This window comes from Streptomyces sp. NPDC004539 (assembly GCF_040610055.1).
GTDB lineage: Bacteria > Actinomycetota > Actinomycetes > Streptomycetales > Streptomycetaceae > Streptomyces.
Window position 1 is genome coordinate 343,421 of the sequence record NZ_JBEXLS010000001.1, and the last position, 56,325, is coordinate 399,745.

The following is a 56,325-nucleotide window of genomic DNA, read 5'->3' on the forward strand; positions in this document are numbered from 1 at the left end:
GCCCCGACGAGCGCGGACGTGGACGTCGACTTGCCGACCCCCGGGGAGCCGGTGAGGCCGACGACGTACGCGCCGCCGGTCAGCGGGGCCAGTTCCGCCATCACCTCTCTGAGCTGCGGGGACGCCCCCTCGACCAGGGAGATGAGGCGGGCCACGGCACGCGGCCTGCCCTCTCTGGCCTGGGCGATCAGGGAGGGGACGTCCTGCATCACGACTCCGATCAACCGGTCCGGTGAGCTGATGATCCGACGGTCAGATCATCGCCGTAAAACACGCACTCATGCCTTCGGCACCCGCACGATCAGCGCGTCGCCCTGACCGCCGCCCCCGCAGAGCGCGGCGGCGCCCACCCCGCCGCCCCGGCGCTTCAGCTCCAGCGCGAGGTGCAGGACGAGCCGCGCCCCGGACATCCCGATCGGGTGCCCGAGCGCGATGGCGCCGCCGTTGACGTTCACCTTTTCCGGCGACACTCCCAGATCCTTCATGGACTGCACGGCGACGGCGGCGAACGCCTCGTTGATCTCGATCAGGTCGAGGTCGGCGACGCCCAGCCCCTCCTTGCCCAGCGCGTGCTGGATCGCGTTGGACGGCTGGGACTGGAGCGAGTTGTCGGGTCCGGCGACGTTCCCGTGGGCCCCGATCTCGGCGATCCAGTCCAGCCCGAGCGCCTCGGCCTTCGCCTTGCTCATGACGACGACGGCGGCGGCCCCGTCGGAGATCTGCGAGGCCGATCCGGCGGTGATGGTGCCGTCCTTGGTGAACGCGGGCCGCAGCTTGCCGAGGGACTCGGCGGTCGTCTCGGCGCGGATGCCCTCGTCCTGGCTGAACAGGATCGGGTCGCCCTTGCGCTGCGGGATCTCGACCGGCGTGATCTCGGCCTCGAACAGCCCGTTCTTCTGCGCGGCGGCGGCCCGCTGGTGGGAGAGCGCGGCGATCTCGTCCTGCTCCTCGCGCTTCAGGCCGAGCCGGGTGTTGTGCTTCTCCGTCGACTCGCCCATCGCGATGCCCTCGAAGGCGTCGGTGAGGCCGTCGTACGCCATCGCGTCGAGCATCTGGATCGCGCCGTACTTGTAGCCCTCGCGGGACTTGGGCAGCAGGTGGGGGGCGTTGGTCATGGACTCCTGGCCGCCGGCGACGACGACGTCGAACTCGCCGGCGCGGATCAGCTGGTCGGCGAGCGCGATCGCGTCGAGGCCGGATAGGCAGACCTTGTTGATCGTGAGGGCCGGGACGTTCATCGGGATGCCGGCCTTGACGGCGGCCTGGCGGGCCGGGATCTGGCCGGCGCCGGCCTGGAGGACCTGGCCCATGATCACGTACTGGACCTGGTCGCCGGAGATCCCGGCGCGGTCGAGGGCCGCCTTGATCGCGAAGCCGCCGAGGTCGGCCCCGGAGAAGGACTTGAGGGAGCCGAGGAGGCGCCCCATGGGAGTACGCGCGCCTGCGACGATCACCGATGTGGTCATGAGCTGCGATCCCCTTACCGGCCCCGCACGGGCCGAGGAATGTGAACGAGGGTTTACCGACAAAGTACTGAGGAGTAGGTCACTGCGTCACCCGGCCGTCGATGTGATCGCCCGCACGTTGCACAACCACCCTTTCAGCGCTCCACTGAACCCATGCTGACGCGAATCGACCACATCGGGATCGCCTGCCACGACCTCGACGCGACCGTCGAGTTCTACCGCGCGACCTACGGTTTCGAGGTCTTCCACACCGAGGTCAACGAGGAGCAGGGCGTGCGCGAGGCCATGCTCAAGATCAACGATACGTCGGACGGCGGAGCCTCGTATCTGCAACTGCTGGAGCCGATCCGGCCGGATTCCACGGTCGCGAAGTGGCTCGACAAGAACGGCGAGGGCGTCCACCACATCGCCTTCGGCACGGCGGACGTCGACGCCGACTCGGAGGCCGTCCGCGACAAGGGCGTACGGGTCCTCTACGAAGAGCCCCGGCGCGGTTCCATGGGGTCACGGATCACCTTTCTGCACCCCAAGGATTGCCACGGTGTCCTCACAGAACTCGTCACATCGGCCCCTGTTGAGTCCGACGAGCACTGACCCACGTACATAAGGGCCGGTAGGGTTGGGGGCGGTTGCCCGCCGCAGGGTGGGGCAACCGGACCCGTCCGTCCATGCTGGCGTCGTCCGCCTCGCGGCGTTCGGTGCGTGCGATCGCAAGGCGCCGAGAGGTCCTCGTAGCGGAGCTACTAGGGCCTGTCGGCAACGCGGCGAGCGTGCGTGCCGGGCGTCGCGAGGCAGGCGCCGGCATGGACGGACGGGTCGCCGGGGTCCGGGTTTCGGGGGTGCGGAAGGCGGACGGGAGTCCGCGGTCCGCCGATGATCTGACACCATTCCCCGGGGGTTCCCGTCCGGCGGATGGCCGGGAGCTCGTTGGACAAGCTTGCGACCAGGGGACGGATGGGACCGCGCAGTGCGGGGCTACGAGAGCCAGGAGCGAGAGCCGGCGGCTGACGTCGACCACCTCACTCGGTTCGAAGCCGAGATGAAACGGCTGAAGACCGAGCGGGAAAAGGCGATCCAGCACGCCGAGGACCTCGGCTACCAGGTCGAGGTGCTGCGCGCCAAGCTGCACGAGGCGCGGCGCACCATCATGACCCGGCCCGCCTTCGACGGCGGCGACATCGGCTACCAGGCCGACCAGCTGCTGCGCAATGCGCAGATGCAGGCCGACCAGTTGCGCCAGGACGCCGAGCGCGAGCTGAGCCAGGCGCGGGCGCAGACCCAGCGCATCCTCCAGGAGCACGCGGAGAACGCGGCCCGGCTCCAGGCGGAGCTGCACCAGGAGGCCGTCACCCGGCGCCAGCAGCTCGACCAGGAGCTGGCGGAGCGCCGCCAGACCGTCGAGTCGCACGTCAACGAGAACGTCGCCTGGGCCGAGCAGCTGCGCGCCCGTTCGGAGGCGCAGGCCCGCCGGCTGATGGACGAGTCGCGGGGCGAGGCCGAGCAGTCCCTCGCGGCGGCCCGCGCCGAGGCGGAGCGCCTGACGAACGAGGCCCGCCAGCGCCTCACGAGCGACGCCGAGGCGGCCCGCACGGAGGCCGAGCAGATCGTGCTGCGGGCCCGCACGGACGCGGAGCGCCTGCTGAACGCGGCGGGCGCGCAGGCCCAGGAGGCCACGGACCACGCGGAGCAGCTGCGTACGTCGACGGCGTCCGAGTCGGACTCGGCCCGTCGGCAGGCCGGTGAGCTGTCGCGCGCCGCCGAGCAGCGGATGGCGGACGCCGAGGAGGCGCTGCGCAAGGCGCAGGCCGAGGCGGAGAAGCTTCTCGCCGAGGCCCAGACCGCCGCCGAGAAGGCCCTCTCCAGCGCCGAGTCCGCGAACGAGCAGCGCACCCGCACCGCCAAGGAGCAGGTGGCCCGGCTGGTCACGGAGGCGACGAAGGAGGCCGAGGCCACCCGGTCGGACGCCGAGCAGGTCGTCGCGGATGCCCGTGCCGAGGCCGAGAAGATCGTCGCGGAAGCCTCCGAGAAGGCCCGCACGATCACCGCCGAGGAGAGCGCCACCCAGCTGTCGAAGGCCGCGAAGACGGCCGAGGACGTGCTGAACAAAGCGCAGGAGGACGCCCGGGGGACGATCACGGCCGCCGCCGAGGAGGCCGAGCGGGTCCGTTCGGAGGCCGAGGCGGAGGCGGACCGGCTGCGTGCCGAGGCGCACGACATCGCCGAGGAGCTCAAGGGCTCCGCGAAGGACGACACGAAGGAGTACCGCGCCAAGACCGTCGAGCTCCAGGAGGAGGCGCGGCGGCTGCGCGGCGAGGCCGAGCAGCTCAGGTCCGAGGCGGTCGCCGAGGGCGAGAAGATCCGCGCGGAGGCCCGTAAGGAGGCCGTCCAGCAGATCGAGGAGGCCGCGAAGAGCGCCGAGGAGCTGCTGTCCAAGGCGAAGGCCGACGCGGACGAGCTGCGCCAGAAGGCGACGACGGACAGCGAGAAGGTCCGCACCGAGGCCATCGAGCGGGCGACGTCGCTGCGCCGGCAGGCCGAGGAGACCCTGGAGCGCACCCGCGCGGAGGCCGAGCGCCAGCGGGACGAGGCGGTCGGTCTCGCGGAGACGATCACCGCGAACGCGGAGGACGCGGCGCGGGAGCTGCGGGAGGACGCCGAACGCGCCATAGCGGCCCGGCAGACCGAGGCGGCCGACGAGCTGACCCGGCTGCACACCGAGGCGGAGACCCGCCTCGCCTCCGCCGAGCAGGCCCTCACGGACGCCCGCGAGGAGGCGGCGCGTATCCGCCGCGAGACCTCCGAGGAGAACGACCGGCTGCGCGCGGAGTCCGCCGAGCGGGTCCGTACGCTCCAGCAGCAGGCCGCCGACGAGGCGGACCGGCTCCGTACCGAGGCCGCCGCCGACGCGTCCGCGTCCCGCGCGGAGGGCGAGTCCATCGCCATCCGGCTGCGGTCGGACGCCGCCGCCGAGGCGGAGCGCCTCAAGTCGGAGGCCCAGGACACCGCGAACCGGGTCCGCGCCGAGGCGCAGGCCGCCGCCGAGCGGCTCGCCGAGGAGGCGTCGGACGCGCTGGCCGCCGCGCAGGACGAGGCCGTACGGCGCCGGCGTGAGGCCGAGGAGACGCTCGGCGCGGCCCGTTCGGAGGCCGACCAGGAGCGGGAGCGGGCCCGCGAGCAGAGCGAGGAGCTCCTCGCGTCGGCGCGCAAGCGGGTCGAGGACGCGCAGACCGAGGCGGTCCGGCTGGTCGAGGAGGCGGACCGGCGGGCCTCGGAGATGGTCGCCGCCGCCGAGCAGCACGCCCAGCAGGTGCGGGACTCGGTGGCCGGGCTGCACGAACAGGCGCAGGAGGAGATCACCGGGCTGCGCTCCGCCGCCGAGCACGTCGCGGACCGTACCCGCCGCGAGGCCGAGGAGGAGGCGGACCGGGTCCGCGCCGACGCCTACGCGGAGCGGGAGCGGGCCGCCGAGGACGCCTCACGGGTGCGTCAGCAGTCGCGGGACGAGTCGGAGGCCGCGCAGGCGCTGGCCGAGCGGACGGTCGGCGAGGCGATCGCGGAGGCCGAGCGGCTGCGCTCGGAGGTCTCGGCGCACGCCCAGCGGGTGCGCACGGAAGCCTCGGACACCATCGCGCAGGCCGACCAGGACGCGACCCGGACCCGGGCGGAGGCCCGCGAGGACGCGAACCGGATGCGGTCGGACGCGGCGACGCAGGCCGACACCCTCATCACCGAGGCGCGCGGCGAGGCGGAGCGGCTCCAGTCGGAGACCCTCGCGGAGGCGGAGCGGCTCCAGATGGAGACGGCCGCCGAGGTCGACCGGGTGCGCGGCGACGCCCACGCGGACGCGGAGCGGATGCGGGCCGAGGCGTCGGAGACGGTCGGTTCGGCCCAGCAGCACGCGGAGCGGATGCGGGCGGAGTCGGCGCGCCAGCGCGCGGACGCGGAGACGGAGGCCGAACGGCTCGTCAACTCCGCGCGTGAGGAAGCCGACCGGACGATGGACGAGGTCCGCCGGGAGGCCAACAAGCGGCGTTCCGAGGCGGCCGAGCAGGTCGACACGCTCATCACGGAGACGACCGCCGAGGTCGACAAGCTGCTGACGGAGGCGCAGGAGCAGGCGCTGAAGACGACCGCGGACGCGGAGGAGCGGGCCGACTCGATGGTCGGCGCGGCCCGCGCGGAGGCCGAGCGGCTGATCGGTGAGGCGACCGTCGAGGGCAACTCCCGGGTGGAGCGGGCCCGTACGGACGCGGACGAGCTGCTGGTGGGCGCCCGCCGGGACGCGACGGCGATAAGGGAGCGCGCGCAGGAGCTGCGCGACCGGATCACGTCCGAGATCGAAGAGTTGCACGACCGTGCCCGGCGCGAGTCCGCGGAGACGATGAAGGCGACCGGCGACCGCTGCGACGCGCTCATCACGGCCGCCGAGGAGCAGCTCAACAAGGCCCAGGCGAAGGCGAAGGAGCTGGTGTCGGAGGCCAACTCCGAGGCCGGAAAGGTCCGGATCGCCGCGGTCAAGAAGGCGGAGGGCCTGCTCAAGGAGGCCGAGCTGAAGAAGGCTCAGCTGGTGCGCGAGGCCGAGGAGTTGAAGGCCGAGGCGATCCGCGAGGCGATGCGCAGCGTCGAGGAGGGCAAGCGCGAGCTGGAGGTGCTGGTCCGGCGGCGCGAGGACATCCAGGCGGAAATCTCCCGTGTCCAGGACGTCCTTGAGGCGTTGGAGTCTTTCGAGGCCCCGTCGTCCGCGAAGGACGGGGGCGTCAAGGCGGGAGCGGCGGTAGGGTCCCCTCGTTCGGGTGGTAAGTCCACGGAGAGCTGACGGAGTGTGCAGCTTCGGAGGAAATCCGGTGGATTTGACCGGTTGACAGCAGGAGGTTGGAGAACTTTGCCCCACTCTCCGATAAATCGGCTGCCGACCGGCCACTCAAAAGGGGTGTCATTCTCCAGATCAAACACGCATCCGCTCGATGACACACCGCCTCGGCCCCTAGGATTCCACCTATCACCTCACCGGTCTCATTCGACAGGAACCCCATGAGCGACACTTCCCCCTACGGCTTCGAGCTTGTGCGGCGTGGGTACGACCGCGCTCAGGTGGACGAACGCATCTCGAAGCTCGTCTCCGACCGCGACAGCGCTCTGGCCCGGATCACCGCGCTTGAGAAGCGCATCGAGGAACTCCACCTCGAAACGCAGAACGCGCAGGCGCAGGTGTCGGACGCCGAGCCGTCCTACGCCGGTCTCGGTGCCCGCGTCGAGAAGATCCTGCGCCTCGCCGAGGAAGAGGCGAAGGACCTGCGCGAGGAGGCCCGCCGCGCGGCCGAGCAGCACCGCGAGCTCGCCGAGTCGGCGGCCCAGCAGGTCCGCAACGACGCGGAGTCGTTCGCCGCGGAGCGCAAGGCCAAGTCCGAGGACGAGGGCGTCCGGATCGTCGAGAAGGCCAAGTCCGACGCCTCTCAGCTGCGTTCCGAGGCCCAGAAGGACGCGCAGTCCAAGCGTGAGGAGGCCGACGCGCTCTTCGAGGAGACCCGCGCGAAGGCCGCGCAGGCCGCCGCCGACTTCGAGACGAACCTCGCGAAGCGGCGTGAGCAGTCGGAGCGTGACCTCGCGGCGCGTCAGCAGAAGGCGGAGAAGCGTCTCGCCGAGATCGAGCACCGCGCCGAGCAGCTTCGTCTCGAGGCCGAGAAGCTGCGCACCGACGCGGAGCGCCGGGCCCGGCAGACGGTCGAGACGGCTCAGCGGCAGTCCGAGGACATCGTCGCCGACGCCAACGCCAAGGCGGACCGCATCCGTTCGGAGTCGGAGCGCGAGCTGGCGGCGCTCACGAACCGCCGCGACTCGATCAACGCGCAGCTGACGAACGTCCGCGAGATGCTGGCGACGCTCACGGGTGCCGCGGTCGCCGCCGCGAGCGCGCCGGTCGTCGACGACGAGCCGATCTCCCGCGGGGTTCCGGCCCAGCAGTCCCGGTAGTTCCGGGGTTCGTTCTTGTCGCACATCGCCTGAGGGGCGGTGGGACTCGTGGTCCTGCCGCCCTTCAGGCTTGTGCGCGTACGGGGTACAGCACGCTCACCGCGCACGCGAGGACCGTGAACCCGGTGGCCCACGCGAACGCGTACGGGAAGCCGTGGGTGAGGAGGCCGGCGAGGACGGCCGTGCCGAAGGAGCCGCCGAGCTGCTGGACGATGCGGACGATCGTGCTGGCGTGGGGGACGCGGTCGGCGGGCACGTCCGCGTAGGCGCCGACCATCACGGCGATGTTGACGGCGCTCATGCCGAGCCCGCGCAGGAGGAGGGCCGCCGCGAGCAGGGGGGTCGGGGGGTCGGCGAGGGTGAAGGGGAGGGTCGTGACGGCCGTCAGGAGCAGGCCGGTGACCATCATGGGGCGGGGGCCGAGGCGGTCCGCGAGGGGCCCGGTGACCCGTGCGAGGAGGCTGCCCACACCCTGCGGCGCCATCAGCAGGCCCGCCGCCAGCACGCCCGCGCCGCGCTGCTGCTGGTAGTAGAGGGGCAGCAGGAACATCCCGCCGTACAGCGTGAGCCCGTTGAGGAACATCAGGGCCGCCGACACCGTCAGCGAACGGTTGCGCAACAGCCGTAGATCCACGAGGGGTTGCTCCCGGCGCAGCGCGTGCCGGACGAAGACCGCGAGGAGTACGACGCCGGCGGGCAGCGCGGCGGCTCGCGCGGCCCCGCCCTGGGAGAGGCCGTAGACGAGCGCGGCGAGGGCCGGGGAGAGGAGCAGGAGCCCGGTGACGTCCAGGGTGTGTCCCGGGGAGGTCTCCTGGCGGGGCAGCGTCCGCCGGGCGAGGGCCAGGGCGAGCAGGCAGACCGGCAGGTTGACGTAGAAGATCCAGCGCCAGCTGAGGTGGTCGACGATGAGCGCGCCCACGACGGGACCGAGGATCGGCCCGACCAGCGCGGGCAGGCTGACGACGGCCATGAGCCGCCCCACGTTCTTCCCGCCGGACGCCCTGAGGATCACCGTCTGGAGCACGGGCAGCAGCAGCCCGCCGCCGATCCCCTGGACGACCCGGAACGCGACCAGCGACCAGATGTCCCAGGCGAGTCCGCACAGCACGGACCCCGCGAGGAACAGCGTGAGCGCCCCCAGCCAGACCTTCCGCGCGCCGATCCGCTCCACGGCCCACCCACTCACCGGGACGACCGTCGCGAGGGCCAGCAGGTACGCCGTGCTGACCCACTGGACGGCCGCCGTGGACACGCCCAGGTCCCGGCCCAGCGTGTGGATCGCGACGGCGACGATCGTGCTGTCGAGGAGGGGGGCGAGGGCGCCCAGGACGAGGACGGCGGCGAGTTTCAGTACGGCGGGGTCGAGCCGCTCGGCTCTGTCCTGCACGACGGTGTCCGGCACAGCGCCCCCTGGCGTCAGCTTTAGAGACGCAACGTCTCCTCTCCCGACGATAGGCTGGCCCCGTTAAGAGACGCAAGGTCTCCTGAGGAGCGCCCATGGAACCCACCCGCCGCCGGGGCGCCGCCCTGGAGTCCGACCTCCTCGACGCCGCCTGGACCGAACTCCAGGCCGTCGGCTACCCCCACCTGACAATGGAGGGCGTCGCGGCCCGAGCCCGCACGGGCAAACAGGTCCTCTACCGCCGCTGGAACAACCGCGCGGAACTCGTCGTCGCCGCCCTCCGCCACCGCAGCGGCTCGATCATCGACCACGTCCCCGACACCGGCTCCCTCCGCGAGGACGTCCTCACCCTCCTGCGCGTCACCCTGTCCCGCCAACGGGAGATCGGCCAGGACGTCTTCCGCGGCCTCCTCGCGGAGGTCGCCGACATGGACCCGCACTTCTCGGAGGCGATGCGGACGGTCCTGACGACACTCCTCACGCAGGCCGCCGCCCGGGGCGAGATCCCCACCGCCGACCTCCCGCGACGGGTCATCAGTCTGCCGGTCGACCTGTTGCGGTACGACATGCTGGTGAGCCTGGAGGGGGTGACGGAGCCGGACCTGACGGCGATCGTGGACGACGTGTTCCTGCCGCTGGTCCTCAGGAGCTGACCGCGTTCCCCACCGTCGTCAACACCCGCTCGTACAGCGCTCGTTTCGCCTGCTCCTCGGCCCTCCCCCACAACGCCCTGCTGCCGGGAGGGAGTTGCAGCGGCGGGTGGAGTGCGCCGGAGGCCGGGGCGGTCAGGGGCCGGCCGAGGGACAGGTCCGCCCAGACGACCTTGCCGCCCGCCCGGGAGGGGTCGACTCCCCAGGTCTCGACCACGGCGTCGACCAGGAGGAGGCCGCGTCCGCCTTCCGCGTCGGATTCGGGACGCTTGCGTACAGGGAGGATGTCGGCCCTGGCGTCCCAGACCTCTACGTACAAGTTGCTCGCAACAACGCAGAGTTGGACGCCGATCACTCCGTGCGGGTCGTTCGTCGCCTTGACGGCGTTCGTGACCAGTTCACTCATGACCAGGCCCGCCGTGTCCGTGTGGTCGTCGAGATCCCAGACCTTGAGGGTGTGCCGGACGACGAGGCGGGAGACGGAGACGGCGAGGGGTGCGGCGACGAGGCGGGCCGAGGTGACCAGGAGGGGGACGGTCACGTGTCCTCACCCTCGCCTTCCGTCGCGATCCAGACCTGTCCGCCGATGCTCTGGGCGAGCAACTCCCGGGAGAGGAAGGCGAGTCCGGGGAGGCGGTTGAGGTGGAGGCCGCTCGGTACGACGACCCGCCGGACGCCGTGCCGCAGGCAGTACCGGGTCATCGTCCCCAGGGTGGAGGTGCGGCCGGGTTCCCTCTCGACGAACACCATCGTCAGGACGAGGCCCTTGAGGTCGGCGAAGTCCCGCAGGGTACGGACGAGTTGGCGGACGGCCTCGTCGTCGACGCCGTCGAGTCGGCGCAGGTAGCCGACGATCACGTCACCGTCCATCGGGCGGCTCCCCAGAGGTGACGGCGAGATGGGCCCAGACGGTCTTGCCGATGACGTTGCGCTCGACACCCCAGGCGTCGGTGAGGGCGGCGACAAGGTGGAGACCCCGGCCGGCGTCCTCGTCGCCACGGAGGGGAGGGGTGAGGCGGGGGGTGCCGGTGGCGGCGTCGCGGACTTCGACGCGGAGGTGGTTGCCGTCGAGGTGGTAGGCCACGGCGACGTGGCTGCCGCGCATGGCACTGCCGTGGATGACAGCGTTGGTGACGAGTTCGCCGACCACCCATTCAAGAGGGTCACTGATCTGAGGTAAGCCCCACTCCAGCGAGAGGGAACGCGCCTTGCCGCGAGCGATGGACACGGACGGGCGAATCCTCCGGTACCACACCTGAAACAACTTGACTTCAGCCATAGTTGGTCCCCTTACGCGGACACTGTCGTAACGAGCACGGTACGCTAGGTAGTCAGCGAACTGTCAAGTCATCATTTTGGTGAGTCACCAAAACTAGTTGCTCGTAGTGCGAGGTGGACGGCACACTTGGCCTGCGAGAAGAAGCAGGAAGGCGGCTCAACCTGTGCCCAACAAGCCCAACCCGACGTTCCGTCAGAGGCGACTCGCCCGCACGCTCCGAGGACTGCGGACCGCTGCGGGGCTGACACACGCCGACGCCGCCAAGGTGCTGGGGTCGGCGGAGTCCAAGATCGGACGCATCGAGAACTACCAGTCCGGCATCCGGCTCCCCGACTTGCGCGCCTTGCTGGACGCCTACAACGTCACCAACCCGACCGAACGCGCCGCCCTGGAGAAGCTGGCCCGCGAGGCCAAGCAGAAGGGCTGGTGGAATCAGCACACGGACGTGATCGAACCGGCCTACGCGACGTACGCCGCCGTCGAGTCCGACGCCTCGGAGATCTACAACGTCGAGACCAGCATGGTGCCCGGCCTCCTCCAGATCCCGGACTACACCGAGGCCCTCATCAGGCTCCAGGCTCCCGAAGCCACCGAGGAAGAGATCAAAACGGGCATCGAGGTCCGACGAGAGCGCAGGAACATCCTGACCAGGGACAATCCGCTGCGCCTCTGGGGGATCATCACCGAGAGCGTGCTCTACCACCAGGTCGCCGATCCCGAAGTCATGCGCGCCCAGCTCGAATCCCTGATCGACGCCAGCAGGAAACAGAACATCGAGCTTCAGGTCCTGCCGCGCGAAGACCCCCTCAGCGCCTGCCTGGTGGGCCCGTTCGTCATCATGAGTTTCCCCGGACTGGTGGAGAGCGACCTCGCCTACACCGAGGCGGCGACCACCAGCCTGTTCCACGAGGAGGAGAAGGACGTACAGGCGTACACCACACTCTTCCGACGGCTGAATGTGGCCGCCGCGAACGTCAGCAAGTCCCGGGCGCTCATCCAGGACGCCATCAACCACATGAAGGATCGATGAAGCCAGACATACAGCCCGCGACCGCTGCCCTGATATGGAGCAAGTCCTCGTACTCCGGTCACAACGACAACTGCGTGGAGACAGCCATCCTCCCCGACGGCACCCACGCCCTCCGCGACAGCAAAACCCCCACCGGCCCGAACCTCACCTTCCCCCCCTCCCCCTGGGCCACCTTCCTCCGCACCCTCTGACCACCCCGGTCGCCGACACCCGAGCAACCACACTCCCCGTCGGCGACCACCCAAAGGAAGCCGTGACCGAAGAGCTCCCCGACTGGACGACGCCGCCCCGGCTGACTGGCTGGGAGGCCGATGACCTCGATCACTTGCCCGAGGCGCCGAAGCACATCGAACTCATCGACGGGGCGCTGATCTTCAGGTTGCTGCCGCAGCAGCAGTGGTGTTCGCGGGTCACCTCGGAGATGGCCTCCGCTCTGGTGCAGGCCGCTCCCGCCGGGCTCACTGTCGTACGGCAGATGACCGTCCGCCTCGACAAGCAGAGCCGCACCGAGCCCGACATCCTCGTCACCACCGCTCCCTGCGAACGCGACCGCACCTGGTTCGCCCCTGAGGACGTCCCGCTGATCGTCGAGGTCGCCTCGCCGGAGTCGGCGGCTCGTGACCGGTCCATCAAGCCGTTCAAGTATGCGCAGGCCGGTATCCCGAACTTCTGGCGCATCGAGGAAGAAGGGGAGGGCGAGTTCGTCGTCCACGTCTACGAACTCGACACCGTGACCAACGCCTACGTCCCCACCGGCATTCACCGCGAGCGGCTGAAGGTCTCCGTCCCCTTTCCGCTGGACATCGACCTCGCAGCCCTCGCGTACTGAACTGGCCTGTGTTCAGGCCCGTTTGAAGAACTCCACCTCTGCCAGCGCCAGTTGGCGGCCCTGGGTGAGGCCGGAGGGGGTGTTCAGGGTCAGGGTGACGGTTTTGACGTCGCTGAAGGCTGTGGTGAAGGTCTGGGGGCCGGGTTTGTCGTCGAGGGTGAGCTTTTTGGTGTGCTTCTCGCCGGAGGGGGTGGTCACTTCGAGGGTGAACTCCAGGGCTCGGGCCTGGGCGTTGTACTCCTTGGGGGCCACGCCCGCGCCGTTGGTGATGATCGTGGTGACCAGGCGGAAGGGGGCGCGGAAGGTGTAGGTGATGGTGGAACCCGGGGTGGTGCCCCAGTAGTTGTTGCGGATGCCGTCCGAGGTGTTGGTCGGGGGGTGGTCGGCGTTCTGGGTGGACGCCTTGATCTCCACCGGGGTGATCGCCTGGGCCTTGCCGAGCTTGTCCCTGGTGTCCTCGAAGAGGGCGCGGCCCGCCGGGAGGAAGAAGAAGCCCGCGGCGCAGAGCGCGAGGAGGACGGCGAGGATCACGAGGAAGCGGGTCAGCCGGCCGGAGCTGGCGCGGACCCGTCGGTTGAACGGCCACACCGTCCGCCACCACGGGAGCGGAGCCGCGCTCTCGGTGACGGTCAGCGGGGCCGCACAGCGCCGGCAGAAGCGGCGGCCCGGGGGGTTGGGGGTGCCGCAGACGGGACACGGCGGGCCGGTGATCTCGTCCGCGACCGGGACGGGGCGGACCGTGGGGCGGGGGGTGGCCGCTTTCGCGGGGAGGACGGGTTGGATGGGGGCGGGGGTTTCGGGGGCGGGTGCGGTGGGGGGTCGGGGGGGTGGGGTGCTGAGGGTGGGGCGTATGGGGGCTGGGGGTTGGGTGGGGGGTTGCGGCTGCGGCTGCGGCTGCGGCTGCGGCTGCGTGGAGGCTGGGGGTTGGGTGGGAGGCTGCGGCTGCGTGGAGGGCGGGGGTTGGGTGGGTTGTGGGGGTGCCGAGGGGGTGGGGGGCGCAGGCGTCGGCGGGGTGGAGGGGGGTTCCTCGGGCGCGGGCGGCTGCTGTGGCGGCTGGTTCCGGGTGCGGGAGGTCAGGCGGGCGCGGAGGGAGGAGGTGCGGGGGGTGGGGGGTTCCGCCGGGGGCGGGGGTGACTGTGGGGGTGGGGTCGGCTCCGTCGTGCTCGGTACGGGGCTCTCCGCTGCCGGGGTGCCCGCAGCGGGCGTGCCGGAAGTGGGCGTGCCCGAACCTGGCGTGCTCGAAGCGGACGGCTCCTGCCGCGAGGCCGGTTCCGCAGTGGGGGCTTCCGCAGCGGACGGGGCCGGGGGCGCCGGCTCCGCCACAGCCGGTCCGCTCGGCACTGGTCCACTCGGCGCCGGCGCGCTCGACACCGTCGTATCGGCAGCAGCCGTACGTGAACCGGCCGAGCCCGAACCCGCCGTATCCGAACCCGCCATCCCCGAACCGGAGTCACCCGAACCGGAGTTCACCGTGCCGGACGTCTCCGGAACGGCCCTGTCCGGAGCGGAGGTCTGCGAGGCGGCCACCTCAGAAGCAGCCCCCTCCGAAGCAGCCGTCTCCGGGGCAGCCACCCCCGACGCGGCCACCTCAGAAGCAGGCGCCCCCGAAGCAGACGTCCCCGACACAGGCGCCACCGCCGCGGCCGTCTCCGGAGCAACTGCCCCCGAATCAGCCGCCCCTGGCCCACCGGCCTCCGGAACAGCCGTTTCCGGGACGGCCGTTTCCGGGAAGGCCGTTGACGGTTCCGGGCGGACCGGTCGCCCCGCGCTCTCCGACCACCCCAAATACGTCCCGCAGTTGCCGCAGAAGTCATCTGTCGGCCCGTTGGACGCCCCGCATGCGGGACACGCACGCATGGCGTCACCTCCCTTCGTCGGTGGATGGGCCGGGGAGGATCTCGACCCGGCAGAGGGTGTGGACGGGACACATGGCGCGGACGATCGCGTGGACGCGGGCGGGGTCGACGGGGGCGTCCCCGTCGGGGTGGACCGTGACCAGGGGGCCCGTGTCGGACGAGGCGGGCGGGAGGGGGGTGCCCGGCGTCGAGGACCAGGCCGCTCCCCCGTCCCCGGTGACCTCCGCGTGGACGCCGAGGGCGAGGCGCAGTGCCTCGGTGAGACCTCGTCGGGTGCCCCGCCACCGGTGCAGTTCGACCGCGCGGGCGACCGCCTCCCGCCGGAGTTCGACGGGCCAGCGGGGGTCGGACCCGGCGCCCACCCAGGACGCCAGCCAGTCGACGAAGTCGGCGGGGGCGACGCGTGGATCGAGGTACGCGGCCAGGTTGTCGAGGGTCGCGAAGACGGGTGCCAGGACGGTGTCGAGCCCGGCGGTGAAGCGTTGCGCGAAGTCGTCGTCGGCGTAGAGCGCGGGCAGTTGCTCCCCGATGGGGTACCTGCTGGAGAGGCCGGGGACGGCGGCACGGGTCATGTCCGCGCCTCCGCCGGGGCAACTGACGTACTGGACAGGCTGGTTGGGATGCTCATCCGCCGATCCCCAGTTCCGTGACGACCACTTGGTGCTGGTACGAGAACACCAGCGCCCCCGGACCGACGTCGATCCGGTCGGTCGGGGTGCCCCGGCGGCCGGTGATCGGGTCGGCCGCGAACAGCCGGACGTCCTCCACCAGCACGTTGCCGGTGGCCTGTTGGAGGACGCCGAAGATCTCGCCGTACTGGACGGGCCGGCCGAAGGGCCAACCGGTGCCGTCGGGGCCGCCGTCGAGGGGGTTGAGGTAGCGGAAGAGGGCGTCGAGGGCCGTTTCGCGGACGCGGTCCACCTCGGACGCCGGCGCAGCGAACCGGGCCACCACGGTCACGCCCTGGTACACGGGGGGTTCGACCATCAACCGCGTCCCGATCAGGCGCCGTTCGTCGAGCGTGCGGGTGATCGCCGTCAACACCTGCTCGGACGGGATGAGTTGCTCGAAGCGCAGCCGGTCGTCCCCCTCGTCGGAGACGGCGTCGGGCACGACGAGGACGCGTACGGCGCCGGGTTCGTCCCCGGCGGGCAGGCAGCGGACCCGGCGGACGGAGGGCGCGGCCTGGCGGGCGAGGATCTCGTAGTCCTCGGCGGTGACGGCGCGTTCCTGCATGCGCAGGGCCTGCGGGGCGCGGAGCCGGGCGTTGTCGAGGGTCTCCCCCGCGACCCCGCCGAGCGCGGCCTCCCGGTTGCCGACACTGGCGACGTACGGAACGGAGCTGCGCAGCACGGAGATCGCGCCCCGCGCCACGTTCCCCGCCGGGCCGCCGCCGGTGCGGTAGCGGGCGACCCGGATCTGTGCCCCCTTGGGCGGTACGGCGCCGCACTGCCGCAGTGTGCCGTCCTGTTCCCGCAGGACCGGCGGGAACGTGAACTCCCCTGTGGTGGCGTCGACTCGGACGTGCCGGTCGTCGGGCCCGGACCGTCCGAAGTGGTCGACGACCTCCCAGCGCCGCCAGCCCTCGGCGGAGGACACCTCGACCTCGGGCGGGCCGCCGTCGAGGAGGACCGGGGGCCGGGCTAGCCGGAACGACTGCCCGGCGACGCCTTCGGACACCCCGAGCGGCACGTCGAGGACGGTCTCGGCGTGTTCGACGGACATCGTGCCGCCGATGGTGAAGACCGTCGCCTCGCGGACGGTCGGCGACTCGGAGTAGAACGGCTGTCCCGGCTCGGCCTCGGTGACCCGGCACCGCAGCCAGCCGGCCCGGGTCCCGCCGACGACGGACGCGGTGTGTCCGGCGGGGACATGGAGGACGACCTCGCCGGGCCGGTTGAGCCCGCCGGTCGTGTCGGAGCCGGTCTGGCACTCCTGCCAGCGCGCCCCGTCCCACGCCTCCCACACCAGCGGGGGCTGGCGCGGGTCGACGCCGATGCCCTCGACGCGGCTGTCCAGATTGACGGCGACTATGCAGCGGGGCACGGCCGTCGGCAGACCGAAGAGGAGCGCGTCGCCCGGTTCCGGTGTCGCCTGGAAGGCGGGGACGTCGCCGCCGTCGGCGAGGGTGCGGGTCCGGTCGGTCTGCTCGCCGGTCCTGGGCGCGGTGACGAGCCGGACCAACTCGCTGGGGACGATGCGGAGTTCGTCGACGGTCGCGAAGACGACCTCGTCGTCGCCCTCGCCGCCGGCGGTGGTCACCTCGGTGCCCGGGGGCAGGGTGACCGTGTCGGGCTGGGGGGCCGAGAGCCAGAAGTCGACCTCGGCGCCGGCCGCCGTCGGCGGGAAGAGGCGGATGTCCAACAGGTCGAGGAACGCGGTGTAGTTCTTGTCCGGGACCCGGTTCAGCCGGTACAGCAGCTGGTCGACGAGGTAGGCGAACGTCTCGATGAGGGTGACGCCCGGGTCGGAGACGTTGTGGTCGGTCCACTCGGGCGCGCGCTGCTGGACGTACCGCTTCGCCTCGTCGACGAGTTGCTGGAAACGCCGGTCGTCCAGGTTCGGGGAGGGGAGGGCCATCAGTCGGCGACCATTTCCTCGGCCCCCTCCTCGGAGGGGATCGTGTAGAAGGGGAAGACCAGGTTGCGCCGGTCGTTGGTGGAGCGCACGGTGTAGTGCACGTCGATGTAGAGGGTGCCGGCCTCGACGGCGTCGTACGCGACGACGACCTCGTCGACGGCGATGCGCGGCTCCCAGCGTTCCAGGGCCTCGCGGACCTGCTGGGCGATCCGGCCGGCGGTCGCGCCGTCGCCGGGGGCGAAGACGTACTCGTGGATGCCGCAGCCGAACTCGGGGCGCATCGGCCGCTCGCCGGGGGCGGTGCCGAGGACGAGCCGGATGGCCTCCTCGATCTCCCGGTCCTTCTCGACCATGGCGATGCCGCCGGTGGGGCCGACCCGGAGGGGGAAGGCCCAACCCCGGCCGATGAAACGCTCGTTCACCGACGGCCGCCTCTCGTAGGCCCGTTCATCAACGGCCCCTTTCCTCAGGCGTGTTCATCACATGCCTCCGATCAGCACGTTCATCGCCCCCGTCAGGATCGACGCCCCGCACGCCGTCTTGTCGCGGGCCTTCGCGGCGGGCAGCCCGCCGATGAGGACGATTCCGGAGGTGAGACCGGCCGGGTTCGGGATGATGACGTTGGCCGGGCCGAGGGCGAGGTGCGGCGGCATCGCGCAGGTGTGGAGGCTGCCGACGACAGCTGCCGGACGGCCGCCGATGAGGACGGTCAGCACGGACGCCGCGGCGCCGGGCGGCGGTGTGGCGATCACCCCGCCGTGGTCGGTGGGGTCACCGGTACGAGCTGCGGCCGGCATGGGACTCTCCTTAAGTACGCGCGGTGCGGCGTCAGTTGATCCGGATCATCTTGGCCCTGAGGACACCGAGCAGCCCGCCGTCCACGGTCGCGCGGGCCTTGGCCTTGATGTTCACGTTCTGGCCGTTGATGTTCATGTTCGTGCCGTCGAGGTTCACGGTCCGCCCGGACACGTTCACGTCCCCCCGCCCCGCGTCGAGGGTGATCCCCTTCTTGTCGAGGACGACGGACGTCAGCGTCTGCTTCCCGTTCGCGTACACGGTCAGTTCGATACGGTCGCGCCGGTCGTCGAGGAAGACTTCGAGCCGCTCGTCGGCGGTCCGCAGCCGCACCCCGGAGGGGCCGGGGGCCCGCGCGTCGAGGAGTTCGACCCGGTGCCCCGAACGGGACACCACGGAACGGCGGTTGACCTTGCCGCTGGTCTTGTCGATGAGCGGGACGTCGTGCGGGGAGGGCTGGTCCACGCCGTTGTAGAGGCCGCCGATGACGTACGGGCTGTCCAGCAGGCCCTGTTCGAAGCCGACGAGCACCTCGTCGTTGACCTCGGGGCTCACGACACCCCCGCCGCCCTTGCCGCCCCACTGCACGGTCCGCACCCAGTCGGTGACGTAAGTGTCGTCCAGCCAGGGGAACTTGAGCCGTACGGCACCGCGCTCGCCGCCCGCCGGGTCACGGACGTCGGTGACGACACCGATCGCGAGCCCCGGCATCCGGGGGCCCCGGGAGGGCGCGTTGGCGCCGGTGACCAGGCCGGTGACGGACCGGTCGGGGCTGGCGCTGACCCACAGCCGCGTCCGGTAGCCGCCGTGCGGTTCGAGGACGTGCTGGACGGCCGTCGCCGTGTACTTGCCGGAGAACGCCTGCCCGACATTGCCGAGCGCGACCGGTTTACCGGCCCGCAGCAGCGGGTTGCCCTCGGCGAGGACCTCCAACTCGGCGAACCCGGCGCTGACTTGGTCGGCGACCGCGTCGGCGACGGCGTTCGTCTCGGCGAGCGTGCGGTAGGGCGTGTCGGTGACCGTCAGCTTGGACGCGCCGAACCGGGCGGCGAACTGCGGTGCCAGACCCGGCACCACGGTGTCGCTGACGACCGACGGCTTGGGGGACTTGAGGGGTTTCTTGTTGGTGACGTCCCACCCCCGCACCTCCACCTGGGAGGCGCCGTCGGCGGCCGACAGGGAGGCGTTCAGCGCGATCAGGTTGCGGCCGTACTCCAGGACCAGCGGGTTGCGGACGGCCGAAGTCGACGGCGAGGGCGCGCCGGACGCCTTCTTCGGCTTGGTGAACTGGAGCAACCCCTTGTCGTCCACCCGGACTTGGGCACCGCTCTCGCCGGCCAGGAACTGGAGGAAGTCCCAGTCGGAGACGTTCGCCTGGGAGAGCTGCTGGTAGGTGATCGGGGCGGCCTCGACGGTCCCGACGGCAAGTCCCGCCCCGGCGGCGACCTTTCGCACGATCGCGGAGGCGGTCATGTTCCGGAAGGCGACGACCTTGCGGCCCCGCTGGAGGCGGTGCGCCTTGGAATAGGCGCGCACGACGGTGAAGGAGCCGGTGCGGTCCCGGTCGATCTCCAGGGCCGTCACCTCGCCGTTGAACAGCCGCTCGCGGGCCTGCCCGGAGACGGTGACGACGGAGACGCGCAGCGGGGTGCCGATGGTGATGCCGGTCGCGGCGAGGAACTCGTGGTCGGGGTCGCGGAAGGTGATGACGGCGGCGTCCGGCAGCCCCACGTTCTCGTCGACGACACAACTCACCACCTGCGCGGCCCAGATGGGCGGCAGTTCGCCGGGGGTCTCGATGACGGGGTCGGCCGCGAAGGCCCGCCCCCCACGCTCAGCCACGGCCCCTCCGCACGGCACGCCGCATCTCTGTCCTCACGACTCCTCCTCCGCGTCCCGCAGCCCCGGGACCACCAGCTCCGTACCGGGGACGAGCGCCATCGGGTCGTCGATCCCGTTCGCCTCGGCGATGATCCGCCAGGCCGTCGCGTCGCCGTACTCCCGCCAGGCCAGCATGGCGAGGCTGTCGCCCGCGACGACGGTGTGCGTGGAGCGGGCGGTGCGCGAGCCGGACGTCGGGTTCTGCCCGGCCGGGTCGACGGTCGCCTCCTCGATGGTGAGGGAGCAGGTCGCCCGCAGGGGCGTGCCGTCCACGTCGAAGAGGGTGTACGACACCGAGAGGCTGGACAGCACGCCGTCGAAGGACGTCGTGCGCGCCGAGCCCCACTCGAACCGCACCCAGGGGCTGGCGGGCTTCTTGCGGCCGAGGCTGGTGGGCGTCGGCACGCACGCCTTCATCAGCTTCTCCACGGCCTGCTCGACGGAGTTGTCGTGGGTGGCGGTGGCGTCGAGGAACACGTCGAGGCTGAGCGTGCGCGGACCGCTGCCGACGAACTCGGGCAGCGCGGACTGCCCGGCCATCCGGGACGGGGTCCGCCGCCACTCGGTGGACTTGCTGAGTTGCAGCGTCGAGGGGTTGAACTGGAGGTCGAGGCGCGCGAGCGTCCCACCGGGCTTCGCGCCGACGGACGGGGGCGGTTCCTTCAGGGTCAACTGGGCTCTGACGCGGCTCGATCGGGACGGTGACATGCCGAACCTCCTTTCTTTCCAGGGGTGTTACGTGTCTCAGGAGGGCCGAAGCCCTTGGTGGGCGATCTCCAGCGTCTCCACGGCCGCCGACGAGTCGGCCGGATCGAACGACGGCCCCTGCCAGCGCACGGGCACGATCCCGAACACCTGCCAGCTGATGATCTGGCTCAAGTCGGGCCGCAGCGCGACGATTTCGCCGTCCTTCGGCTCGACCCGGCGCAGCGTCTCGTCCAGCCACCGCGCGATCTTCGCGGTGTCGGCGGTCACCGGCCGGGTCAGCGTGATGTTCGTCCAGGTCACCCGCCCCGGCAACTGCCAGGTGAAGTCGTTGTTGCCGCCCTCGGCGTACGTCTCCATCTCGACCTGGGCGCCCATCCCCGAGCAGGTGTGGAACGCCCCGAGATCGTTCCCGCCGATCGCCAGCCGGAAGTACACGCTCGTCGCGAAAATGCTGTCCGTCATCCGTCCGTCATCCGTTCCGTGCCTCAGCGGCGTCCGTCATGGGGCCGCCCCGTACGATCCCGCCCGCGCCGCAACTCCGTGCGCAGCAACCGGGCCACGGGGTCGAGCAACCGCCGCGCGAGATCGTCCAGATCGGAGTCGGCGAGCCCGTCGTCCTTCTCCCTGCCGACCGCCCGCCCGGCGGCCTTCCCGGTACCGCCGGCCTGCTGCACCGGCTTCTTGACCGCGTCCGCCGTCTTCGCGGGGGCACCCTTCGCCCCCTTGGGAGCCCGCTGCACCGCCGGCCCACCCTCCGCCACGGCCCGCGCCACCACCGGAACCGCCGGCGGCCCCGACACCACCGCCCCCTGCTCGACCTGCGGCGCGACCGCGGGCACGGGCCTGGCGGCGACGATCCGAGGAGCGGGCTCCTGCCGGGGCGGAGCGGGCCGTACGAGGGGAACTCGCTGAACCGGCGCGGAAGTTGAGACGGCGTGCTGGACGCTGGGCGCACGTTGCACGTACGACGCCGGCGAGCCCGTTTCCGAACGGGGCGACGGAGTCGGGGTGTTGAGGGAGGGCGTCGGTGTCGAGGCATGCCGGGAGGTCGGCGGGGTGTGAGGGTTGTGCGCGGGCGTGGTTCGCGGGACGGCCGTGTGCTGGGCGGGAGTTCGGCCCGAGGTGCCTCGCGGGGCCGCCGGGGTGGAGGGGGTCTGCGAGGGCGCGTTCCGGGAGGCGGCCGGGGTGGAGGCCAGGGTGGGGGCCGGGGTGGAGGTGTCCTGCGGCCAGCGCGCGGTCACCACCGGGCGCCGGCTGACGGCCGGGGCTGCGGAGGGGGCCATCCCTTGCACGGTACGGGTGTTGAGGGTCAGGGGCCGGGAGGGGAGGAGGGGGGCGGAGCGGGGAGGGGTGTCGGCCAGGGCTCGGTTGATGACGAGGGGGCCTGGGGGGTTGGGGGAATGGTGGGGGTGGGTCCGGAGGGGCATGCCGGATGTACCGGATGTGCCGGGGGCAGCCGAGACGCCGGTGCCGCCAGTGCCGCCAGTGCCGGAGATCCCGGTTGCACCCAAGGTGCCGGTGCCGCCGGACGCTCCCGAGGTTCCGGTTGTGCCCAGAGTGCCGGTGCTGCCGGATGTGCCGGAGACCCCGGTTGCGCCGGAGACGCCGGGCTTGGCGGGGGTACCGGGGGTGCCGGGCTTCACTGAAGGGCTGAAAGTACCGGACTTCGCAGGGGAGTTGGAGGTGCCGGGCTCCACGGAAGAGCCGGGCTTGGCGGACGTGCCAGGCTTCGCGGACGTGCCGGGCTTGGCCAAAGTGCCGGGCACTGCGGACGCGCCGGGATCGGCGGTCACAGCTCGGGCCACGACAATGGGAGTCGGCGCGCCCGGCACAGGGGTACGCGGACGAGGTGCACCGACCGAACGGGCGCTGGACTCGTCCTCGTACCGAACATCACGAGCACGACCACCCCCACCGGCAGCACTACCGTCCCCACCCCCAGCCCCCTCGGCCAGAGCCCGAGCGACCACAGGCCCCGGAGCCCCACCGACCTCCGCACCACTCAAAGGCACCGAAACACCAGCCACCCCCTGCCCCAGAGCCCGCCCACCCTCGGAACCACCCCCACCGCTGCCGAGCAACTCCCGCTCACCGGCGGCATTTTGGGTACGCCCCGAGCCGGAGCCCGCACCCTCAGCAGCGACACCGACCCCTTCGCTCAAGGCCCGAGCCACAACAACCGAACCAGACGCGGACGCACCAGAGCCAGCACCACCGCCACCACCACCACCCGAAGCAGCAGCCGAACCAACCGACCCTTGCCCCCGAGACACCCCACCTTCCGAACCACCGGACACCTTCTCGGAACGCCCACCAGCCAAAGCCGACCCCGAAGCCCCCCGCTCCCCACCACCCGAACCCGAACCGGCCCCTTCCGCCACAGCCCGAGCAACCACAACCGGCCCAGCCTGACCCCCCTCACGCCCCCCACCCACCCCAGACTCCCCACCCACCGGAGTCACCACAACAGCCCCGGAATCCCCCACCCCTTGAACCGACGAACCAGCCCCAGCCCCCTCCCCACCCGACTGCCCCCGCCCCGACGCGCCGTCACCCGCGACAACCGCCCGAGCAACCACCGGCGCCCCCGCATGCTCACCACGAAAATCACCGCCCCCAGAAGAACGTCCGCCCCCGACAACACCCCCACCCGCCCCCAACAACGGCACCCCCCTGTCCCCCGACCCCGACACCTCCGCGCTCGCAGGCAACGAAGCCATAGGCGCCCCCAGCCCACCCCGAGCCCGAGCCCCGGAATCCCCACGCGCACCAGAAGAACCCCCAGCCCCCTCAGCCACCACCCCCTCCACCTGCCGCTGCACAACAGGCAACGCACCCCCAGCCGCACCCACCGACACATCCGGTGCCAACGGCACAGCCGTGGAGGGCAGTTCACTCAAGGGAGCCCCCAACGGAGCCCCCGAGGACGCCCCCAGAGAACCCACCTCACGCGCAACAGCCCGCTGCACAGGCGCGTCAGAACCCGAAACGGCCGAAGAAGTCACCCCACCCTCAACACCCCGCACGACACCAACTCGCCGCACAGGCCCCACAGTCCGCCGAGCAACAGTCAACGATTCCCCCGCAGGCCGAACCCGCACAGGAGCAACAGGAGCAGCCGGAGCAGCCGGAGACTCCGAAGAAGTGGAATAGGCCGAAGGAACAGACCTCTCCCCCCTCTCAACTCCCCGAGACACCACGGCCACCCGCCGCACCGGCGCACTCCGACCCCCCGAACCCGAACCCCCACCCCGCACAACCCGCTGCACAACAGCACCCTCACCAGCCCCGGCCCCGACCTCGGCCCCTTCGCCCGTCTCCCCCTCCCCCCGCACAGCCCTCAACAACAACGGCCCCCCTCCCACAGCCCCCACCCGAGGCCCCCCGACCCGAGCCACCCCGCGTATCACCCCACCCGGCGCCGAAGGCAACACCGCATGCCCCAACCCCGCGTCGAACGACGGGTTCTGCCAAGAGGCCAACCCGGACCGGAACGCCAACCCGTCACTCACCCCGAGCGCCGCCCGGGAAACGGTCAACGAGGGCGGCGCCGTACGACGCCACCCCCCGTCCCAGTCCCGAGGCACACCAGAACCCGAGCCGCCCTCGGCATCGACACCGCCGTCAACACCGGCATCGACCCCGACGGCACTCTCACCGACGGCACCCGCAGATCCACCGGAACCGGTGGAACCCGCGGCACGCCCGGCCCCCCGCAACCAGTCCCGCCAACCCATCCCCTCAACCGCCTTCGTTCACACGGGTGTTGATCCGAGCGATCTCGGCCACCCACTGCCGCCGCTCCTCATGCGTCAGATCGAGGATCTCCTCGCGCTGCCAGTGGAAGTGATAGGCGACGTACGCGACCTCCTCCCGCAACCGGGCAGGCGCGTACGTCACGATTCCCCCAGGCGCCCACCCGAGAGATCGACCTCGAAGCCGCCCTCGCAGTGCGGACAGGTGACGGCCGCGCGAGTGTGCCCCTCGCTGTTGATCCGCCGGTAGAAGTCCTGGAGGAAGGCGACATCGGTGGCGTACATCCGCTCGACGACCCCCGCGTGGACGTCGCTGATCGTGCCGAGCCGGGTGATGACCTGGCTCAGCAGGACGACGCTGAGGTACGCGGGGTTCTCCTTGACCCGCAGGTCGATCTGCGGACGCAGCTCGTCGCGGGCGGTGGCGAGCCGCATGACCCCGTACCGATGGACCGTGCCGGCCTCGTCGACGTACCCGCGAGGCAGTTCGAACTCGAACTCGGTGCGCAGACCGGTGTCCTGGGCAGCAGGCCGAGCCGGCGCCGGAGCGGCGGCGGGCGCGGCCACCTGCTCCGACGCCTGTGCTGCGGCGGGCGCGGTCGCCTGGAGGATCTCCTCCAGGTTCCCGGCCGTGACCGTACGTCGCCTCATTCGACGATGATCTCCTCGAACACGATCGTCACGGACTCGGTGGCCGCGGCCGACTCGCCCGCCTTGAGGGAGGGACCCTCCCATTTGGAGGCCCAGCCCTGCATGAGCTGGATACGCCGGACCGTGTTCCCCTCGGTGTCCTTGATCTCGATCGTCAGGTTCTGCCGCGCGGAGTTGACGGCCCCGTTGTTCAGGGTCTCCTTGATCCACGAGGTGAACTCGCTGCTCTGGTCGAGCCCTCGGGTGATCGTGATCTCGCCGGCCTGCCGGGCACCCGGCTGCTTGCGGATGATCTGCTTGCCCTCGGCGCTGACCTGGCGGACCTCGACGACCTCTTCCTCGACGGTCAGCCCGCTGATCTCCTGGATGGACTCCACGAGATAGCCGCCGAGCTGGACGCCGAAGACGTGGGTGGAAAGAGCGTCACCTGTTGCCATGTCTGTCTGTCAACCTTCCTTGAACTGGCCGCTGGTCACTCGTCGATGAGGCTGGTGCTGTCCGAGAACTGGGCCAGCCGGAAGATCACGAACTCGGCGGGCTTGACCGGCGAGACACCGATCTCACAGACGACCCGCCCCTGGTCGATGGACTCCTGCGGGTTGTTGTCGCGGTCGCACTTCACGTAGAAGGCTTCCTCGGCGGTCCGCCCGAACAGCGCGCCCCGGCGCCACTCCTCGGTGAGGAACGCGGTGACGTTGCGCCGGATCGACGACCACAGGCGGTCGTCGTTCGGCTCGAAGACGACCCACTGGGTGCCCAACAGGATCGACTCTTCGAGGTAGTTGAAGAGCCGGCGGACGTTCAGGTAGCGCCAGGCCGGGTCGGACGAGAGGGTGCGCGCACCCCAGATCCGGATGCCCCGGCCGGGGAAGGCGCGGACGCAGTTGACGCCGATCGGGTTGAGCAGGTCCTGCTCGCCCTTGCTGAGCCGCAGTTCGAGATCGACCGCGCCGCGGATCACCTCGTTGGCGGGCGCCTTGTGCACCCCGCGCTCGGCGTCGCTGCGCGCCCACACCCCGGCGACGTGGCCGCTCGGCGGGACGGTCGTGTTGTGGCCGACGGCCGGGTCGAAGACGCGGACCCACGGGTAGTAGAGGGTGGCGTACCGGGAGTCGTAGCCGGCCTCGTCGTTGCGCCAGGTCCGCACCTGTTGCGCGGTCAGGCCGGGCGGGGTGTCGAGGACGGCGACCCGGTCGCCCATCTGCTCGCAGTGCGAGATGACGGCGAGCTGCACGGTCCGTACGCCCTCGGCGTCGATGTCGCCGCGCTGGTAGGCGCTCATCAGGTCGGGGACGGCGACCATCGTGATCTCGTCGATGGTCTCCAGGCCGCCGAAGCCGGTGCGGGCGGCGGCGTCGCCGACGTACTCGGACGGGTCGAGGCGGGCGACCGTGCCGTTCGGGGCGGGCGCGGCGGCGGCGTCCGGGACGGCGAGGGTCCCGCTCGCGGGCCGGGTCTGGGCGGCGCCACGCTGCTCGGTGACCTCGATCAGCTTGGAGGCGCGGGCCTGGGTGACGAGGTAGCCCTTGACGTTCTTGCGGGAGGACGCCTCGTAGGTCTCCGCGACCTGGTCGCCCTTGCGGACGAGCAGCTTGAAGCGGTCCTCGGGCGGGTTCTCGCCGTCCGCGTCGGCGACCTCGACGCTCACGCCGGTGACGCCGGGCTTGGCGGCGACGAGGAAGCCGCCGACCTCGACGGGCTCGACGGCCTTCGGCTTCTTGTCCGGGGTCGCGGAGCCGGTGTCGGCCGCGCCGCCGATGCGCACGATGTACGCGGCGCCGCCGCCGTTGGAGAAGTACCCGTAGACCGCGTGGGAGAGGTAGGTCCCCTCGACGAAGCCGCCGAACTGCTGGGTGTACTGGTCCCAGCTGGTGACGAGGGTCGGGGCGTGGAAGGGCCCCTGCCCGGCGAACCCGACGAACGCGGCGACGGCGGTGCCGACCCCTTCGATCGGTCGGGCACCGGACTGCACCTCCTCCACGTACACGCCCGGGGTGAGGTACGTCGGCATGCTGGCTCCTTCGCGTCCTGCGGGAAGTTCGTACGGGCACCTGTGTCCAGGGCGAGTCTGCTGGTGAGGCCGGTGGGGCGGCAGGGACTCGGGGCCATGGCCGAGGGCAGGCCGGCTGCCTTTCCGGACGCGCCGCCTGCCCCTTGAGGCGGGATTCATGCCTCCGGGTTCACGCCGCCTGCCAAGCTCAGGCTTCGGTGGCGTCCTTGAGATACCGACCGAACTCCGACTCCAGGACCAGCCGGCCGAGTTTGCGGTACTCCCGGGCCACCGAGGTGACGACCTGGCTCATCGTGAGCGCCTCGCCCGACTCCGCCGCGAGGTAGGCCGCGGTGACCGCGCAGGCGCGGATGGAGCCGCCGGCGAGTTCGAAGCGGTCCGCGCAGAACGGGAGGTCCAGGTCGGCCGCGCGGGGCAGCCGGTCCCCGAGACACCGTTCCCACAGCGCGAGCCGCTGGCCCGCGTCGGGGACGGGGAAGTCGGCGACGACGTCGAGGCGGCGGGTGAACGCCTCGTCGAGGTTGGCGCGCAGGTTGGTGGTGAGGACGGCGATGCCGTCGAAGGACTCCATGCGCTGGAGGAGGTACGCGGACTCGATGTTGGCGTGCCGGTCGTGCGCGTCCTTGACCTCGGAGCGCTTGCCGAAGATCGCGTCGGCCTCGTCGAAGAGGAGCACGGCGTTGACGGCGGACGCCTCGGTGAAGATCCGCTCCAGGTTCTTCTCGGTCTCACCGACGTATTTGTCGACGACGGTCGACAGGTCGACGACGTACAGGTCCATCCCGAGATCGGCGGCCACCACCTCGGCGGACATCGTCTTCCCGGTCCCCGACTCCCCCGCGAACAGCGCGATCACCCCACGCCCCCGGCCGCCCCCGGGCCGCATCCCCCACCGCCCGAGCACCTGCTCACGGTGGCGGGCCCGCAGGGCGAGTTCGTGCAGCCGCCGGTAGGTCGAGGGCGGCAGCACCAGATCGTCCCACCCGACCCCGGGCTCCACCCGCCGCGCGAGCCGCTCCAGCCCGGCCCCGTTCTGCGCCCGCACGGCGACCCGCAGATCATCGGGCCCGACGGGCCGCCCCGCGAGGACGGCGGTACGCACGGCCACATCGGCGGCGCGGCGCACCTGCCCGGCGTCGAGGCGATGCGCGGACACGGCGTCGGCGAGCGCGACGACGTCAAGGGCACCGGCGTCCGGCAAAGCGCCCCCCGCCTCCACGACAGCCCCCGGCCCCCCGAAGCCCCCCACCTCGACCCCCGCCCGCTCCAACGCGTACCGCCACCGCTCCCCCTGCCGCTCGGCGGAAGGCGCCGGCACCGTCACCACCACAGGCGTGTCCGCCGCCCACCCCGGGTCCCACCCCCCGCTCCCGTGCACGAACAACGGCACCCCCCGCAGCACCCCGCACAACTCCCGCAGGGCTCGCGCCCGTTCACCCGGCTCGTCCGGCAACGCCTCAAGGGGCCCGAGCACGACCCCGGCCCCGGCCAACCGCGCCTCGCGCGCCAAAGCCCTCGCCAACATCGGTACGTCCCCGGACCCGGCCCGCCGCCCCAACGCCCCCGCGTCGAGGACGAGCGCCCCCAGCCCCCCGCTGCGCAACGCGGCGACAGCCAGCCCTTCGGCGTCACCCCCGCGCGTCCGCAGCTGGACGAGCCCGCCCCCGGTCCCGGCCGCCTGTGCCGCCCGCCCGACCTGATCGGCCTCGACGGTCGGATCGGCACGGGCCTCGCTCAGTACCCCGTCGAGCCGGACGTCGTGCCGCGTGCCCCCGAGGAGATGCGCGGTGACCCGGTCGGGCACCACCAACAGCCGTGAGAGCGGCGGCCGTTCGGCGTCGGCGACCTCGATGAGCCCGCCGTCCACCAGCGGCGCCCCCGCGGCGAGCCGGAACCGCGCGGCCGACGCCCCGGGCAGCCCGCACAGTTCCAGCGCGAGCCCGACGGTGGGCCGGCGCCGGGTCAGGTCGTCGTTGAGATAGCCGTAGAGCCGCTCGAAGCGGGCGTCGAGATCGGGGGCGACGGCGACGAGCAGCAGGTCCAGATCGAGGGACGACAGCCCGAACCGCCGTGCGAGCACGCCGAGTACGGACCCCTCGGCCGGTGTCCAGGGCTCGTACGCGGGCACGTCGAGCCCGCCCGCCCCGTCGAGAATCCGCTCGACCGCCTCGGGTGTCAGGTACTGGCCCCGGTAGGGGTCGTCCGGCTCGGGGTCCACGGCCCGCCGCCCGGCGACGGCGATCCGCACCCGCTCCTCGACCAGCCGCAGCCGCTCCCACAACTCACCGCCGCCGAGGCCGGTTTCGACTTCGGCCTCGGCGGACTCCACGTACGTCACGGCTGCCGATCCCCCCGGCGGCGCCGGGCGGGCGCCGCCCCTCGTTCTCTGGGCCCGGAGAACCCGTCGGCCCCCGGATCGCTCGTCTCCCGGTACCGCAGCCGGCGTCCCGGCGCGCTCTCCCCGTCGAGCCCCCGCGCGGCGGACCGCACGACGAGCCCCTCGGTGACAGGCGGCGCGGACGCGCGGGTGGCGCCCGCGAGGGGGGCGCGAACGCGCAGTCCGAGGGACGCCTTCAGCTCGCCGCCGAGCGCCGACCAGACGTCGGAGGCGGCGGGCCCGTCGAGGCCGGTGCCGCCGGTGTCGAGGCCGACGGTCAGGCCGAGTTCGGCGAGGGTGCCGGTCAACAGGCGGGCGGGCAGCACGTCGTTGGCGACCAGTGTCGTCAACACCTGCGAGAGCAGCCGGTGTTCGTCCTGGGGCCGGTTCGCCCACGCGGTGACGAGGTAGGTCAGGTCGAACCAGCGGGGCGGTGAGCGGCGGGCGACGAGGTGGCCCTCGTCGTCGTACACCTCTCCGGCCCCGCTGCCCCGGCGGGTCGCGTCCTCCCGGATGTCGTAGAGGAAGACGCAGACCGTGGGGGCGCTGCGGCGGGCGGCCCAGTCGCGGGTGGGGGCGTCGAAGGCGACCTCGACGCCGGACGCTTCGAGCCCGGACTCGGCGAGCAGCCGCCTGAGCCCCTCGTCGACCTCGTGGATCACCGGCGGGTCACCTCGTCGGGCGGCTGGATCGTGCCGAGGACAACCAGGAAGTCGGTCGTCACCGGGGAGAACCCGGGGCCGCTGGCGGTGATGATCCGGGGGCCGGTCTGGTCCTTGGCGAGGATCAGGAGCTGCCCGATGAACGTCCCGTCGGCCTGCGGGATCGTCGGCGCGGCGGCGGCCGTGATCCCCGGCTTCCAGGTGAACTTCACGGGCACCCCGGGCGGGAAGTCCGTGCCCCGCACGGAGGTCACGAACCCGGGCTTCCCGATGTCCGGCACCGCCACGATCTTCGGCTGGAGAATCCGCAGCCGCTGCCGCGCCGTGTTGTCGCTGCGGTCGGCATCGGTCCCGGTGGTCGTCAGCGTCCCGGTGACCGTGGCGGTGAGCGCCTTGTCCGGGCTGAGCACGACGCTGACGACGGTGCTGGCACCCTGTGCCAGGTCGGGCAGCGCGCAACTGAAGCTCGCGTCGCATCCGGCGGGCGGCCCGTTGTTGGGTATCCCGGCGGGCAGCCCGAGCTTCAGCCGCAGCCCGGTCGCGAGGGCGTTGCGACCGTTGCGGACGGTGTAGGTGACGACGACCCGCCCGCCGACGTACCCGGGGTTGGGCTGCGCGGTGAGGCTCAGCCCGGGGCCCGCCTGGGGCGCGGGCGGCGCCGGGGGTGCCGGGGGTGTGGTGGTGGGCGGCGTCGGAGAGGGGGACGCGGGAGGCGTGGGTGTGGGCGTCGGTGTCGGTGTGGGCGTGGGTGACGGCGACGACGGCGGTGCCTCGCCGACCGGCACGAGCGTCCGCCCGCTGTTGTCCGTGGGGTTCGGGTCGAGGACGGTCCCGGTGACCGACCAGTCGACGGCCGTCATCCCGACGGTGAGCCCGGTGACGGTGACGGTGACCGACACCTTCTCCCCGGGCGGCACGACCCCCACGTTGCACTGGAGCGAGGCCGCGTCGCAGGTCCCCCCGGGATAGGTGAGTCCCGTGATCTGCAAACCAGTTGGCGGTGTCACGGTCAGTGTCGTCCCCGGCGAGGCCGCGGGCCCGTGGTTGACGAGGTCGACGCGGATCGTCGTGGACGTCCCGACGGTGAGGGTCGGTACGGTGTCCGGCGCCTCGACCGCGAGGTCCACGGACTGCTGGACGCTGGGCTCCTTCTGCCGTCCCGCCAACTGCGAGGTCAGCGAGGTGACTTCGCCGGTCGCGAGGTCCAGCGTGCGGAGTTTCTCGGGGCTGTTGGCGGCGACCGTCTCGCGGGAGGAGAAGACGAGGGACTTGCCGTCGGCGGACCAGGCGGCGTCACGCGGCTGGAACGGGCCGGTGAGGGTGGTGTCCGGGAGCTGGGAGCCGCAGCCGGGGGCGCCGGCGGGCAGCAGGACCTTGCAGTCGGCGCCCGAGAGGGACGTCAGGAGAAGGCCGTTGCGCTCGTCGACCGCGCCGCCGCCGTTCTTGCGGTTGAAGGCGATGGAGAGGCCGTCCGGGGAGAACGCGGGGCTGTCGTCGATGACCCGGCAGTCGCCGGGGCAGGCGGTGAGGCTCAAGTCCCGTTGCTGGTCGAGGTTGTTCACCGGGACGGTCCAGATGTGCTTGTTGCCGCCGCCCCCCTCGATGACCTCGCTGCGGGTGAAGGCGAGGGTGGTGCCGTCGGAGGACCAGGTGGGCTGGGCGTCCCGGCCGGTCTCCTCGCCCTCCGGAGCGACAATGCGTCCGGTGATCTCACCGGTCGCGACGTTCGCGATGAGGATGCGGCTGGGCTGGCCGAGGCCGCCCGAACTCCGGGTGAAGGCGATGAACTTGCCGTCCGGGGAGAACGTCGGGTCGGTGTCCCAGTCGATGGGCTCACGTCCGCCGAGCGGCAGGAGCCGTTCGTTCGTGCCGTCCGCGTCGGCGATCCAGATCCGCTCGACGCGGCTCTGGGCGCTGCCCTGGAAGCGGGTGACGACGATCTGGCGGCCGTCGGGCGTGTAGTTCTGGCGTTCCGTCCACGGGTCGAAGCCCTCGCCGGGCTGGAACAGCGGGTCCTTGGTGGGGTCGGTGTTGGTGTCGGCGGCCGGGTCCTCGTTGAGGATCGTCAGGTTGAGGTCGCGCGGGTCGACGCCGTCCGAGCGGACGTCCTGGAGGGTGACGGTGTGCGGGGTGGCGGCCGTGGTCCGCTCGACGATCGCGTGGCCGCCGTCCAGGGGGCCGTACCAGGTCGGCGTGGACAGTTCGCGGTCCTCCTGGTCGAGGACCGTGGGGACCCGGTCGGAGTGCGCCTCCGAGGTGAAGAGGTGGTCGCGGTCGCCCTCGCACTCGCAGGTGATCTCGCGGCTGAGGAAGACGACCCCGTCCCCGTCGGGCTTCCACGCCACCGAGTGGGCCCGCCACTGCGCGCGGTCGCCCGCGAGGAGCGTCTCGTCGCCGCCGCCGTTGGCGTTGACTACGCGCAGCCGTCCCACGCCGTCGTTCGTCGCGGTGTACGCGATCCAGTCCCGGTTCGCGTCGTCGTCCACCGGGTTCCAGGCGGGCTCGGAGGCGGTGCCGTTCGTCGCGAAGGTGAGCTGGTTCGGGTAACCGCCGCTCAGGGGGCGGACGTAGATCTGTGTGCCGCCGAGCACGCCGTCGCTGACGTACGCGATGCGCTGCCCGTCCGGGGAGACCGTCGGGTCCGTCTCGTTCGCGGGGGTGTCGGTCAGCTGCGTCAGCCCGCTGCCGTCCGTCCGCACGAGCCACAGGTCCCGCTGCGTCGTCCCCGCGTCGAACACCACGGCCTGACCGTCGGGCGTGAGCTGCGGATGGGCCGCGTCCATCCCGCTGGTGAGGCGGCGTACGGAGCCGTCGGCGGCGCGCAGGTAGATCTGCGGGGTCTTCTCGTCGCGCAGGCTCGCGAAGACCAACTGGTCGCCCAGCGCGGAGGGCTGGGTGTCGTAGTGGACGGCGCCGGCGCCGAACACGGGGGTGCTGGAGGTCGGGTTCTGGACGTCTCCGAGGCTGCGGTGCCGGGTGCCCGCGTACGCGACCCGGGTGTCCCCGGCGGCGGTCACCCCCACACCGGGTTCGGCGCTGCCCTGCCCCGACGCCGCCGTCAGCGTGAGCAGCGGTATCAGCAACAGCATGGCCGCGCCGATCCTCCCCGGGCGGTACCGCCCACCCGGGCCAGCGGTACTCGTCACGCTCCACCTCACAGTTCGGTACGACACACAGCTCTCCCCCCGCCAGCCTCCCCCGTGCCCCGTCACCCCGGCAGGGCCGGCAAGCCGTACCCGGGGGAAACCCCGCTGCGCTTTCGGGCACCCGGGCCGCCGGACCGGCCCGGACCCGACGGCTCAGATCAGCCCGTTGCGCAGCGCGTACCCCACCGCGTGGGCCCGGTTGCGCAGTTGCAGCCGGGTGGTGATCTCGTGCAGGACGTTCTTGACGGTGCGTTCGGAGTACGACGTCTTGCGGGCTATCTCGGCGGTGTCGAGCCCCTCCGAGACCAGGCGCAGCATGTCCGCCTCACGGGTGGTGAGGGTGGACAGGGAGACGCCCCGGGGGTCGAGCGCGGCGCGTTGCAGACTCCCGACGTGGGTGAGGAGTTCCCCGAGGAGGTCGCCGGGCAGGACGCCCTCGCCGTTGGCCAGGGCCGTGACGAGGTGGACGAGCCGGTCCTGGTCGGCCTCGCCGCGGCGCAGCACGGCCGTCACCCCGCATTCGACGACGCGTTGCAGCGATCCGGCGCCGAGGGTGCCGACGACCAGGCCGGTGCGGGTGGCGGTGTTGTGGCGCAGCCGTTGGAGGAGGGCGGCGACGTCGTCGTCGACGCTGTCCACGACCACGAGGGAGACATGGGCGGTGTCCGCGTCGGCGTCGTCGACGAGGGCCGCTTCGGGGCGATGGCGTAACTGCTGGACGACGCCGACGCGCAGGACGGGGTCGGCGGCGTAGACGGCGACGGTCACCGGCTCGGGCCGGCCGGTTCTCAGGGCCGGGTACTCGTAGGGGGCGGCGGAAGACATGGCAGGGCTGGTCTCCTCTGGACGGAGCGGGCGGGAGGTGCGGGGGTGCGGGTGCGTGGTCACTGGTGCGTGTTCACTGAGGTGTGATCGCTCGGGGCGTGCGCTGATGCGGTCTCACGGACATCTGCTCACCGAGGTGTGCTCACCGGTTCGTGGGGGAAGCGTGACAAGGGGGACAGAGGCGGGGAAGACGTCTCGCCCAAGTCCGTCCGGGACATCGGCGGTTCCCCCGCGCCGGCGGGCCAGCCGTCACCGCGCGGGCACCACGACTGCCCGGACACTGCCCTCGCGCCCCTCGCGGCGCTCGCGCGGGCGTCCTTAACGTGGAGGCGTGACGCCTTCCGCAGCCTCTTCCGGTCCCGGTGCGCCGGGCCTCGACATCCCGGTCGTGACGGTGGCGCCCGGCGCCGTCGCCACGACGACTCTGACCGTCCGCAACGACAGCGACATCGTCGAGGCGTACAGCCTGGAGGTCGTCGGGGAGTGCGCCGCCTGGAGCAGTGTGGAGCCCGCGCGGGTCTCCCTGTACCCGGGCACCTCCGAGACCGTGACGATCACCCTGTCCCCGCCGCGCTCCCCGGAGATCCGGGCCGGTGAACGGCCGTTCGCGGTCCGGGTCCTGCCCGCCGAGCACCCCGAGTCGGTGAAGGTCCCCGAGGGGACCGTACGGATCGAGGCGTTCCACGAGCTGGAGACCGAGCTGGTGCCGAGGCGCCGGCGCGGCTGGCTGCGCGGGCGCTACCGGCTCGCGGTGCGGAACCAAGGCAACACGCCGGTGCAGGTGGAGTTCACGCCCGGTCAGCCCGGTGAGGAGCTGGGGTTCGCCTTCGACCCGGAGCGGCCGAAGCTGGAGCCCGGTGAGTCGCTGGAGGTCGGGCTGCGGGTGCGCACCGGCAAGCCGGTGTGGTTCGGGTCGCCGGTGGTGTGGCCGTTCACGCTGGCGACCTCGGAGGTCGTCGAGGCGGCGGGCACCGAGGCGGCGAGCGACACGGCCGTGCAGGACGTGCCGCGTCCCGAAGAGGTGGTGCCGCGGGCGCCGTTGGACGCCGAGTTCGTCCAGATACCGATCTTCCCGAAGTGGCTGCTCGCGCTGCTCGCGGCGATCCTCGCGCTGCTGCTGGCCTGGTTCACGCTGGTGCGGCCGGCCGTGCGCAGCGCCGCCAAGGACGCGGCGAAGGAGGCGGTCCAGCCGCGTCCCGCGCCGTCCGCCGGGGGCCAGAACTCCGGTGCGGGCACCGGGAGTTCCACCGCGCCGGGCGGCGGGCAGGGGACGACGGGGCAGGGCCAGGGCAGCGGGCAGGGCACCGGGACCGGTACGGGGACCGGGGGCGACGGCGGGACCGGGACCGGTGGCGGCGCGCAGAGTTCGCAGACCATCGAGGTCAAGTCGACGAGCGGGCAGACCGCCAAGGGCGTCTACACGGTGCCGGCCGACAGCGTCTTCGGGGTGACGGACATCGTCCTCGCCAACTTCCAGGGGGACGAGGGGGTGTTGACGTTCTCGTTCGGTGACCGCAAGATCACCACGATCGCGCTGGAGACCTTCCGCAACCAGGACTACCACTGGGTCACCCCCATCAAGATCCCCGCGAACGACACCGTGACGGTCGAGGTGACCTGTGCGAAGCCGGGGACACCGGCCACCGGCCAGCGCGCTGCGGGGTGTTACGAGGTCGCGAACGTCAGTGGTGTGCTCACCCGGACGACAACGCCGTAACCGGAGCCCATACCTCCGTCCATTGTCGATCGGTACAGACCAAATACGTAAGCCCCGACCCTAGTTCAGTCCGGAAATCAACAACTCGGGTCCGAAAAGTGACTCCTGACGATCACTGAGACCAGTGTGGTGGCCGCGAGACTCCCCGCGGCCACCATCACCACGCCCACCATGAAGAGCCCGCTGGCGTCGTCCGACCAGTCGAGGAACGCGGCCCCCGTGAGCCCCGCGCTCACCCCGAGGGCGATCTCCGCGCGCCAGCCGCGCCGGGTGCCGTACCGGGTGCCCCACCACACCAGCGCCAGCAGACAGACGCCGAGCCCGACGACCTGCCACGCCTCGTACGGGCCCGTCGTGCTCCCGTCCGGGTGCACGTCCCGCTCCTGGTCCCACCCGAGCCACCCCGCCCACAGGGCCGCGGAGACCCCGGCCACGGCGAGGAACGGCACCAGCTGACGGGCGAGGCCCTGACGTCGTGTATCCATGCCCCCAGCCTCGGGGAGCCGGCGTTCCCCGGCCACCGCTGCCGTACTCACCTTCCGCCTGAGTACGCCCCCCTTTCGCGCCCGGCGCGATCAAGACGTTTCCTCCGGCACATGCACGGTGGATACGACAGAGGCGCCGCACAGGGCGTCCGGGGAGCCGGCTCCGGCCCTCCCGACGGCCCCGTACGGCGCCCCGAAACCCCTCAGAACAGCCGCAGCTTGTCGTCCTCGATGCCGCGCATGGCGTCGTAGTCGAGGACCTGGCAGCCGATGCCCCGGTCCGTCGCGAGGACCTTCGCCTGGGGCTTGATCTCCTGGGCCGCGAAGACACCGCGGACGGGGGCGAGGTGGGGATCGCGGTTCAGCAGCTCCAGATAGCGGGTGAGCTGCTCGACGCCGTCGATCTCGCCCCGGCGCTTGATCTCCACCGCGACCGTCTGCCCCTCGGCGTCCCGGCACAGGATGTCCACGGGGCCGATCGCCGTCATGTACTCGCGGCGGATGAGCGTGTACCCCTCGCCCAGCGTCTCGATGCGGTCGGCGAGGAGCTCCTGGAGGTGCGCCTCCACGCCGTCCTTGATCAGACCGGGGTCGACACCGAGCTCGTGCGACGAGTCGTGGAGGACCTCCTCCATCGTGATGATGAGCTTCTCGCCCGCTTTGTTGACGACGGTCCAGACACCTTCGTCGTCCCCGGCCCCCTCCTTCAACGTACAGGGCGGGGACATCCAGTTGAGGGGCTTGTACGCCCGGTCGTCCGCGTGGATCGAGACGCTGCCGTCGGCCTTGACCAGGATCAGACGGGGGGCGGAGGGCAGGTGGGCGGTGAGGCGGCCCGCGTAGTCGACGGAGCAGCGGGCGATGACGAGACGCATGGGCAGCAACGCTACTCGACACTCAGGCGGCGGTGTGAATCGCCCGTCACAAGGCTGCCGGAACCCGGACACCTCCGGTCACGGAAGGGGGCGGCACCGATCGGACGTCACCTTTTTCTCCCGAATCCCACAGGAATCCGGTCATTCGCGCCCTGGCTGATTGTCCCCCTGTCCGTGGGTCCCTAAGTAGCCATTCTCCTGGTGCGGTCACCACCCGTTGCCTACCGTAGTGACGGGGAGGTCGCCGTGCGTGTACTCAGAGTGTTGCGGGAGACCGGCGCGGCGGGCTCCCCTTTTCTGTCCGGCAACCCCTGCGGAAATCGGGGGTGCGAGAGGAGAACCCATGTCGCTCGACGTCTCACCGGCACTGTTGGAACAGGCCGAGCGAGGCGAGGTCGACGAAGCCGAATTCGTCGACTGCGTCCGGACCTCCCTGCCTTACGCGTGGGAGATGATCAGCACTCTGGTGGCCCGGCTGAAGGTGGACGGCGGAGAGTTCGCCGACAACCAGACGCCGCCGCCGGACGAGCAGGCACGCGGGCAGCTGCTCCGCGCGCTCGCCAGTGACGCGATACGCGGCGCGCTGCAACGGCACTTCGGGGTACGCCTGGCCTTCCAAAACTGCCACCGAGTCGCGGTCTTCCCCCTCGACCCCTCCGCAGACGACCGCCTGGCCCGCTTCACCTCGATCCGCGGCCAACTGCTGAACCAGTCCCCCGAACTCCGGGACTGCTGACGCCCTGACCGTTCGCCTGCCGCTCCGAGCGGGAGCCCCACAACACCGGACCGGCAGGCGACCGTAACCCCTCTCACCCACCCGCTCACCTCAACGCTCCCACCACCTCCGTCCCCAGCCTCCGCACGTTCTCCTCCGTCGCCGCCAGGTCCCCGGACCCCTCGACGAGCAGGGCGAACCGGGTGATCCCGGTGCGCTCCGACGTCGCCGCCAACCGGTCCGCGCAGAGGCGGGGCGTCCCCACCGGATGCAGCCCGCAGAGCAGCTCCGTGTAGGCGACGGGATCACGCATCGCCCGCTCCCGCCCGTCCACGGTGACGTGCGCCGCGAGCCCCTGGCGGAGCCAGCCCGGCATGGCCTTGACGAGCGTCTCGACGGCGTCGGTACGGCGGTCGGCGATCTGGCAGACCCCGGCGGAGACATGGGCGACGGTGGCGACCTCCTCCCGCCCCCGCCCGCACTCCCGCGCGTGCCGCCGCCACAACGCGACCATCTCGGCCTTCTCCTCGTCCCCGATGTGCATCCCGAGCAGCATCGGCAACCCCCGTTCCGCCGCCAGCCGCACACTCGCCGGCGACGTGCACGCCACCACCACCTCGGGCCCCTCCGCGTCGGACAGCGACTCGGCGGGCCGCGGCACGACCGCCACCTCCCGGAACCGGTACCGCTCCCCCTCCGCCCCCACCCCCGGCTCCCGCAACCACCGCAACAGCAGATCCAGCGACTCCGGGAACCCCCGCTCGTACGCCTCGATCCCCGCCCCGAACACCTCCAGATCCACCCAGGGCCCGCCCCGCCCGACCCCCAGCGAGAACCGCCCGCCGCTGACGAGATGCAGCAGCGCCGCCTGCTCCCCGAGCGCCACGGGATGGGCCGTCGGCAGCACGCTGACCGCCGTCCCCACCCTGATCCGCCGCGTGCGCCCGAGTAGCAGAGCCGCGAGCGTCACCGCCGAGGGGCACGTGCCGTACGGCACGAAGTGGTGCTCGGCCAGCCACACCGAGTCGAGGCCCGCCTCCTCCGCGACCTCCGCGGAGCGCACCGCGCGGTGCAGCGCCTCCCCCTGGCCCTGTCCGGGGAACTGGGCCGCCAACACGAAACTTCCTACGCGCATGGGACTTTCCTGCTTCCTTGGCTCCGACACGGAGCTCCCCCACCCGGCATAACCGTCTGACACGTGCCGAGGACACGGCCTGGCGAAGAGATTTGCCGATTGTCTGGAGAACACCCCGGAGGGAGCGCCGAGCGACCACCGAACCACCGCTCCGCAGGGCGACTTATACGGATTGGCCGTTCTTCGCCTACCCCGCATCGAGCCGCGTAGGCTGGAGCGGAACCACGCTTCCCGCAACCGCCCTGTGAGGTGTCCCGTGTCCCCCCGCCACAACCGCCCCAAGGGCTCCGACTCCTCCGGCTTCTCCGGCTCTTCCGGCCGGAGCGCCGAGGACGACCGCGCGAACCGGTACGGCGGCTGGCAGTCGGCCACGGAGTGGGACGGCGAGGAGTGGAACGTACGCCATGTCGCGGGCGCGAGCAGCCAGGGCAAGTCCTACCGCTGCCCCGGCTGCGACCAGTTGATCCCCGACGGCGTCCCGCACGTCGTCGCCTGGCCGCAGCACGCGGGCGTGGACGACCGCCGCCACTGGCACAAAGCCTGCTGGAACGCGCGGGACCGCCGCACCCCGGGGGTACGACGGTCCCGCAACGCGCCCCGCTTCTGACGGCTACACGTCCCGCTTCTCCAGCAGCGCGAAGCCGAGCCCGAACGCGCCGCCCGTGACGACGAGCGCGATGACCAGCGTGTCCCACGCCGAAGGGCCCGAGTCCGTGAGGGTCTCCGCGTAGAACGTGCTCAGCAGGTTCGGGATCGAGTACTCGAAGAGGAAGTCACGCAGGCCCGAGAGGGACTCCGTGAACATGAACAGCGCCAGCACCAGCGGGGCCAGCACCAGACCGATCATGATCGTGATGGCGCCCGCGGAGTGCCGGACGACCGAGCCGACGGCCAGCGAGAGCAGGCCGAGCAGCGCGATGAACAGGGACACCCCGAAGGTGCCCTTCACCCATTCGCCCGTCGTCGGCGTCCTCGCCCCGTCCAGCAGCGCGACGTCCGCGAGCGCGACGACCAGCGTCGCGACGAACGTGAACGTGAAGGCGACGCCGAAGAAGACGATCGCCTTCGCCGCGAGCACCCGGCCCCGTGAGGGGCAGGCCACCATCGTCGTCCGGATCATGCCCGTGCCGTACTCGGACGCGGTCGTCAGCACGCCCAGCGTGATCACGCACATGCTCCCGAGGAGCACCCCGAACACGCCGTAGGACAGGGGGTTGTCGCCCTGGAGGTCGTCCGGACCGGCGTTCGCGGCGATGAGGACGGCCGTCAGCAGGCCGATGCCCACCACCATCACGACGAACACCCCGAGCGTCCACATCGTCGACCGCACGGACCGGATCTTGGTCCACTCCGACGCCACCGCGTGCCCGAGATGCGTCCGCACCACCGGGATCGGCGAGGTGTACCCCGGCGCCGCCTGCTGCCACACCTGCGGCGGGGGAGTCTGCTGGACACTGCTCATCGTGCGTCCTCGGTGTCGACGGAGTCGTTCTTCTCGACGGCGGGTTCGGATACGACGGCGGGTTCGGACACGGCGGCTTCGGCACCGGCCGGCGCACCGGGCCCGGCGGCCTCCCCCTCGGCCTTCACCGACGAGATCAGAAGCGTGCCGGTGTCCTTCGCGCCCTGCTTCCCACCCTCACCGGAACCGGCGACCGGCACAGCGGCCGGGGCCGGGGCGGCCGGAGCGGGGGCGGCCGGAGCAGCCGGGGTGGCCGGAGCAGCCGGGGCGGCCGGAGCCGGGGGCACCACCGGAGCGGGCCCGAAGCCCCCTCCCGCCACCGGAGCCGGGGGCACAGCCCCCTGCCCGCTCGGCGGCCCGAACCCGCCCCCCGGCGCCGCCGGCTGTGCCTGCGCGTACGGGTTCACCCCCGGCTGCGGAGGCGGCGGCGCGTACCAGCCGGGCTGGTTCTGGCCGGGGACCGGTATGGGAGGGAGGGCGCCCGGCGGCAGCGGCTGCTGGAGGCCGGACTTCTGGTCGGTGGTGGAGCGGTAGTCGACGGCCGCCTGGGTCATCCGCATGTACGCCTCCTCCAGAGACGCCTGGTGCGGCGAGAGCTCCCAGAGGCGTACGTCCGCGGAGTGCGCGATGTCGCTGATCCGGGGCAGCGGCAGCCCCGTGACGCGCAGGGCGCCGTCCGGCTCCGGCAGGACGTGCCCGCCCGCCTCCATCAGCGCGGACGTCAGCTTCTCCCGCGCCTGCGGCTCCGTCTCCGGCGTACGCAGCCGCGCGAACCCCGCGGAGTTCGCCTCGATGAAGTCACGGACGCTCATGTCGGCGAGGAGCTGCCCGCGCCCGATGACGACGAGGTGGTCGGCCGTCAGCGCCATCTCGCTCATCAGGTGCGACGACACGAAGACCGTCCGCCCCTCGGCGGCCAGCGACTTCATCAGGTTCCGCACCCACAGGATGCCCTCGGGGTCGAGCCCGTTGACCGGTTCGTCGAAGAGCAGCACCTGCGGGTCCCCGAGGAGCGCCGCGGCGATCCCGAGCCGCTGCCCCATCCCGAGCGAGAACCCCTTGGACCGCTTGCGCGCGACCCCCTGGAGCCCGACGACCCCGAGCACCTCGTCGACCCGGCGGGCCGGGATGCCGGAGAGCTGCGCGAGGCACAGGAGGTGACTGCGCGCACTGCGCCCGCCGTGCACGGCCTTCGCGTCGAGCAGCGCCCCCACGTGCCGCGCGGCGTTGGGCAGCTGGCGGTACGGGTAGCCGCTGATGGTGACGGCCCCGGCGCTCGGGTTGTCGAGCCCCAGGATCATCCGCATCGTCGTCGACTTGCCCGACCCGTTCGGTCCGAGGAACCCGGTGACGGCGCCAGGTCGTACCTGGAAGGACAGATTGTGCACAGCGGTCTTGTCGCCGTAGCGCTTGGTCAGGCCGACTGCCTCGATCATGCTCCGCACCCATCGCAAGGTTCAGGACAGCGGGGCGCACGCCCCCCGTAAGAGTTAGGAGCTTATCGGGGTGCTGACGGTTCCGACCAAGAGGAGGCAAAGCCTCAGGCGTCCCGCCGCTTCAGCAGCAGGTATCCGCCGAGCAGTGCGGCCACCACCCACACGACCATGATCGCGAATCCGCCCCAGGGCCCGTACGGGGTGTCGCTGTCGACCGGTGTGACGACCTGCATGATCTTGCTGCCCGCCTGGTCCGGCAGGTACTGCCCGACCTTCTTCGTCGCGGAGACGTTCCCGAGGATGTTGGAGATGAGGAAGAAGAACGGCATCAGGATGCCGAGGGAGAGCATCGGCGAGCGCAGCATCGTCGCGACGCCCATCGAGAACAGCGCGATCAGCGTCATGTAGAGCCCGCCGCCGATGACGGCCCGCAGCACCCCGGGGTCCCCGATGTGCGCGCGCAGCGAGCCCAGCATGGCCTGCCCGAGGAAGAAGGAGGCGAAGCTGGTGACCATCCCGACGGCCAGCGCGAGCCCGGCGGCGACGGCGATCTTGCTGAGGTAGAACGTGCCGCGCTGCGGGACCGCCGCCAGCGACGTACGGATCATCCCGGTGCTGTACTCGTTCGAGACGACCAGCACCCCGAACACGATCATCGCGAGCTGCCCGAGGGTCATCCCGGCGAAGCTGATGAACGTCGGGTCGAAGGAGAGCTTGTCGTTGCGGCTGAGGTCGTCGAACTGGTTCTTGGACAACGCCGAGAGCAGCATCCCGAGCCCGATGCTGACGACCGCCGCGAGGGACAGCGTCCACACCGTCGACGCCACGGACCGGACCTTCGTCCACTCCGAGCGGACGACCTGCGAAACCTGGGTGACGGCCATCTCAGCTCTTCCTCCAGCCGTCGCCCCACTCCTGCGGCGGGGCCTCGTCCGTGTGCGCGTGGTACTCGACCGACTCGGCGGTCAGCTGCATGAACGCCTCCTCCAGCGAGGCCCGCTGGGGGCTCAGCTCGTGCAGCACGAGGTGGTGCTGGGCCGCCAGTTCACCGAGCTGCTCGGCCTTCTCGCCGTCCACCTCCAGCGCGCCACTGCCGGTCTCGACGACGGTGACGCCGGCCTGGTGCAGGACGTCGAGCATGCGCTCGCGCTGGGGGGTGCGGAGGCGGACGTAGCTGCGGGAGTTGCGGGCGATGAAGTCGGCCATGGAGGTGTCCGCGAGGAGCCGGCCCTGGCCGATGACGACGAGGTGGTCGGCCGTCAGCGCCATCTCGCTCATCAGGTGCGACGACACGAAGACCGTCCGCCCCTGCGCCGCGAGGGATTTCATCAGGTTCCTGATCCAGTGGATGCCCTCGGGGTCGAGGCCGTTGACCGGTTCGTCGAACATCAGGATGCGGGGGTCTCCGAGGAGGGCCGCCGCGATGCCGAGGCGCTGGCCCATCCCGAGCGAGAACCCCTTCGCCTTCTTCCGCGCGACGCTGGTCAGGCCGACGGTGTCCAGCACCTCGTCCACCCTGCTCCGGGGGATGCCGTTGCTCTGTGCGAGGCACAGGAGGTGGTTGAAGGCGCTGCGGCCCCCGTGCATCGCCTTCGCGTCGAGCAGCGCGCCGATGTACTTGAGGGGTTCCTTGAGGGCGTCGTAGTGCTGACCGTCGATCCGTACGTCGCCCGAGGTGGGCCGGTCCAGGCCCAGCATCATCCGCATCGTGGTGGACTTCCCGGCGCCGTTGGGCCCCAGAAAGCCCGTCACGATCCCCGGCCTCACCGTGAAGCTGAGGTTGTTCACCGCCACTTTCTCGCCGTACCGCTTGGTCAGCCCCTCGAGCTCGATCATGCGGCCACGCTAGAGGGGGGTGTGCGGCTGTGCCACCCAGAAAGAGAAACCTTGGGTGTATGCAGTCCGACACGACCGACACGTCCCCCGTGCCCGGAGAACCTCAGATCACCGTCCCCGAGGAGCTGGGCGACTCCCCGCTGCTGCTCGGGGCGGGGCCGCTGGCCGAGGTGGACGTGGTCGGGGTGCTCTCGGGGGTCGAGGGCTCCTCCGAGGGTCCTGTCGGGGTCGACTGGCTCGGGGAGGGCGACGGGGACGTCGACGGGCTCGGGGACGTCTCCGGCGGAGGTGAGTGGGACGGCTTCGGCGTCGTACCCCCCGTACTCCCGCCCGTCGACCCCGTCGAGCCTCCTGTCGTACTCCCGCTGGTCGGGTCCGGCGACTCCGAGGGTGTCGGATCGTCGGACGTCCCCATCGTCCCGTCGGGACCGGGGGCCGTGGGGCTGGGCCTGCTGGTGGCGTCGCCGACGCCGCCCGTACCGGAGCCTCCGGAGCCGCCGACGGTGCCGCCGGAGTCGCCCCCGCCCGGGGCGCCGTCGTCCGGGCCCGCGCTGGTGGACGGCGTGACCTGGCGGGAGGGGTCGTCGGCGCCCTTGTCGGACGTCGCGCCGAGGCCGACGACCGTGCCGAGGACGGCGACGAGGAGCGCGCCGGCGCCGGCGGCGACGAGGTTGCGGCGGGCGATCCCCCGCAGGCTGCGCCGGTGCTGCGCGGGCGGCGTGCCCGGACCGGAGGCGGCGGCCGGGGTCGCCGCGAGGACGGCCGTGGGCGGCGCCGCGACGATCCGCTGCTTCTTGGTGGCGAGGGTGTCGGGGTACCGCGGACCCGCGTCCCCCGAAGCCGGGCCCGGACCCGGGGTGTCCGTGCCGAGCACCGGCCCGGAGATCTCCCCCGACCGGTCCGCGACCAGCGCCAGCGCCCGCCGCCCGGCGAGCGTGCCGCGCTTGTCGGCGAGGGCGCCGCGCAGCCCGATGGACGTCTCCAGCTCGGAGCGGGCCCGGTCGAGCTGCCCCGCGAGGATCGCGTACACGCCGAGTTCGTGGTGGAAGTACGCCTGGTCGGCGACCTCGCCGGAGAGCCGGGCGGCCTCGGCGCCGGCCCGCAGGGCGCGTTCCCAGGCGTCGAAGAAGAGGCCGGCGGCGAACGCGGGGACGGCGGTCCGGGCGAGCTGGACGGCCGTGGACTGCTCCTCCTCGGCGGGCGGCACGGTCAGCGGCGCGACGACGGCGAGCGCGGCGAGGATCGCGTCGGACTCGGCGCAGACCCGCTCGGGGGTGACGGAGGGGTGCCCGGCCCACCAGGCGTAGTGCGCGGCGGCGGCCTGCGCGAGGGCCTGCGGGGCGTCGGCGTACCCGGCGGCCTCCAGCTGGACCTGGATGCCGGCGGCGAGCCGGTAGCGGGGGCCGACGGGGGTGACGAGCCCGCAGGAGACGAGTTCGCCGAGGGCGGCGTCGGCGTGGGTGTCGCCGACGAGTGCGGGCAGGTGCGCCTGGTGCGGGACCTCGCCGCCGAGGGCGATGGCGAAGCGCAGGGTGGCGCGGGCGGAGGAGCTGAGGCGGGCGGCGAGCAGCGGGGCGGGGCCCGCGGCCTCGCCCAGGGAGGGGAGAGGTATCTCCTCCTCCGGCTCGGTGTCCTGGGGGACGACGGGCCGGGCGTCCTCGAAGACGCCGTACTCGTCGACGGCGTCGGCGGTGGCGCGGACCTGGTCGCGCTGCTGGAGGAGGGCGCCGGCCTGGACGAATCTGAGGGGCAGTCCCTCCGACTCGAACCACAGGTCGCCGGCCCAGTTGGCCTCCTCCTCGGTGAGGACGCGGCCGACCGCGCGCTCGATGAGGTCGACGCCGCCGGCCCGGTCGAGCCCGCCGAGGGTGACCTCCTCGACGGCGGAGCCCGCCGCGGGGAGGGGGGTCTCGCCGGTCGCGCCGAACACGAACGCGCACTCGGGGGTGGCCGCGAGCAGGCCGTCCAGTTCGGCGCCGCCGAACTCCAGGTCGTCCACGACGACGACCGCGCCGATCTCCCGGACCAGGACGAGGAGTTCGCCGTGCAGCGGGCGGTGCCGGGGGGCGTCGTACACCTGGTGGAACAGCTCGTGCAGCAGCTCCTCGGCGCCGCGCCCGTAGCCGCTGAGGCGGACGACGCCGTCGGGGGCGAGGTCCGCGCAGTCGTCGGCGACGAGGTCGAGGAGGCGGGTGCGGCCGGAGCCGGCGGGGCCGGTGAGCCGGACGGAGCGGCCTCGGGCGACGAGGCGGACGAGCTGCTCGCGCTCGTCCTGGCGGCCGAGGAGCGGCGGCGGGGCCTGGACGTGGCCGGCGGGCACCGGGGGGCGGCCCGCGCGGTCGGCCTCGGTACGGGCCTCCGGGGTGCGGCGGACGGGGGTGTCGGGGCGTTCGGTGGGCGGGCACAGCTCTATCTCGCTGCCGTCGACCGGGTTGACGGTGAGCAGGTGCTCGCCGGCGACGACGTCGACCGTGCGGATCGGGGTCGGCGTGTGCGGGGCGAAGTCGGGTGCCAGGGGGTCCCTGGTGGGGCGGGGGCGCTGTGCGCGGCCGTCCTCGCCGGTCTCCTCGGGCTCCCGGGTGTTCGGGTCCATCGGTCAAGCCCCCCAAAAGCGTCGTGTGGTGGTGGCCCTTCCCGGCCGCGCTGCACACGTCGCTGTCGCTTCTGGTCCGGTGCCCGCCAGAGGGCTGAGGTCGGCGGGCAGTCGAACCGTAAACCTTCGCACAGTATCTCCGACAGTCCGGGGTACCGGGCCGCCCGAGACGTCACGGTCCGGTGAGGATTGCGTGGGTGACCTGCTGTTGTCAGAGCCTGTGTCACATCCCCGGTCGGATCAGCGCACGTCGTCTGGCGCTCCCCCAGAGGGGGGACCCCCAGATCGCAAGGCGCCGGAGCGTCCGCGTGGCGGAGTCACGTGGACGGTTCGGCAACGCGGCGAGCGGGCGTGCCAGACGGCGGGCGCCCGGCCGGGGGTGTGACACAGGCTCTCTCAGACCCTGGGCAGCGCGGAGGCGGTCTCGGTGCCCTCGATGACGAGGATGCGGTGGAGGCGGGTGGCCACCAGCAGGCGTTGCAGTTGCGGGGGTACGCCGCGCAGGACGAGGCGGCGGCCGGCGCGGCCCGCGCGGCGGTGCACGCCCATGATGACGCCGAGGCCGGTGGCGTCCCAGAAGTCGAGTTCGGACAGGTCCAGCAGCAGATCGCCGGCTCCGGCGTCGACGGCCGAATGCAGGACCGTACGGGCGTCCGCCGCGCTGTGCACGTCCAGCCGACCCCCGACGACCACTTCGGTGTGGTCGCCCCTGATGTGCATATGCGCTCCCCTGGCGTCGCGTCTCGTTGCTCCGCGGTCGGTGTGTCGCATCGTCTGACTGCCTCGGCCCCCTGGAAGTTGCCGTCTGTGAGCGAACCGATACCGAATTCACTCGTAGGGGTGAGACAGCTGAGGCGTGTGCGGTTCCCGTGCCCTGTTCCGCGCGCCTCGGGGCAGCGACAAGCGTCCCGGAGTGGCCCTGACCCACCCCGGTCCACCGACCCTTGGCCCGGACCTTAGCCCTCCGGAGGCGCTCTGTGACGGCTTAGTAACGCGCGTCACGTCCGTTCCGACGGACATCACACAAACGGCCCCCGTGCCGTCACAACTACCCTGGCCCCATGGTCAATCTGACGCGCATCTACACCCGCACCGGCGACCAGGGCACCACCAACCTCGGCGACCTGAGCCGGGTCCCGAAGACGGACCTCCGCATCGCGGCCTACGCCGACGCGAACGAGGCGAACGCGGCCCTGGGTACGGCGATCGCCCTCGGCGCCCTCCCGGAGGACGTGACGAAGGTCCTCACCCGCATCCAGAACGACCTGTTCGACGTGGGAGCGGACCTCTCCACCCCGGTGCTGGAGAACCCCGAGTTCCCCCCTCTCCGCGTGGAACAGCCCTACATCGACCGCCTCGAACAGGACTGTGACCACTACAACTCCACCCTCGAAAAACTCCGCTCCTTCATCCTCCCCGGCGGCACCCCCGGCGCCGCCCTCCTCCACCACGCCTGCACGGTCGTCCGCCGCGCCGAACGCTCGACCTGGGCGGCCCTGGAAGCCCACGGCGACGTGATGAACCCCCTCACAGCCACCTACCTCAACCGCCTCTCCGACCTCCTGTTCATCCTGGCCCGCACAGCCAACAAGGAGACGGGGGACGTGCTGTGGGTACCGGGCGGGGAGCGGTGAGCGGGGGTCAGGGGCGGCGGTAGACGTCCCCCTCTTCGGCGAGCGCCTGGAGAGCCTCACGCGCCAGCAGCTCGTCGGCCGCTTCCTTCAGCGCGTTGTACTCCTCCATCGAGACGATGACCGCGACGGGGGTGCCGCCCCGCGTGACGACCGTCGGCTCCCCGTCCCCCGCCTGGTCGAGCAGCCGCGCGAGATCGGCCCGAACCTCGCGTACAGACATGGAGTCACCCATACCCCGAGCCTACTCACCTCTCCGCCTTCTCCCTCGCCCTCTCCTCCGGCAGAACCGGCGCCCGCTTCGGGAAGACCGTGTAAGCCCCGGCGATCACCACGTTTATGCCGATCACGAACAGCATCCGGGACTGCCAGCTCCGCAGGGAGCCCGTTTCGCCCGTGTCGCCGACGTACCAGATCGCGGCTTGGAGGAGGCCGGCGGCGACGGCGGCTGCGGTGATCCAGCGGGCGGCGACCTTCCATTCGTGGCGGGCGCGGGGCATGCCGTACTTGGGGGGCTTCGGCGGCGGGGGGCCGTCGAAGAAGCGGTGGGAGACCTGGGCGTCGGCCCACTTGATCGTGGAGTGGCCCAGGCCGACCGTGAAGCCGATGTAGACGGCGGCGACGCCGTGGTGCCAGCTGGGGTCGGCGCCGGCCCGGAGGTCCATCGCGGTGATGATCAGGAGGGCGACTTCGAGGAGCGGCTCGCAGAGGAGGAGCGCGAGGCCCGTGCGGGGCATCTTGAGGGCGTACCGGAAGGTGAGCCCCGCCGCCAGCAGCACCCAGAACGCCACCTCGCAGGCGATGATCAGTCCGACGATCATACGAACTCAGCTCCTTCCGCGAACCCGGTCCCCTCCAGCCTCCCGGCGGAGCACCCCCCTCACCTCGTCGCCCGTGACGAGATCCCGGTACATCGAAAGATGCAGTCCAGGACCCGCCCCGCGCACCACGCGCCCCCCTCCCCCGCCGTGTTGGATGGACCCATGGCCGTACGACCCCACCGCGACGACGTCCGCATCGCCGCCGCAGGACTGGCCGGCGGCGTCCTCCTGTGGGCGGTCGGCCTCTTCGCCCGCCCCGGCGGCGACAACGCGCTGGTCCAGTGGACCCCCACCTGGGCCCCCCTCGCCCCGCTGGCCCTGATGTCCGCCTGCGAACTGTTCCGCAGAACCCACCCGAACACCGCCACCCTGATCGGCACGGCGACCCTGGCCCTGGACACGGTCACCCGGGGCAGCGTGGTGACGATCCTGATGTACACGGACCTGGTGTACGCGGCCGTCCTGTACGGCACCCCGGCGGCGGCCCGGCACATCCCCCGCCTCTCCGCGCTCCTCACGGTCCTCGGCGGCACCGTCCCCTTCGCCTTCTGGCGCGCCCCGGAGACCCTCCTGATCGGCATCGCGATCGGCCTGGTCACCCTCACCCCCGCGACGACGGGCGCCCTGGTCCGCAACCACCGCGCGGCGGCGGAGGCGGCGAGCCTCAGAGCCGAACAGACGGCCCTGCTCGCGGAGTTCGACCGCACCCAGGCGGTCACCGCCGAACGCACCCGCATGGCAAGGGAATTGCACGACCTGGTCGCGGGCCACCTCTCGGCGATCGCGATCCACTCGACGGCCGCCCTGTCGATCGACGACCCGGACACCTCGAAACAGGCCCTCACGGTGATCAGGCAGAACAGCGTCGAGGGCCTCACGGAGATGCGCCGCCTGATCGGCATCCTGCGCACCCCCGACGACGAGGTGGAACCGGCCCCCACCCTGGACGCCCTGTCCTCCCTGATCGACGGCGCCAGGGCGAACGGCCTCGACGTCACCCTGACGACGGACCCGCCCGGCGACGTCCCCGCCCCCGTCGGCCTGGCCGCCTACCGCATCGTCCAGGAGTCCCTCACCAACGCCCTCAAACACGCCTCCCCCGGCCCGGTCACCGTGGCCCTGCACCGCCGCCACGGCACCCTCCTCGACCTCACGGTCACCAGCCCGTACCGCACCCCCACCACCCCCCGCGCCCCCGGCTCCGGCGCCGGCCTGGCCGGCATGCGCGAACGCGCCACCCTGGTCGGCGGCACCTTCGACGCGGGCCCGAGGGACGGGAGTTGGACGGTGCGCGCGGCCCTCCCCCTCACCGCGATCCTCCCCCACGCCGAAGGAGACCCCGCATGATCCGCGTCCTGGTCGCCGAGGACCAGTCCGCCGTCCGCTCGGGACTGGTCCTGATCCTGGGCAGCGCCCCGGACATCGAGGTCGTCGGCGAGGCGGCGGACGGCGAGCAAGCGGTGGCGCTGGCAAGGGAGTTGCGGCCGGACCTGGTCCTGATGGACGTTCAGATGCCGCGCCTGGACGGCGTGTCGGCGACGCGGCTGGTCGTCGGGGAGTCCCTAGCGGACGTCCTCGTCCTGACCACCTTCGATCTGGACGAGTACGTCTTCGGCGCCCTGCGCGCGGGCGCCTCCGGCTTCCTCCTGAAGAACGCCGAGGCCGCCGAACTCCTGGACGCGGTACGGACGGTGGCCCGGGGCGAGGGGCTGATCGCGCCCGCCGTCACCCGCCGTCTCATCGCCGAGTTCGCGGCGGCCGGCCCGCGCGAGCCGCGTATCGATCCGGCCGTTCTGGACACCCTCACCCGGCGGGAGCGCGAGGTCCTGTCCTGTCTCGGCGAGGGCCTCTCGAACGCGGACGTCGCCCGTCGGCTGGACATGGCCGAGGCCACGGTGAAGACGCACGTCAGCCGGTTGCTGGCCAAGCTGGAACTCCGCAGCCGGGTCCAAGCCGCCGTCCTGGCGCAGGAGTTGGGGATCTAGGCTGACCGCACGACGAGCAGCCGCCGGCGGTCGGAGCGGGCGATTCCCGATTGGTACAGACCTATTGACTGGTGGTCCAGACCACTCCTACGCTCCCCGCACGGTACCCACCCCCACAGCGAGGAGGCGCCCATGCGCTTCGCACTCGGCACCCACCCCGTCCGTAGACTCGCGGCCATGGTCGCCGCAGCCGCCCTGATCCCGCTGGCCGCCCTCGCGGCCCCCGCCACCGCCGACACCCCCACCCCGGCCCAGGCCCCGCAGACCCGGGCCGCCTCCCCCGTGAAACTCGGCTACTTCACCGAGTGGGGCGTCTACGGCCGGAACTACAACGTCAAGAACCTCGTGACGTCCGGCTCCGCCGCGAAGATCACCCACATCAACTACGCCTTCGGGAACGTCACCGGCGGCAAGTGCGCGGTCGGCGACTCCTACGCCGCCTACGACAAGGCGTTCACCGCCGACCAGTCCGTCAGCGGCGTCGCCGACACCTGGGACCAGCCGCTGCGCGGCAACTTCAACCAGCTCCGCCAGCTGAAGGCCAAGTACCCGCACATCAAGGTCCTCTGGTCGTTCGGCGGCTGGACCTGGTCCGGCGGCTTCGGCGAGGCCGCGAAGAACCCGGCGGCCTTCGCCCAGTCCTGCTACGACCTCATCGAGGACCCGCGCTGGGCCGACGTCTTCGACGGCGTCGACATCGACTGGGAGTACCCGAACGCCTGCGGCAACTCCTGCGACAGCTCAGGGCCCGCCGCCTTCAAGAACCTGATGGCCGCCCTGCGCGCCAAGTTCGGCGCGAACTACCTGGTCACCGCCGCCACCACGGCCGACGCCACCCCCGGCGGCAAGATCGACGCGGCGGACTACGCGGGCGCCGCCCAGTACGTCGACTGGTACAACGTGATGACGTACGACTTCTTCGGCGCCTGGAACGCCCAGGGCCCGACCGCCCCCCACTCCCCCCTCACCTCCTACTCCGGCATCCCCCAGCAGGGCTTCACCAGCGCCGACGCCATCGCCAAGTACCGCGCGAAGGGCGTCCCCGCGAGCAAACTCCTCCTCGGCATCGGCTTCTACGGCCGCGGCTGGACCGGCGTCACCCAGTCCGCCCCGGGCGGCACCGCGACGGGCGCCGCGCCGGGGACGTACGAACAAGGCGTCGAGGACTACAAGGTCCTCAAGTCGTCCTGCCCCGCCACCGGCCTCGTCGGCGGCACCGCCTACGCACACTGCGGCACCAACTGGTGGTCCTACGACACCCCCCAGACGATCGCCACGAAGATGGCCTGGACCAAGTCCCAGGGCCTGAAGGGCGCGTTCTTCTGGGAGTTCAGCGGCGACACCGCCAACGGCGAACTGGTGACGGCCGTCAACAACGGCCTCGCGTAACCGGAAGCGGGCCGTTCGGCCCACCCCACGTGGACCGAACGGCCCGTGAGAAGTCCCCGGCACCGGGCAGAAAGTGGTTCTCCGCACCGGCGCGCAAAAGCACCGGAGGCGGTACGCACCATTCGGCCACCTCGGCGGCCCTGCTCGCGATCCTCGGTCAGTTCACCGTGACGGTGGACCTCTCCGCCAGCGAGCCCGCGCACCGGAACCCGGCCGCCACGGAACAGGACCGGGCACCGGTCAACCCGGTCTGCCCGCTGAGGATCTGACGCTCAGGCCACGTTGACGCGCTGGCCGGGTGGAGCCGCCTCAAGCCAGGCGAGGAACCCGGTCAGCGCGTCCTCGCTCATGGCGAGTTCGAGCCGCGTCCCGCGATGCGAGCACGCGAGGACCACCGCGTCCGACAGCAGCGCCAGTTCCTCCTCGCCCTCCGGGAGCCGGCGGCCGGCGACCTCGATGGCGGAGCGCTCCAGGACCCGGCGCGGGCGGTAGGCGTAGGAGAAGACCCGGTACCACTCGACGCTGTCCCCGCTGTAGCGGGCGACCCCGTAGGACCAGCCCTTGCCGCTGGGGTCGGGTTTCTCGGGCACGTCCCAGCGCAGCGAACAGTCGAACGTACCGCCCGAGCGCTGGATGAGTCTGCGGCGCAGGCCGAAGACGAACAGCCCCAGTACCACCAGGGCCACGACGACTCCGCACACAGTCAGAGCGAGGACCATCGACACCGACCTCCTCGTCTCCTACGTACCGACATCGCGTTCGGCAATTGGTAACGGAACGGAAAAACCATCCAGATCTGCCACAGCCGCGACCGGCACCGGATCGCTCCGGGCCGGCCGCGGCTGAGTGACTGGCATCACATGGGCGCTGCGATCAATGCGTGGCCGCCGCGCGCAGTCGAACCTCCGCGCGACGCTCCGCACCCGCGTCACCCTCGGCCTTCGCGCGCTCCAGCTCACGCTCGACGCGCTGGACGTCGATCTCGTCCGACAGCTCGGCGACCTCGGCCAGCAGCGACAGCTTGTTGTCGGCGAACGAGATGAATCCGCCGTGCACCGCGGCGACGACGGTCCCGCCGTCACTCGTACGGATGGTCACCGGGCCCGACTCCAGCACACCGAGCAGCGGCTGGTGACCGGGCATGACGCCGATGTCGCCCGACGTGGTGCGCGCGACGACGAGAGTCGCGTCTCCCGACCAGACCTCTCGGTCGGCCGCGACCAGCGCGACGTGCAGCTCAGCAGCCAAGGTTGGCTCCTCGGGTCACCACCCGGCGGTCCTGCCGGGTGTTGGTTACAAGTCTAGTGGGCGTACGAAGAGGGGCGGGACCACACCCGCCCCTCTTCAGAGCACGAGGCTCAGGAGACGCCCAGCTCCTTGGCGTTGGCCTTCAGGTCCTCGATGCCACCGCAGAGGAAGAACGCCTGCTCCGGGAAGTGGTCGTAGTCCCCGTCGATGATCGCGTTGAACGCGGTGATCGACTCGTCCAGCGGCACGTCCGACCCGTCGACGCCGGTGAACTGCTTGGCGACGTGGGTGTTCTGGGACAGGAAGCGCTCCACGCGACGGGCGCGGTGGACGGTGAGCTTGTCCTCCTCGCCCAGCTCGTCGATACCGAGGATCGCGATGATGTCCTGGAGGTCCTTGTACTTCTGGAGGACCGTCTTGACGCGCATCGCGGTGTTGTAGTGGTCCGCCGCGATGTAGCGGGGGTCCAGGATGCGGGACGTGGAGTCCAGCGGGTCCACGGCCGGGTAGATGCCCTTCTCCGAGATCGGACGGGAGAGCACCGTCGTCGCGTCGAGGTGGGCGAAGGTGGTGGCCGGGGCCGGGTCGGTCAGGTCGTCCGCGGGGACGTAGATCGCCTGCATCGAGGTGATCGAGTGACCGCGGGTCGAGGTGATGCGCTCCTGGAGGAGACCCATCTCGTCGGCCAGGTTCGGCTGGTAACCCACCGCGGAGGGCATCCGGCCGAGCAGCGTGGAGACCTCGGAACCGGCCTGCGTGAAGCGGAAGATGTTGTCGATGAAGAACAGCACGTCCTGCTTCTGGACGTCACGGAAGTACTCGGCCATGGTGAGGCCGGCCAGCGCGACGCGCAGACGGGTGCCCGGGGGCTCGTCCATCTGACCGAAGACCAGGGCGGTCTTGTCGATGACGCCCGAGTCGGCCATCTCCTCGATGAGGTCGTTGCCCTCACGGGTGCGCTCACCGACACCGGCGAACACGGAGACACCGTCGTGGTTGTTGGCGACGCGGTAGATCATCTCCTGGATGAGCACCGTCTTGCCGACGCCGGCACCACCGAACAGACCGATCTTGCCGCCCTTGACGTACGGGGTCAGCAGGTCGATGACCTTGACGCCGGTCTCGAACATCTCGGTCTTCGACTCGAGCTCGTCGAAGTTGGGGGCCTTGCGGTGGATGCCCCAGCGCTCGCCCTCGTACTGCTCGTCGACGTTCAGGACCTCGCCGAGGGTGTTGAACACCTTGCCCTTGGTGAAGTCGCCGACGGGCACCGTGATGGAGGCGCCGGTGTCGGTCACCGGGGCCTGGCGGACCAGACCGTCGGTGGGCTGCATCGAGATGGTGCGGACCAGGCCGTCACCCAGGTGCTGGGCGACCTCCAGGGTCAGCGTCTTCTTCGCGCCGTCCTCGGCGGGGTCGGCGACCTCGACGTGCAGCGCGTTGTAGATGTCGGGCATGGCGTCGACGGGGAACTCCACGTCGACGACCGGGCCGATGACCCGGGCGATGCGGCCCGTGGCCGTCGCGGTCTCAACAGTGGTGGTCATTAGCGGTCACTCCCCGCGGTCGCGTCGGCCAGGGCTGCGGAGCCACCGACGATCTCGCTGATTTCCTGGGTGATTTCGGCCTGGCGGGCCGCGTTGGCAAGGCGGGAGAGCGTCTCGATGAGCTCGCCCGCGTTGTCGGTGGCCGACTTCATCGCACGCCGCGTCGCCGCGTGCTTCGAAGCCGCCGACTGGAGCAGCGCGTTGTAGACGCGGCTCTCCACATAGCGCGGCAGCAGGGCGTCGAGGACGTCCTCCGCCGAGGGCTCGAAGTCGTACAGGGGAAGGATCTCGCCCTGCTTCGACTCTCCCGCGCCCGACGTGTCGTCGAGGCTGAGCGGGAGCAGACGGTCGTCGAGCGCCGTCTGCGTCATCATCGAGACGAACTCGGTGAACACGATGTGGATCTCGTCCACCCCGCCGTCCGCCGTGTCCTTCTCGATCGCCTCGATCAGCGGCGCCGCGACCTCCTTGGCGTCCGCGTACGTCGGCTCGTCGGTGAAGCCCGACCACGAGTCCGCGATCTTCCGCTCACGGAAGTTGTAGTGCGCGACGCCACGGCGGCCGACGATGTACGTGTCGACCTCCTTGCCCTCGGCCTGGAGCTGTGCCGTGAGCTTCTCCGCCGCCTTGATGGCGTTGGAGTTGAAGGCGCCGGCCAGACCGCGGTCGCTCGTCAGGAGCAGCACCGCGGACCGCGTGACCGTCTCGGCCTGCGTGGTCAGCGGGTGCTTCGTGTTCGAGCCGGTACCGACCGCCGTGACCGCGCGGGTGAGCTCGGTCGCGTACGGCGTGGAGGCCGCCACCTTGCGCTGCGCCTTGACGACACGCGAGGCGGCGATCATCTCCATCGCCTTGGTGATCTTCTTGGTCGCGGTGACGGATCGGATGCGACGCTTGTAGACCCGGAGCTGGGCTCCCATGAGTCAGGTCCCTTCCTTTACGTCACTTGGCGGCGGAGTCTTCGCCGAGCAGCTTGCCGTCCGCGGTCTCGAACTGCTTCTTGAACTCCGCGATGGCGTCGCCGATGGCCTGGATCGTGTCGTCCGACATCTTCGCGCCCTCCTTGATGGAGGTCATGAGGCCCTGCTCCTTGCGGTGCAGGTACTCCAGCAGCTCCTTCTCGAAGCGGCGGACGTCGACGACCGGGACCTCGTCCATCTTGCCGTTGGTGCCGGCCCAGATGGAGACGACCTGGTCCTCGGTGGCCATCGGCTGGTACTGAGCCTGCTTGAGCAGCTCGACCAGACGGGAACCACGCTCCAGCTGGGCCTTCGACGCGGCGTCCAGGTCGGAACCGAAGGCGGCGAACGCCTCCAGCTCGCGGTACTGGGCGAGGTCGAGGCGCAGACGGCCGGAGACCTGGCGCATCGCCTTGTGCTGCGCGGAACCACCGACTCGGGAGACGGAGATACCGACGTTCAGCGCGGGACGCTGACCGGCGTTGAAGAGGTCCGACTCCAGGAAGCACTGGCCGTCGGTGATGGAGATGACGTTGGTCGGGATGAACGCCGAGACGTCGTTCGCCTTGGTCTCGACGATCGGCAGACCGGTCATCGAGCCGGCGCCCAGCTCGTCGG

52 protein-coding genes and 1 pseudogene (2 of these 53 only partly in view) are annotated in these 56,325 nt (G+C 71.6%); 14 read left to right on the forward strand and 39 right to left on the reverse strand.

The window, feature by feature from the left end; all coding sequences use genetic code 11:
* On the reverse strand, window positions 1–209 hold the 5' portion of the coding sequence (gene meaB, locus ABZX85_RS01465) for a methylmalonyl Co-A mutase-associated GTPase MeaB (RefSeq protein ID WP_355861462.1). Its footprint begins 748 nt before the window's first position; the window shows 209 of its 957 coding nt (coding positions 1–209); it begins with the start codon at window positions 207–209; the stop codon falls past the left edge of the window.
* 69 nt (window positions 210–278) lie between these two features.
* On the reverse strand, window positions 279–1,466 hold the full coding sequence (locus ABZX85_RS01470; RefSeq protein ID WP_355861464.1) for an acetyl-CoA C-acetyltransferase: 1,188 nt from the start codon (window positions 1,464–1,466) through the stop codon (window positions 279–281).
* Window positions 1,467–1,619: 153 nt separating this feature from the next.
* Between ABZX85_RS01470 and mce the strand changes: the two genes are divergently transcribed.
* The 3 genes from mce to ABZX85_RS01485 all read left to right on the forward strand — a co-directional run bounded on the left by mce (window position 1,620) and on the right by ABZX85_RS01485 (window position 7,436).
* A complete protein-coding gene (mce, locus tag ABZX85_RS01475) occupies window positions 1,620–2,060 on the forward strand; it encodes a methylmalonyl-CoA epimerase (RefSeq protein WP_075825645.1) in 441 nt (146 codons plus the stop codon).
* A gap of 373 nt (window positions 2,061–2,433) precedes the next feature.
* Window positions 2,434–6,282: a polarized growth protein Scy gene (gene scy / locus ABZX85_RS01480; RefSeq protein WP_355861466.1), complete on the forward strand. Its 3,849-nt coding sequence runs from the start codon at window positions 2,434–2,436 to the stop codon at window positions 6,280–6,282.
* A 215-nt stretch (window positions 6,283–6,497) separates the two neighbouring features.
* Window positions 6,498–7,436, forward strand: coding sequence for a cellulose-binding protein (locus ABZX85_RS01485; RefSeq protein ID WP_355861468.1), 939 nt, complete (start codon window positions 6,498–6,500; stop codon window positions 7,434–7,436).
* Between the two features lie 64 nt (window positions 7,437–7,500).
* Here the strand turns inward: ABZX85_RS01485 and ABZX85_RS01490 are convergent, their stop codons facing one another.
* A complete protein-coding gene (locus tag ABZX85_RS01490) occupies window positions 7,501–8,838 on the reverse strand; it encodes an MDR family MFS transporter (protein ID WP_355861470.1) in 1,338 nt (445 codons plus the stop codon).
* 95 nt (window positions 8,839–8,933) lie between these two features.
* Here ABZX85_RS01490 and ABZX85_RS01495 point away from each other — a divergent pair, with 95 nt between their 5' ends.
* Window positions 8,934–9,491, forward strand: a complete 558-nt coding sequence (locus ABZX85_RS01495; protein WP_355861472.1) for a TetR/AcrR family transcriptional regulator — start codon at window positions 8,934–8,936, stop codon at window positions 9,489–9,491.
* Here ABZX85_RS01495 and ABZX85_RS01500 read toward each other — a convergent pair.
* From ABZX85_RS01500 to ABZX85_RS01510, 3 genes are read right to left on the reverse strand one after another with little or no spacing between them, the layout of a single operon-like run.
* Window positions 9,481–10,029: an ATP-binding protein gene (locus tag ABZX85_RS01500; protein WP_355861474.1), complete on the reverse strand. Its 549-nt coding sequence runs from the start codon at window positions 10,027–10,029 to the stop codon at window positions 9,481–9,483. The two genes, ABZX85_RS01495 and ABZX85_RS01500, sit on opposite strands and share 11 nt — an antisense overlap.
* Complete coding sequence (locus tag ABZX85_RS01505) at window positions 10,026–10,358, reverse strand: hypothetical protein (protein WP_355861476.1); 333 nt, start codon at window positions 10,356–10,358, stop codon at window positions 10,026–10,028. Before ABZX85_RS01505 ends, ABZX85_RS01500 begins: the two co-directional genes overlap by 4 nt.
* Window positions 10,348–10,716, reverse strand: a complete 369-nt coding sequence (locus ABZX85_RS01510; RefSeq protein WP_355861478.1) for an ATP-binding protein — start codon at window positions 10,714–10,716, stop codon at window positions 10,348–10,350. Before ABZX85_RS01510 ends, ABZX85_RS01505 begins: the two co-directional genes overlap by 11 nt.
* A gap of 214 nt (window positions 10,717–10,930) precedes the next feature.
* Here ABZX85_RS01510 and ABZX85_RS01515 point away from each other — a divergent pair, with 214 nt between their 5' ends.
* The 3 genes from ABZX85_RS01515 to ABZX85_RS01525 all read left to right on the forward strand — a co-directional run bounded on the left by ABZX85_RS01515 (window position 10,931) and on the right by ABZX85_RS01525 (window position 12,626).
* Window positions 10,931–11,797 (forward strand): helix-turn-helix transcriptional regulator, encoded by an 867-nt coding sequence (locus ABZX85_RS01515; protein ID WP_355861480.1) that lies wholly within the window; start codon window positions 10,931–10,933, stop codon window positions 11,795–11,797.
* Complete coding sequence (locus tag ABZX85_RS01520) at window positions 11,794–11,988, forward strand: DUF397 domain-containing protein (protein WP_355861482.1); 195 nt, start codon at window positions 11,794–11,796, stop codon at window positions 11,986–11,988. Before ABZX85_RS01515 ends, ABZX85_RS01520 begins: the two co-directional genes overlap by 4 nt.
* 62 nt (window positions 11,989–12,050) lie before the next feature.
* Window positions 12,051–12,626: a Uma2 family endonuclease gene (locus tag ABZX85_RS01525; RefSeq protein WP_355861484.1), complete on the forward strand. Its 576-nt coding sequence runs from the start codon at window positions 12,051–12,053 to the stop codon at window positions 12,624–12,626.
* 12 nt (window positions 12,627–12,638) lie between these two features.
* On the opposite strand, the gene ABZX85_RS01530 is transcribed toward ABZX85_RS01525, so the two are convergent.
* From ABZX85_RS01530 to ABZX85_RS01610, 17 genes are all read right to left on the reverse strand, one after another.
* Window positions 12,639–13,214 carry a zinc ribbon domain-containing protein gene (locus tag ABZX85_RS01530; RefSeq protein WP_355861486.1) on the reverse strand — a complete coding sequence of 192 codons (576 nt, stop codon included), beginning with the start codon at window positions 13,212–13,214 and terminating at the stop codon, window positions 12,639–12,641.
* Window positions 13,215–14,487: 1,273 nt separating this feature from the next.
* Window positions 14,488–15,054: a phage tail protein gene (locus tag ABZX85_RS01535; RefSeq protein ID WP_355861487.1), complete on the reverse strand. Its 567-nt coding sequence runs from the start codon at window positions 15,052–15,054 to the stop codon at window positions 14,488–14,490.
* A 52-nt stretch (window positions 15,055–15,106) separates the two neighbouring features.
* The gene (locus ABZX85_RS01540; protein WP_355861489.1) at window positions 15,107–17,062 is read right to left on the reverse strand and encodes a putative baseplate assembly protein; all 1,956 of its coding nucleotides are present in this window, start codon (window positions 17,060–17,062) and stop codon (window positions 15,107–15,109) included.
* Window positions 17,062–17,484 (reverse strand): GPW/gp25 family protein, encoded by a 423-nt coding sequence (locus tag ABZX85_RS01545; RefSeq protein WP_355861491.1) that lies wholly within the window; start codon window positions 17,482–17,484, stop codon window positions 17,062–17,064. The genes ABZX85_RS01540 and ABZX85_RS01545 overlap by 1 nt, the downstream gene beginning before the upstream one ends.
* A 57-nt stretch (window positions 17,485–17,541) precedes the next feature.
* Window positions 17,542–17,859 carry a PAAR domain-containing protein gene (locus ABZX85_RS01550; RefSeq protein WP_355861493.1) on the reverse strand — a complete coding sequence of 106 codons (318 nt, stop codon included), beginning with the start codon at window positions 17,857–17,859 and terminating at the stop codon, window positions 17,542–17,544.
* Between the two features lie 31 nt (window positions 17,860–17,890).
* Window positions 17,891–19,699 (reverse strand): VgrG-related protein, encoded by a 1,809-nt coding sequence (locus tag ABZX85_RS01555; protein ID WP_355861495.1) that lies wholly within the window; start codon window positions 19,697–19,699, stop codon window positions 17,891–17,893.
* A 33-nt stretch (window positions 19,700–19,732) separates the two neighbouring features.
* Window positions 19,733–20,446: a LysM peptidoglycan-binding domain-containing protein gene (locus ABZX85_RS01560; protein WP_355861497.1), complete on the reverse strand. Its 714-nt coding sequence runs from the start codon at window positions 20,444–20,446 to the stop codon at window positions 19,733–19,735.
* Window positions 20,447–20,482: 36 nt separating this feature from the next.
* Window positions 20,483–20,908: a phage tail protein gene (locus ABZX85_RS01565; RefSeq protein ID WP_355861499.1), complete on the reverse strand. Its 426-nt coding sequence runs from the start codon at window positions 20,906–20,908 to the stop codon at window positions 20,483–20,485.
* 23 nt (window positions 20,909–20,931) lie between these two features.
* Window positions 20,932–21,729 carry a hypothetical protein gene (locus ABZX85_RS01570; protein WP_355861501.1) on the reverse strand — a complete coding sequence of 266 codons (798 nt, stop codon included), beginning with the start codon at window positions 21,727–21,729 and terminating at the stop codon, window positions 20,932–20,934.
* 2,458 nt (window positions 21,730–24,187) lie between these two features.
* Window positions 24,188–24,346 (reverse strand): DUF6760 family protein, encoded by a 159-nt coding sequence (locus ABZX85_RS01575; RefSeq protein WP_187747168.1) that lies wholly within the window; start codon window positions 24,344–24,346, stop codon window positions 24,188–24,190.
* On the reverse strand, window positions 24,343–24,852 hold the full coding sequence (locus ABZX85_RS01580) for a hypothetical protein (RefSeq protein WP_355861503.1): 510 nt from the start codon (window positions 24,850–24,852) through the stop codon (window positions 24,343–24,345). Before ABZX85_RS01580 ends, ABZX85_RS01575 begins: the two co-directional genes overlap by 4 nt.
* Entirely contained in the window at window positions 24,849–25,289 is a 441-nt protein-coding gene (locus ABZX85_RS01585) for a phage tail protein (RefSeq protein ID WP_010353296.1), read from the reverse strand. The genes ABZX85_RS01580 and ABZX85_RS01585 overlap by 4 nt, the downstream gene beginning before the upstream one ends.
* 35 nt (window positions 25,290–25,324) lie before the next feature.
* Window positions 25,325–26,863, reverse strand: a complete 1,539-nt coding sequence (locus ABZX85_RS01590; RefSeq protein ID WP_355861505.1) for a phage tail sheath family protein — start codon at window positions 26,861–26,863, stop codon at window positions 25,325–25,327.
* A 187-nt stretch (window positions 26,864–27,050) separates the two neighbouring features.
* Window positions 27,051–29,201, reverse strand: a complete 2,151-nt coding sequence (locus ABZX85_RS01595) for an ATP-binding protein (protein WP_355861506.1) — start codon at window positions 29,199–29,201, stop codon at window positions 27,051–27,053.
* On the reverse strand, window positions 29,198–29,902 hold the full coding sequence (locus tag ABZX85_RS01600) for a DUF4255 domain-containing protein (RefSeq protein ID WP_355861508.1): 705 nt from the start codon (window positions 29,900–29,902) through the stop codon (window positions 29,198–29,200). Before ABZX85_RS01600 ends, ABZX85_RS01595 begins: the two co-directional genes overlap by 4 nt.
* Complete coding sequence (locus tag ABZX85_RS01605) at window positions 29,899–32,991, reverse strand: hypothetical protein (protein WP_355861510.1); 3,093 nt, start codon at window positions 32,989–32,991, stop codon at window positions 29,899–29,901. Before ABZX85_RS01605 ends, ABZX85_RS01600 begins: the two co-directional genes overlap by 4 nt.
* Before the next feature lie 210 nt (window positions 32,992–33,201).
* Window positions 33,202–33,873, reverse strand: coding sequence for a LuxR C-terminal-related transcriptional regulator (locus ABZX85_RS01610; protein WP_355861512.1), 672 nt, complete (start codon window positions 33,871–33,873; stop codon window positions 33,202–33,204).
* A gap of 331 nt (window positions 33,874–34,204) precedes the next feature.
* On the opposite strand from ABZX85_RS01610, the gene ABZX85_RS01615 reads away from it, so the two are divergent.
* Entirely contained in the window at window positions 34,205–35,590 is a 1,386-nt protein-coding gene (locus ABZX85_RS01615) for a hydrolytic protein (RefSeq protein ID WP_355861514.1), read from the forward strand.
* Between the two features lie 77 nt (window positions 35,591–35,667).
* Here ABZX85_RS01615 and ABZX85_RS01620 read toward each other — a convergent pair whose 3' ends face one another.
* Complete coding sequence (locus tag ABZX85_RS01620; protein ID WP_355861516.1) at window positions 35,668–36,075, reverse strand: hypothetical protein; 408 nt, start codon at window positions 36,073–36,075, stop codon at window positions 35,668–35,670.
* A 203-nt stretch (window positions 36,076–36,278) separates the two neighbouring features.
* Entirely contained in the window at window positions 36,279–36,950 is a 672-nt protein-coding gene (nucS, locus tag ABZX85_RS01625; protein WP_355861517.1) for an endonuclease NucS, read from the reverse strand.
* A 343-nt stretch (window positions 36,951–37,293) separates the two neighbouring features.
* Here nucS and ABZX85_RS01630 point away from each other — a divergent pair, with 343 nt between their 5' ends.
* Entirely contained in the window at window positions 37,294–37,686 is a 393-nt protein-coding gene (locus ABZX85_RS01630) for an SCO5389 family protein (RefSeq protein WP_355861519.1), read from the forward strand.
* A gap of 85 nt (window positions 37,687–37,771) precedes the next feature.
* Here the strand turns inward: ABZX85_RS01630 and ABZX85_RS01635 are convergent, their stop codons facing one another.
* Entirely contained in the window at window positions 37,772–38,800 is a 1,029-nt protein-coding gene (locus ABZX85_RS01635; protein ID WP_355861521.1) for an LLM class flavin-dependent oxidoreductase, read from the reverse strand.
* Between the two features lie 256 nt (window positions 38,801–39,056).
* On the opposite strand from ABZX85_RS01635, the gene ABZX85_RS01640 reads away from it, so the two are divergent.
* On the forward strand, window positions 39,057–39,407 hold the full coding sequence (locus tag ABZX85_RS01640) for an ATP/GTP-binding protein (protein WP_355861523.1): 351 nt from the start codon (window positions 39,057–39,059) through the stop codon (window positions 39,405–39,407).
* Between the two features lie 3 nt (window positions 39,408–39,410).
* Here ABZX85_RS01640 and ABZX85_RS01645 read toward each other — a convergent pair whose 3' ends face one another.
* The 6 genes from ABZX85_RS01645 to ABZX85_RS01670 form a co-directional block, all read right to left on the reverse strand.
* Window positions 39,411–40,262 carry an ABC transporter permease gene (locus ABZX85_RS01645; protein WP_355861525.1) on the reverse strand — a complete coding sequence of 284 codons (852 nt, stop codon included), beginning with the start codon at window positions 40,260–40,262 and terminating at the stop codon, window positions 39,411–39,413.
* Complete coding sequence (locus tag ABZX85_RS01650; RefSeq protein ID WP_355861527.1) at window positions 40,259–41,698, reverse strand: ABC transporter ATP-binding protein; 1,440 nt, start codon at window positions 41,696–41,698, stop codon at window positions 40,259–40,261. Before ABZX85_RS01650 ends, ABZX85_RS01645 begins: the two co-directional genes overlap by 4 nt.
* Before the next feature lie 104 nt (window positions 41,699–41,802).
* Window positions 41,803–42,582, reverse strand: coding sequence for an ABC transporter permease (locus ABZX85_RS01655; RefSeq protein ID WP_355861529.1), 780 nt, complete (start codon window positions 42,580–42,582; stop codon window positions 41,803–41,805).
* Window position 42,583: 1 nt separating this feature from the next.
* Window positions 42,584–43,534: an ABC transporter ATP-binding protein gene (locus tag ABZX85_RS01660; RefSeq protein ID WP_355861531.1), complete on the reverse strand. Its 951-nt coding sequence runs from the start codon at window positions 43,532–43,534 to the stop codon at window positions 42,584–42,586.
* A 103-nt stretch (window positions 43,535–43,637) separates the two neighbouring features.
* A complete protein-coding gene (locus ABZX85_RS01665; protein ID WP_355861533.1) occupies window positions 43,638–46,127 on the reverse strand; it encodes an ATP-binding protein in 2,490 nt (829 codons plus the stop codon).
* Between the two features lie 396 nt (window positions 46,128–46,523).
* Window positions 46,524–46,847 (reverse strand): STAS domain-containing protein, encoded by a 324-nt coding sequence (locus tag ABZX85_RS01670; protein ID WP_355861535.1) that lies wholly within the window; start codon window positions 46,845–46,847, stop codon window positions 46,524–46,526.
* 341 nt (window positions 46,848–47,188) lie between these two features.
* Between ABZX85_RS01670 and ABZX85_RS01675 the strand changes: the two genes are divergently transcribed.
* Entirely contained in the window at window positions 47,189–47,761 is a 573-nt protein-coding gene (locus ABZX85_RS01675; protein ID WP_355861537.1) for a cob(I)yrinic acid a,c-diamide adenosyltransferase, read from the forward strand.
* 7 nt (window positions 47,762–47,768) lie between these two features.
* Here ABZX85_RS01675 and ABZX85_RS01680 read toward each other — a convergent pair whose 3' ends face one another.
* Both ABZX85_RS01680 and ABZX85_RS01685 read right to left on the reverse strand, forming a co-directional pair.
* The gene (locus ABZX85_RS01680; RefSeq protein WP_355861539.1) at window positions 47,769–47,993 is read right to left on the reverse strand and encodes a type II toxin-antitoxin system Phd/YefM family antitoxin; all 225 of its coding nucleotides are present in this window, start codon (window positions 47,991–47,993) and stop codon (window positions 47,769–47,771) included.
* Window positions 47,994–48,006: 13 nt separating this feature from the next.
* Entirely contained in the window at window positions 48,007–48,579 is a 573-nt protein-coding gene (locus ABZX85_RS01685; protein WP_355861541.1) for a hypothetical protein, read from the reverse strand.
* A 162-nt stretch (window positions 48,580–48,741) separates the two neighbouring features.
* Here ABZX85_RS01685 and ABZX85_RS01690 point away from each other — a divergent pair, with 162 nt between their 5' ends.
* The 3 genes and pseudogenes from ABZX85_RS01690 to ABZX85_RS01700 all read left to right on the forward strand — a co-directional run.
* Window positions 48,742–49,926, forward strand: coding sequence for a histidine kinase (locus ABZX85_RS01690; RefSeq protein WP_355861543.1), 1,185 nt, complete (start codon window positions 48,742–48,744; stop codon window positions 49,924–49,926).
* Complete coding sequence (locus ABZX85_RS01695) at window positions 49,923–50,564, forward strand: response regulator transcription factor (RefSeq protein ID WP_355861545.1); 642 nt, start codon at window positions 49,923–49,925, stop codon at window positions 50,562–50,564. Before ABZX85_RS01690 ends, ABZX85_RS01695 begins: the two co-directional genes overlap by 4 nt.
* A gap of 282 nt (window positions 50,565–50,846) precedes the next feature.
* A pseudogene (locus ABZX85_RS01700) lies at window positions 50,847–51,953 on the forward strand (glycoside hydrolase family 18 protein); the annotation flags it as partial.
* A 272-nt stretch (window positions 51,954–52,225) separates the two neighbouring features.
* Here the strand turns inward: ABZX85_RS01700 and ABZX85_RS01705 are convergent.
* The 5 genes from ABZX85_RS01705 to atpA form a co-directional block, all read right to left on the reverse strand.
* The gene (locus ABZX85_RS01705; RefSeq protein ID WP_355861547.1) at window positions 52,226–52,672 is read right to left on the reverse strand and encodes a DUF2550 domain-containing protein; all 447 of its coding nucleotides are present in this window, start codon (window positions 52,670–52,672) and stop codon (window positions 52,226–52,228) included.
* Window positions 52,673–52,826: 154 nt separating this feature from the next.
* Complete coding sequence (locus ABZX85_RS01710; protein ID WP_355861549.1) at window positions 52,827–53,201, reverse strand: F0F1 ATP synthase subunit epsilon; 375 nt, start codon at window positions 53,199–53,201, stop codon at window positions 52,827–52,829.
* 110 nt (window positions 53,202–53,311) lie between these two features.
* Window positions 53,312–54,748: a F0F1 ATP synthase subunit beta gene (gene atpD / locus ABZX85_RS01715; RefSeq protein ID WP_355861551.1), complete on the reverse strand. Its 1,437-nt coding sequence runs from the start codon at window positions 54,746–54,748 to the stop codon at window positions 53,312–53,314.
* Window positions 54,748–55,668, reverse strand: coding sequence for a F0F1 ATP synthase subunit gamma (locus ABZX85_RS01720; RefSeq protein WP_355861553.1), 921 nt, complete (start codon window positions 55,666–55,668; stop codon window positions 54,748–54,750). Before ABZX85_RS01720 ends, atpD begins: the two co-directional genes overlap by 1 nt.
* 22 nt (window positions 55,669–55,690) lie before the next feature.
* Window positions 55,691–56,325, reverse strand: partial view of a F0F1 ATP synthase subunit alpha gene (gene atpA, locus ABZX85_RS01725; RefSeq protein ID WP_355861555.1) — the 3' portion only. 949 nt of this gene lie beyond the right edge of the window; only the last 635 of its 1,584 coding nucleotides appear in the window; the start codon falls outside the window, past its right edge; the stop codon is at window positions 55,691–55,693.

What these genes read in the sequence shown, in the direction of transcription:
- ABZX85_RS01695 (WP_355861545.1), top strand. Translation starts at nt 49,923, where the DNA reads ATGATCCGCGTCCTGGTCGCCGAGGACCAGTCCGCCGTCCGCTCGGGA.
- ABZX85_RS01645 (WP_355861525.1), bottom strand. Translation starts at nt 40,262, where the DNA reads ATGAGCAGTGTCCAGCAGACTCCCCCGCCGCAGGTGTGGCAGCAGGCG.
- ABZX85_RS01720 (WP_355861553.1), bottom strand. Translation starts at nt 55,668, where the DNA reads ATGGGAGCCCAGCTCCGGGTCTACAAGCGTCGCATCCGATCCGTCACC.
- atpD (WP_355861551.1), bottom strand. Translation starts at nt 54,748, where the DNA reads ATGACCACCACTGTTGAGACCGCGACGGCCACGGGCCGCATCGCCCGG.
- ABZX85_RS01675 (WP_355861537.1), top strand. Translation starts at nt 47,189, where the DNA reads ATGGTCAATCTGACGCGCATCTACACCCGCACCGGCGACCAGGGCACC.
- ABZX85_RS01495 (WP_355861472.1), top strand. Translation starts at nt 8,934, where the DNA reads ATGGAACCCACCCGCCGCCGGGGCGCCGCCCTGGAGTCCGACCTCCTC.
- ABZX85_RS01655 (WP_355861529.1), bottom strand. Translation starts at nt 42,582, where the DNA reads ATGGCCGTCACCCAGGTTTCGCAGGTCGTCCGCTCGGAGTGGACGAAG.
- ABZX85_RS01485 (WP_355861468.1), top strand. Translation starts at nt 6,498, where the DNA reads ATGAGCGACACTTCCCCCTACGGCTTCGAGCTTGTGCGGCGTGGGTAC.
- ABZX85_RS01610 (WP_355861512.1), bottom strand. Translation starts at nt 33,873, where the DNA reads ATGTCTTCCGCCGCCCCCTACGAGTACCCGGCCCTGAGAACCGGCCGG.
- ABZX85_RS01705 (WP_355861547.1), bottom strand. Translation starts at nt 52,672, where the DNA reads ATGGTCCTCGCTCTGACTGTGTGCGGAGTCGTCGTGGCCCTGGTGGTA.
- ABZX85_RS01540 (WP_355861489.1), bottom strand. Translation starts at nt 17,062, where the DNA reads ATGGCCCTCCCCTCCCCGAACCTGGACGACCGGCGTTTCCAGCAACTC.
- ABZX85_RS01605 (WP_355861510.1), bottom strand. Translation starts at nt 32,991, where the DNA reads ATGCTGTTGCTGATACCGCTGCTCACGCTGACGGCGGCGTCGGGGCAG.
- ABZX85_RS01470 (WP_355861464.1), bottom strand. Translation starts at nt 1,466, where the DNA reads ATGACCACATCGGTGATCGTCGCAGGCGCGCGTACTCCCATGGGGCGC.
- ABZX85_RS01665 (WP_355861533.1), bottom strand. Translation starts at nt 46,127, where the DNA reads ATGGACCCGAACACCCGGGAGCCCGAGGAGACCGGCGAGGACGGCCGC.
- ABZX85_RS01505 (WP_355861476.1), bottom strand. Translation starts at nt 10,358, where the DNA reads ATGGACGGTGACGTGATCGTCGGCTACCTGCGCCGACTCGACGGCGTC.
- ABZX85_RS01560 (WP_355861497.1), bottom strand. Translation starts at nt 20,446, where the DNA reads ATGTCACCGTCCCGATCGAGCCGCGTCAGAGCCCAGTTGACCCTGAAG.
- ABZX85_RS01570 (WP_355861501.1), bottom strand. Translation starts at nt 21,729, where the DNA reads ATGGCCCCCTCCGCAGCCCCGGCCGTCAGCCGGCGCCCGGTGGTGACC.
- ABZX85_RS01590 (WP_355861505.1), bottom strand. Translation starts at nt 26,863, where the DNA reads ATGCCGACGTACCTCACCCCGGGCGTGTACGTGGAGGAGGTGCAGTCC.
- ABZX85_RS01630 (WP_355861519.1), top strand. Translation starts at nt 37,294, where the DNA reads ATGTCGCTCGACGTCTCACCGGCACTGTTGGAACAGGCCGAGCGAGGC.
- ABZX85_RS01620 (WP_355861516.1), bottom strand. Translation starts at nt 36,075, where the DNA reads ATGGATACACGACGTCAGGGCCTCGCCCGTCAGCTGGTGCCGTTCCTC.
- ABZX85_RS01685 (WP_355861541.1), bottom strand. Translation starts at nt 48,579, where the DNA reads ATGATCGTCGGACTGATCATCGCCTGCGAGGTGGCGTTCTGGGTGCTG.
- ABZX85_RS01690 (WP_355861543.1), top strand. Translation starts at nt 48,742, where the DNA reads ATGGCCGTACGACCCCACCGCGACGACGTCCGCATCGCCGCCGCAGGA.
- ABZX85_RS01660 (WP_355861531.1), bottom strand. Translation starts at nt 43,534, where the DNA reads ATGATCGAGCTCGAGGGGCTGACCAAGCGGTACGGCGAGAAAGTGGCG.
- ABZX85_RS01520 (WP_355861482.1), top strand. Translation starts at nt 11,794, where the DNA reads ATGAAGCCAGACATACAGCCCGCGACCGCTGCCCTGATATGGAGCAAG.
- ABZX85_RS01635 (WP_355861521.1), bottom strand. Translation starts at nt 38,800, where the DNA reads ATGCGCGTAGGAAGTTTCGTGTTGGCGGCCCAGTTCCCCGGACAGGGC.
- mce (WP_075825645.1), top strand. Translation starts at nt 1,620, where the DNA reads ATGCTGACGCGAATCGACCACATCGGGATCGCCTGCCACGACCTCGAC.
- ABZX85_RS01550 (WP_355861493.1), bottom strand. Translation starts at nt 17,859, where the DNA reads ATGCCGGCCGCAGCTCGTACCGGTGACCCCACCGACCACGGCGGGGTG.
- nucS (WP_355861517.1), bottom strand. Translation starts at nt 36,950, where the DNA reads ATGCGTCTCGTCATCGCCCGCTGCTCCGTCGACTACGCGGGCCGCCTC.
- ABZX85_RS01670 (WP_355861535.1), bottom strand. Translation starts at nt 46,847, where the DNA reads ATGCACATCAGGGGCGACCACACCGAAGTGGTCGTCGGGGGTCGGCTG.
- ABZX85_RS01585 (WP_010353296.1), bottom strand. Translation starts at nt 25,289, where the DNA reads ATGGCAACAGGTGACGCTCTTTCCACCCACGTCTTCGGCGTCCAGCTC.
- ABZX85_RS01680 (WP_355861539.1), bottom strand. Translation starts at nt 47,993, where the DNA reads ATGGGTGACTCCATGTCTGTACGCGAGGTTCGGGCCGATCTCGCGCGG.
- ABZX85_RS01650 (WP_355861527.1), bottom strand. Translation starts at nt 41,698, where the DNA reads ATGATCGAGGCAGTCGGCCTGACCAAGCGCTACGGCGACAAGACCGCT.
- ABZX85_RS01580 (WP_355861503.1), bottom strand. Translation starts at nt 24,852, where the DNA reads ATGAGGCGACGTACGGTCACGGCCGGGAACCTGGAGGAGATCCTCCAG.
- ABZX85_RS01565 (WP_355861499.1), bottom strand. Translation starts at nt 20,908, where the DNA reads ATGACGGACAGCATTTTCGCGACGAGCGTGTACTTCCGGCTGGCGATC.
- ABZX85_RS01535 (WP_355861487.1), bottom strand. Translation starts at nt 15,054, where the DNA reads ATGACCCGTGCCGCCGTCCCCGGCCTCTCCAGCAGGTACCCCATCGGG.